The 57081-nt window shown below is 68.6% G+C and carries 51 protein-coding genes and 4 tRNA genes (2 of these 55 running past the window's edge); 28 read left to right on the top strand and 27 right to left on the bottom strand.

What is annotated here, in order from left to right; genetic code table 11:
* The 4 genes in view from pks13 to NTM_RS08680 are tightly spaced (at most 26 nt apart) and all read left to right on the top strand, a layout consistent with a single transcriptional unit that may run on beyond the window.
* Positions 1-4165, top strand: the 3' portion of a protein-coding gene (gene pks13 / locus NTM_RS08665; RefSeq protein ID WP_163766048.1) for a polyketide synthase Pks13. 1217 nt of this gene lie to the left of the window's left edge; only the last 4165 of its 5382 coding nucleotides appear in the window; its start codon lies off the left edge, out of view; its stop codon occupies positions 4163-4165.
* The gene (locus NTM_RS08670) at positions 4162-5736 is read left to right on the top strand and encodes an acyl-CoA carboxylase subunit beta (protein WP_104865217.1); all 1575 of its coding nucleotides are present in this window, start codon (positions 4162-4164) and stop codon (positions 5734-5736) included. The genes pks13 and NTM_RS08670 overlap by 4 nt, the downstream gene beginning before the upstream one ends.
* A gap of 26 nt (positions 5737-5762) precedes the next feature.
* Positions 5763-6674: a DUF4331 family protein gene (locus tag NTM_RS08675; protein ID WP_104865218.1), complete on the top strand. Its 912-nt coding sequence runs from the start codon at positions 5763-5765 to the stop codon at positions 6672-6674.
* A 19-nt stretch (positions 6675-6693) separates the two neighbouring features.
* On the top strand, positions 6694-8064 hold the full coding sequence (locus NTM_RS08680; protein ID WP_163766049.1) for a serine/threonine-protein kinase: 1371 nt from the start codon (positions 6694-6696) through the stop codon (positions 8062-8064).
* Positions 8065-8071: 7 nt separating this feature from the next.
* Here the strand turns inward: NTM_RS08680 and NTM_RS08685 are convergent, their stop codons facing one another.
* From NTM_RS08685 to pdxR, 10 genes are all read right to left on the bottom strand, one after another.
* Complete coding sequence (locus tag NTM_RS08685; protein ID WP_232079907.1) at positions 8072-11314, bottom strand: arabinosyltransferase domain-containing protein; 3243 nt, start codon at positions 11312-11314, stop codon at positions 8072-8074.
* Positions 11278-14538 carry an arabinosyltransferase domain-containing protein gene (locus tag NTM_RS08690; protein ID WP_163766051.1) on the bottom strand — a complete coding sequence of 1087 codons (3261 nt, stop codon included), beginning with the start codon at positions 14536-14538 and terminating at the stop codon, positions 11278-11280. The genes NTM_RS08685 and NTM_RS08690 overlap by 37 nt, the downstream gene beginning before the upstream one ends.
* A 66-nt stretch (positions 14539-14604) precedes the next feature.
* Positions 14605-17859 (bottom strand): arabinosyltransferase domain-containing protein, encoded by a 3255-nt coding sequence (locus NTM_RS08695; RefSeq protein ID WP_163766052.1) that lies wholly within the window; start codon positions 17857-17859, stop codon positions 14605-14607.
* Positions 17860-17863: 4 nt separating this feature from the next.
* Positions 17864-19726: a galactan 5-O-arabinofuranosyltransferase gene (locus NTM_RS08700; protein ID WP_163766053.1), complete on the bottom strand. Its 1863-nt coding sequence runs from the start codon at positions 19724-19726 to the stop codon at positions 17864-17866.
* Entirely contained in the window at positions 19726-20508 is a 783-nt protein-coding gene (gene dprE2 / locus NTM_RS08705; RefSeq protein WP_104865223.1) for a decaprenylphospho-beta-D-erythro-pentofuranosid-2-ulose 2-reductase, read from the bottom strand. The genes NTM_RS08700 and dprE2 overlap by 1 nt, the downstream gene beginning before the upstream one ends.
* Complete coding sequence (dprE1, locus tag NTM_RS08710; RefSeq protein ID WP_163766054.1) at positions 20509-21900, bottom strand: decaprenylphosphoryl-beta-D-ribose oxidase; 1392 nt, start codon at positions 21898-21900, stop codon at positions 20509-20511.
* A 31-nt stretch (positions 21901-21931) separates the two neighbouring features.
* Positions 21932-22327, bottom strand: a complete 396-nt coding sequence (locus tag NTM_RS08715) for a GtrA family protein (RefSeq protein WP_104865243.1) — start codon at positions 22325-22327, stop codon at positions 21932-21934.
* Between the two features lie 32 nt (positions 22328-22359).
* A complete protein-coding gene (locus NTM_RS08720; protein WP_163766055.1) occupies positions 22360-24009 on the bottom strand; it encodes an HNH endonuclease signature motif containing protein in 1650 nt (549 codons plus the stop codon).
* 117 nt (positions 24010-24126) lie between these two features.
* On the bottom strand, positions 24127-24609 hold the full coding sequence (locus NTM_RS08725; RefSeq protein ID WP_163766056.1) for a nitroreductase/quinone reductase family protein: 483 nt from the start codon (positions 24607-24609) through the stop codon (positions 24127-24129).
* Between the two features lie 9 nt (positions 24610-24618).
* On the bottom strand, positions 24619-26040 hold the full coding sequence (gene pdxR, locus NTM_RS08730) for a MocR-like pyridoxine biosynthesis transcription factor PdxR (protein ID WP_163766057.1): 1422 nt from the start codon (positions 26038-26040) through the stop codon (positions 24619-24621).
* A 49-nt stretch (positions 26041-26089) separates the two neighbouring features.
* Between pdxR and NTM_RS08735 the strand changes: the two genes are divergently transcribed.
* Both NTM_RS08735 and NTM_RS08740 read left to right on the top strand, forming a co-directional pair.
* Positions 26090-26551 carry a carboxymuconolactone decarboxylase family protein gene (locus NTM_RS08735; RefSeq protein ID WP_104862791.1) on the top strand — a complete coding sequence of 154 codons (462 nt, stop codon included), beginning with the start codon at positions 26090-26092 and terminating at the stop codon, positions 26549-26551.
* Between the two features lie 65 nt (positions 26552-26616).
* Entirely contained in the window at positions 26617-27060 is a 444-nt protein-coding gene (locus NTM_RS08740) for a pyridoxamine 5'-phosphate oxidase family protein (protein WP_163769423.1), read from the top strand.
* A gap of 3 nt (positions 27061-27063) precedes the next feature.
* Here the strand turns inward: NTM_RS08740 and wzm are convergent, their stop codons facing one another.
* From wzm to NTM_RS08760, 4 genes are read right to left on the bottom strand one after another with little or no spacing between them, the layout of a single operon-like run.
* Entirely contained in the window at positions 27064-27894 is an 831-nt protein-coding gene (gene wzm / locus NTM_RS08745) for a galactan export ABC transporter permease subunit Wzm/RfbD (protein WP_104862789.1), read from the bottom strand.
* The gene (gene glfT1 / locus NTM_RS08750; RefSeq protein ID WP_163766058.1) at positions 27891-28787 is read right to left on the bottom strand and encodes a galactofuranosyltransferase GlfT1; all 897 of its coding nucleotides are present in this window, start codon (positions 28785-28787) and stop codon (positions 27891-27893) included. Before glfT1 ends, wzm begins: the two co-directional genes overlap by 4 nt.
* Positions 28784-29599 carry a galactan export ABC transporter ATP-binding subunit Wzt/RfbE gene (wzt, locus tag NTM_RS08755; RefSeq protein WP_104862787.1) on the bottom strand — a complete coding sequence of 272 codons (816 nt, stop codon included), beginning with the start codon at positions 29597-29599 and terminating at the stop codon, positions 28784-28786. Before wzt ends, glfT1 begins: the two co-directional genes overlap by 4 nt.
* 7 nt (positions 29600-29606) lie before the next feature.
* Complete coding sequence (locus NTM_RS08760; RefSeq protein ID WP_104862786.1) at positions 29607-30116, bottom strand: bacterial proteasome activator family protein; 510 nt, start codon at positions 30114-30116, stop codon at positions 29607-29609.
* Between the two features lie 506 nt (positions 30117-30622).
* Between NTM_RS08760 and NTM_RS08765 the strand changes: the two genes are divergently transcribed.
* Entirely contained in the window at positions 30623-31819 is a 1197-nt protein-coding gene (locus NTM_RS08765) for a cysteine desulfurase-like protein (protein WP_104862785.1), read from the top strand.
* Positions 31820-31825: 6 nt separating this feature from the next.
* On the opposite strand, the gene NTM_RS08770 is transcribed toward NTM_RS08765, so the two are convergent.
* Positions 31826-32800: an NAD(P)H-quinone oxidoreductase gene (locus tag NTM_RS08770; protein WP_163766059.1), complete on the bottom strand. Its 975-nt coding sequence runs from the start codon at positions 32798-32800 to the stop codon at positions 31826-31828.
* Positions 32801-32878: 78 nt separating this feature from the next.
* Here NTM_RS08770 and NTM_RS08775 point away from each other — a divergent pair, with 78 nt between their 5' ends.
* The 3 genes from NTM_RS08775 (at position 32879) to NTM_RS08785 (ending at position 34897) form a co-directional block, all read left to right on the top strand.
* Complete coding sequence (locus NTM_RS08775) at positions 32879-33391, top strand: MarR family winged helix-turn-helix transcriptional regulator (protein WP_163766060.1); 513 nt, start codon at positions 32879-32881, stop codon at positions 33389-33391.
* Positions 33392-33401: 10 nt separating this feature from the next.
* Positions 33402-33491 (top strand) — tRNA-Ser (locus NTM_RS08780).
* An 86-nt stretch (positions 33492-33577) separates the two neighbouring features.
* Positions 33578-34897, top strand: coding sequence for an MFS transporter (locus NTM_RS08785; RefSeq protein ID WP_163766061.1), 1320 nt, complete (start codon positions 33578-33580; stop codon positions 34895-34897).
* Here the strand turns inward: NTM_RS08785 and NTM_RS08790 are convergent, their stop codons facing one another.
* From NTM_RS08790 to hisC, 3 genes are read right to left on the bottom strand one after another with little or no spacing between them, the layout of a single operon-like run.
* Entirely contained in the window at positions 34898-35719 is an 822-nt protein-coding gene (locus NTM_RS08790; protein ID WP_163766062.1) for a crotonase/enoyl-CoA hydratase family protein, read from the bottom strand. It lies immediately after the preceding gene.
* Between the two features lie 19 nt (positions 35720-35738).
* The gene (locus NTM_RS08795; RefSeq protein WP_083142989.1) at positions 35739-36173 is read right to left on the bottom strand and encodes a hypothetical protein; all 435 of its coding nucleotides are present in this window, start codon (positions 36171-36173) and stop codon (positions 35739-35741) included.
* Positions 36174-36217: 44 nt separating this feature from the next.
* Positions 36218-37273 (bottom strand): histidinol-phosphate transaminase, encoded by a 1056-nt coding sequence (hisC, locus tag NTM_RS08800; RefSeq protein ID WP_104862781.1) that lies wholly within the window; start codon positions 37271-37273, stop codon positions 36218-36220.
* 83 nt (positions 37274-37356) lie between these two features.
* Here hisC and NTM_RS08805 point away from each other — a divergent pair.
* Positions 37357-37445 (top strand) — tRNA-Ser (locus tag NTM_RS08805).
* A 71-nt stretch (positions 37446-37516) separates the two neighbouring features.
* Positions 37517-37589, top strand: a tRNA-Arg gene (locus tag NTM_RS08810).
* 4 nt (positions 37590-37593) lie between these two features.
* Here NTM_RS08810 and NTM_RS08815 read toward each other — a convergent pair.
* Entirely contained in the window at positions 37594-37959 is a 366-nt protein-coding gene (locus tag NTM_RS08815) for a hypothetical protein (protein ID WP_104862780.1), read from the bottom strand.
* A 48-nt stretch (positions 37960-38007) separates the two neighbouring features.
* Between NTM_RS08815 and NTM_RS08820 the strand changes: the two genes are divergently transcribed.
* The gene (locus NTM_RS08820) at positions 38008-38508 is read left to right on the top strand and encodes a metallophosphoesterase family protein (protein WP_163766063.1); all 501 of its coding nucleotides are present in this window, start codon (positions 38008-38010) and stop codon (positions 38506-38508) included.
* The gene (locus NTM_RS08825) at positions 38505-38915 is read left to right on the top strand and encodes an MmcQ/YjbR family DNA-binding protein (RefSeq protein ID WP_163766064.1); all 411 of its coding nucleotides are present in this window, start codon (positions 38505-38507) and stop codon (positions 38913-38915) included. The genes NTM_RS08820 and NTM_RS08825 overlap by 4 nt, the downstream gene beginning before the upstream one ends.
* Here NTM_RS08825 and NTM_RS08830 read toward each other — a convergent pair.
* Positions 38912-39250: a winged helix-turn-helix transcriptional regulator gene (locus NTM_RS08830; RefSeq protein WP_163766065.1), complete on the bottom strand. Its 339-nt coding sequence runs from the start codon at positions 39248-39250 to the stop codon at positions 38912-38914. The two genes, NTM_RS08825 and NTM_RS08830, sit on opposite strands and share 4 nt — an antisense overlap.
* Before the next feature lie 100 nt (positions 39251-39350).
* On the opposite strand from NTM_RS08830, the gene NTM_RS08835 reads away from it, so the two are divergent.
* Positions 39351-40220, top strand: a complete 870-nt coding sequence (locus NTM_RS08835; protein WP_163766066.1) for an NAD(P)-dependent oxidoreductase — start codon at positions 39351-39353, stop codon at positions 40218-40220.
* Positions 40221-40287: 67 nt separating this feature from the next.
* On the opposite strand, the gene NTM_RS08840 is transcribed toward NTM_RS08835, so the two are convergent.
* Positions 40288-40857 carry a cupin domain-containing protein gene (locus tag NTM_RS08840; protein ID WP_163766067.1) on the bottom strand — a complete coding sequence of 190 codons (570 nt, stop codon included), beginning with the start codon at positions 40855-40857 and terminating at the stop codon, positions 40288-40290.
* A gap of 49 nt (positions 40858-40906) precedes the next feature.
* Here NTM_RS08840 and NTM_RS08845 point away from each other — a divergent pair, with 49 nt between their 5' ends.
* Entirely contained in the window at positions 40907-42784 is a 1878-nt protein-coding gene (locus NTM_RS08845) for an alkyl/aryl-sulfatase (protein WP_163766068.1), read from the top strand.
* A 108-nt stretch (positions 42785-42892) separates the two neighbouring features.
* Here NTM_RS08845 and NTM_RS08850 read toward each other — a convergent pair whose 3' ends face one another.
* A complete protein-coding gene (locus NTM_RS08850) occupies positions 42893-43654 on the bottom strand; it encodes an SDR family NAD(P)-dependent oxidoreductase (RefSeq protein ID WP_163766069.1) in 762 nt (253 codons plus the stop codon).
* A gap of 18 nt (positions 43655-43672) precedes the next feature.
* On the opposite strand from NTM_RS08850, the gene NTM_RS08855 reads away from it, so the two are divergent.
* From NTM_RS08855 to NTM_RS08865, 3 genes are all read left to right on the top strand, one after another.
* A complete protein-coding gene (locus NTM_RS08855; RefSeq protein ID WP_104862772.1) occupies positions 43673-44284 on the top strand; it encodes a histidine phosphatase family protein in 612 nt (203 codons plus the stop codon).
* Positions 44285-44294: 10 nt separating this feature from the next.
* The gene (locus NTM_RS08860) at positions 44295-45317 is read left to right on the top strand and encodes a phosphotransferase family protein (protein WP_163766070.1); all 1023 of its coding nucleotides are present in this window, start codon (positions 44295-44297) and stop codon (positions 45315-45317) included.
* Positions 45318-45417: 100 nt separating this feature from the next.
* A complete protein-coding gene (locus NTM_RS08865; protein WP_232079665.1) occupies positions 45418-46269 on the top strand; it encodes a transglutaminase-like domain-containing protein in 852 nt (283 codons plus the stop codon).
* On the opposite strand, the gene NTM_RS08870 is transcribed toward NTM_RS08865, so the two are convergent.
* Complete coding sequence (locus NTM_RS08870; RefSeq protein ID WP_163766071.1) at positions 46262-46624, bottom strand: LapA family protein; 363 nt, start codon at positions 46622-46624, stop codon at positions 46262-46264. The genes NTM_RS08865 and NTM_RS08870 overlap by 8 nt on opposite strands.
* 106 nt (positions 46625-46730) lie before the next feature.
* Here NTM_RS08870 and NTM_RS08875 point away from each other — a divergent pair, with 106 nt between their 5' ends.
* The 5 genes from NTM_RS08875 to NTM_RS08895 are packed head-to-tail and all read left to right on the top strand — an operon-like array spanning position 46731 to position 50851.
* Positions 46731-47681 (top strand): glycine betaine ABC transporter substrate-binding protein, encoded by a 951-nt coding sequence (locus tag NTM_RS08875; RefSeq protein ID WP_104862769.1) that lies wholly within the window; start codon positions 46731-46733, stop codon positions 47679-47681.
* Positions 47682-47692: 11 nt separating this feature from the next.
* A complete protein-coding gene (locus tag NTM_RS08880) occupies positions 47693-48802 on the top strand; it encodes an ABC transporter ATP-binding protein (protein ID WP_163766072.1) in 1110 nt (369 codons plus the stop codon).
* 2 nt (positions 48803-48804) lie between these two features.
* Complete coding sequence (locus NTM_RS08885; RefSeq protein WP_163766073.1) at positions 48805-49479, top strand: ABC transporter permease; 675 nt, start codon at positions 48805-48807, stop codon at positions 49477-49479.
* On the top strand, positions 49476-50258 hold the full coding sequence (locus tag NTM_RS08890) for an ABC transporter permease (protein ID WP_163766074.1): 783 nt from the start codon (positions 49476-49478) through the stop codon (positions 50256-50258). The genes NTM_RS08885 and NTM_RS08890 overlap by 4 nt, the downstream gene beginning before the upstream one ends.
* The gene (locus NTM_RS08895) at positions 50255-50851 is read left to right on the top strand and encodes a putative glycolipid-binding domain-containing protein (RefSeq protein ID WP_104862765.1); all 597 of its coding nucleotides are present in this window, start codon (positions 50255-50257) and stop codon (positions 50849-50851) included. The genes NTM_RS08890 and NTM_RS08895 overlap by 4 nt, the downstream gene beginning before the upstream one ends.
* Here NTM_RS08895 and NTM_RS08900 read toward each other — a convergent pair.
* On the bottom strand, positions 50814-51758 hold the full coding sequence (locus NTM_RS08900; RefSeq protein ID WP_104862866.1) for a prephenate dehydrogenase: 945 nt from the start codon (positions 51756-51758) through the stop codon (positions 50814-50816). The two genes, NTM_RS08895 and NTM_RS08900, sit on opposite strands and share 38 nt — an antisense overlap.
* Positions 51759-51831: 73 nt before the next feature.
* Here NTM_RS08900 and NTM_RS08905 point away from each other — a divergent pair, with 73 nt between their 5' ends.
* From NTM_RS08905 to NTM_RS08915, 3 genes are all read left to right on the top strand, one after another.
* A complete protein-coding gene (locus NTM_RS08905) occupies positions 51832-52356 on the top strand; it encodes a tRNA adenosine deaminase-associated protein (protein ID WP_104862764.1) in 525 nt (174 codons plus the stop codon).
* Positions 52346-52807, top strand: a complete 462-nt coding sequence (locus tag NTM_RS08910) for a nucleoside deaminase (RefSeq protein WP_163766075.1) — start codon at positions 52346-52348, stop codon at positions 52805-52807. Before NTM_RS08905 ends, NTM_RS08910 begins: the two co-directional genes overlap by 11 nt.
* 137 nt (positions 52808-52944) lie before the next feature.
* Positions 52945-53035: transfer RNA gene (locus NTM_RS08915), tRNA-Ser, on the top strand.
* A 37-nt stretch (positions 53036-53072) separates the two neighbouring features.
* Here NTM_RS08915 and NTM_RS08920 read toward each other — a convergent pair.
* The 3 genes from NTM_RS08920 to NTM_RS08930 form a co-directional block, all read right to left on the bottom strand.
* Positions 53073-54224, bottom strand: coding sequence for a hypothetical protein (locus NTM_RS08920; protein ID WP_163766076.1), 1152 nt, complete (start codon positions 54222-54224; stop codon positions 53073-53075).
* 197 nt (positions 54225-54421) lie between these two features.
* Positions 54422-54595: a CsbD family protein gene (locus tag NTM_RS08925; protein WP_083142847.1), complete on the bottom strand. Its 174-nt coding sequence runs from the start codon at positions 54593-54595 to the stop codon at positions 54422-54424.
* Positions 54596-54677: 82 nt separating this feature from the next.
* Positions 54678-55763 carry a zinc-dependent dehydrogenase gene (locus tag NTM_RS08930; protein ID WP_104862761.1) on the bottom strand — a complete coding sequence of 362 codons (1086 nt, stop codon included), beginning with the start codon at positions 55761-55763 and terminating at the stop codon, positions 54678-54680.
* Between the two features lie 193 nt (positions 55764-55956).
* Here NTM_RS08930 and NTM_RS08935 point away from each other — a divergent pair, with 193 nt between their 5' ends.
* Positions 55957-57081, top strand: partial view of a PTS mannitol transporter subunit IICBA gene (locus NTM_RS08935; RefSeq protein ID WP_163766077.1) — the 5' portion only. The gene runs 873 nt beyond the window's last position; 1125 of the gene's 1998 nt are visible here — the first part of the coding sequence; it begins with the start codon at positions 55957-55959; its stop codon lies off the right edge, out of view.

The following is a 57081-nucleotide window of genomic DNA, read 5'->3' on the forward strand; positions in this document are numbered from 1 at the left end:
TGCCGGCATCGACCCGCGCAGCGTCGACTACGTCGAGGCGCACGGCACCGGCACCATCCTCGGCGATCCGATCGAGGCCGACGCGCTGGGCCGCGTCATCGGCCGCGGTCGCGCCGCGGACAAGCCCGCGCTGCTGGGCGCGGTGAAGTCCAACATCGGTCACCTGGAGTCGGCCGCCGGTGCGGCGAGCCTCGCCAAGGTGGCGCTGTCGTTGCACAACAACAAGATTCCGCCCTCGATCAACTACACGGGGCCGAACCCGTACATCGACTTCGAGAAGGAACACCTGAAGGTCACCGACACCGCGACCGACTGGCCGCGCTACAGCGGCCACGCCATCGCCGGCGTGTCGGGCTTCGGGTTCGGCGGCGCGAACGCGCACCTGGTGGTGCGTGAGGTGCTGCCCTCCGACCTGGTCGAGCCGGCTCCCGAGCCGGACGTCGCGGTCGTGTCGCCGGCCAACGACGACGCCAAGGCGGTCTACGTCGGTGGGGTCCGGATGGACGAGTACGGCGAGTTCATGAACGACGACAACGACGACGACCGTGGGGACGACGAGTTCTACGGACGGATCGCCGACGAGGAGCCGGAGCTGCCGGGGCTGACCGACGAGGCGCTGCGCCTGCTTGAGGTCGCCCGCGAGGAGCTGGCCGCGCAGGAGGCCGCCGAGCCGCCGGCAAGGATTGTGCCGCTTGCGGTTTCGGGATTCCTGACCTCCCGTAAGAAGGCCACCGCCGCCGAGCTCGCCGACTGGATCGACAGCCCCGAGGGGCGGGCCGCGTCGCTGGAGTCGATCGGGCGGTCGCTGTCGCGGCGCAACCACGGCCGGTCCCGCGCGGTCGTGCTCGCCCACGACCACGACGAGGCGATCAAGGGTCTGCGCGCGATCGCCGAGGGCAAGCCGAACCCGATCGTGATCACCGCGGACGGTCCGGTCACCAACGGCCCGGTGTGGGTGCTCGCCGGATTCGGTGCCCAGCACCGCAAGATGGCCAAGAGCCTGTATCTGCACGACGACACATTCGCCGAGTGGATCAACAAGGTGGACGCGCTGATCCAGGACGAGCGCGGTTGTTCGGTCGTCGAGATGATCCTCGACGACGCGATCGACTACACCGACGAGACCACCGACCTCCCGATCGAGAAGGTGCAGCTGGTCATCTTCGCGATCCAGATCGCGCTCGGCGAGGTGCTCAAGGCGCACGGCGCGAAGCCCGGTGCGCTGATCGGGCAGTCGCTCGGCGAGGCCGCGGCCGCGTACTTCTCCGGTGGTCTGTCGCTGGAGGACGCGACCCGCACCATCTGCTCGCGCGCCCACCTGATGGGTGAGGGCGAGGCGATGCTGTTCGGCGAGTACATCCGGCTGATGGCGCTGGTCGAGTACTCGGCCGACGAGATCGAGACCGTGTTCGCCGATTACAAGAACCTCGAAGTGTGCGTGTACGCCGCACCGACCCAGACCGTCATCGGCGGTCCGCCCGACGAGGTGGACGCGATCATCGCCCGCGCCGAATCGGAGGGCAAGTTCGCCCGCAAGTTCCAGACCAAGGGCGCCAGCCACACCACGCAGATGGACCCGCTGCTCGGTGAACTCGCCGCCGAACTGCAGGGCATCGAGGCGCACACCGTGCAAGTGCCGTACTACTCGACGGTGCACGAGGGCTCGCTGGTGCGGGCCGGCTCGGACCCGATCCACGATGTGGACTACTGGAAGAAGGGTCTGCGCCACAGCGTGTACTTCACGCACGGCATCCGTAACGCCATCGACAACGGGCACACCACGTTCCTGGAGCTGGCGCCCAACCCGGTGGCGCTGATGCAGGTGGGTCTGACCACCGCCGCGGCGGGACTGCATGACGCGCAGCTGATTCCGACGCTCGCGCGCAAGCAGGACGAGGTCGACTCGATGACCACGGCGATGGCGCACCTGTTCGTGCACGGGCACGACCTGGACTTCCGGACGCTGTTCCCGCTGCCGAAGGACCGGACGCTGGACCCGGCGGTGGACTACGCCGACATCCCGCCGACCCGGTTCCGGCGCAAGCCGCACTGGCTCGACGTGCGCTTCACCGGCGACAGCTCCACGGTGATGCCGGGCAACCACGTCGCCACCCCGGACGGCAGGCACGTGTGGGAGTACGTCGGGCGGGGCGCCGTCGACGCGCAGACCCTGGCCGCTCTCGTGAAAGCCGCTGCCGCAGCGGTGCTTCCGGATGCCAAGCTGACGGCGTCCGAGCAGCGCGCGGTGCCCGCCGAGGGCGCCCGGCTGGTGACGACGCTGACCCGCCACCCGGGTGGTGCCAGCGTGCAGGTGCACGCGCGGATCGACGAGTCCTTCACTCTCGTCTACGACGCGATCGTGACGCGCGGCGGTGCGCAGACCGCGCTGCCGACTGCCGTCGGCGCCGGGGCTGTCGCCGAGATCGCCGCTGCGGCACCAGAACCCGAGCCCGAAGAGGACGGTGCGGCGATCCTTCAGGACAACCTCACCGCGGGAGCGGGCCTGGCCGCCGGCTTCGCGAAGTGGTCGCCGGACACCGGGGAGACCATCGGTGATCGGCTCGGCGCGATCGTCGGTGCGGCGATGGGCTATGAGCCCGAGGACCTTCCGTGGGAGGTGCCGCTGATCGAGCTCGGGCTGGATTCGCTGATGGCGGTGCGCATCAAGAACCGTGTCGAGTACGACTTCGACCTGCCGCCGATCCAGCTGACCGCGGTACGCGACGCGAACCTGTACGCGGTCGAGAAGCTGATCGCCTACGCGATCGAGAACCGCGACCAGGTCGAGGAGATCGCCGAGGCTCAGAAGGGGCAGACCGCCGAGGAGATCGCCGCGGCCCAGGCCGAGCTGATGGGTGGTGCGACCACGGTCGCCGAACTCGAGGCGAAGCTGGCCGAGGCGGGCCATCCGATCGCCGCCAAGCCCGAGGACGCCGCCGACGAGGACACCGCCGACGAGGTGACGACCGCCGCGGGAACCGAAGCGCCGCCGAGCATCCCGCCGCCGCCCACGGATCCGTCGGGGCCGACCGGACCCGCGGCAGCCGCCGCCAAGGTCCTCACCCAGGAAGCGGTCGCCGAGGCGCTCGGCGCCGACGTGCCGCCGCGCGACGCGGCCGAACGCGTCACGTTCGCGACGTGGGCGATCGTGACCGGCAAGTCGCCGGGTGGCATCTTCAACGACCTGCCGTCGATCGGCGACGACGTCGCCGAGAAGATCGCCCAGCGACTCTCCGAGCGTGCCGAGGGCACCATCACCGTCGAGCAGGTCAAGTCGGCCCGCACCATCCAGGACCTGTCGGTCGCGGTGCGCGACGAGATGGACGCCGGTGAGCTCGACGGTTTCGTGCGCATCCTGCGCCCCCGGCCCGAAGGGTCCACCCGCGTCCCGGTGTTCGTGTTCCATCCCGCCGGCGGCACCACCGTCGTGTACGAGCCGCTGCTGAAGCGGCTGCCCGCCGACACCCCGGTCTACGGCATCGAGCGGGTCGAGGGCTCCATCGAGGAGCGGGCCCGCGAGTACGTGCCGAAGCTGATGGAGATCCAGGGCAACGGCCCCTACATCCTGGCCGGCTGGTCGCTGGGCGGGGCGCTGGCCTACGCCTGCGCGGTCGGGCTGAAGAGCCAGGGCGCGGACGTGAAGTTCGTCGGTCTGATCGACACGGTGCGCGCGGGTGAGGAGGTGCCGCAGACCAAGGAGGAGATCCGGGCCCGCTGGGACCGCTACGCCCTGTTCGCGCAGCGCACCTTCAACGTCGAGGTACCGCCGATCCCGTACGAAGAGCTCGAAGCGCTCGACGACGAGGGGCAGGTGAAGTTCATCCTCGACGCGGTCAAGCAGAGCGGCGTCGAGATCCCCGGCGGCATCATCGAGCACCAGCGCACGTCCTACCTGGACAACCGCGCGCTCGACACCGCGAAGATCGAGCATTACGACGGGCACGTCACGCTCTACATGGCCGACCGTTACCACGACGACGCGATCATGTTCGAGCCGCGCTACGCGACCCGTAAACCCGATGGCGGATGGGGTGAATTCGTCGACGATCTGGAGGTCGTGCCGATCGGGGGCGAACACATCCAGGCCATCGACGAGCCGTACATTGCAAAGGTCGGTGCCCACATGAGCGAGGCGATCAGCGCGATCGAGAGCGAGAACAAGTGACCGAGGTATCTCCCACCCACCACCCGGCACGAACGACTGCCGAACTCCTGGCCGAACTCCGCGAGAAGCTGGAGATCGCCAAGGAACCCGGTGGGGAGAAGGCCGTCGCCAAGCGGGAGAAGAAGGGCATCCCGAGCGCCCGCGCCCGGATCCACGCGCTGCTCGACCCGGGCAGCTTCCTGGAGATCGGCGCGCTGGCCAAGACCCCCGGCGACCCGGACGCGCTCTACGGCGACGGTGTGGTCACCGGCCACGGCACCATCAACGGCCGCCCGGTCGGCGTGTTCAGCCACGACCAGACGGTGTTCCAGGGTTCGGTCGGCGAGATGTTCGGCCGCAAGGTCGCCCGGCTGATGGAGTGGGTGGCGATGGTCGGCTGTCCGATCATCGGCATCAATGACTCCGCGGGCGCGCGTATCCAGGACACCGCGACGTCGCTGGCCTGGTACGCCGAGCTGGGCCGTCGCCACGAGCTGCTGCGCGGCCTGGTGCCCGAGATCTCGCTGATCTTCGGCAAGTGCGCCGGCGGTGCGGTGTACTCGCCGATCCAGACCGACTTGATCGTCGCGGTGCGCGACCAGGGCTACATGTTCGTCACCGGGCCCGACGTGATCAAGGACGTCACCGGTGAGGAGGTCACCCTCGACGAGCTCGGCGGCGCCGACGCTCAGGCCCGCTACGGCAACATCCACCAGGTCGTCGAATCCGAGGCCGCCGCATTCCAGTACGTGCGCGACTATCTGAGCTTCCTGCCCGCGAACACGTTCGACGATCCGCCGATCGTCAACCCGGGGCTGGAGCCGGAGATCACGCCGCACGACCTCGAGCTGGATGCGATCGTGCCGGATGCCGACAACCAGGCCTACGACATGATGGAGATCCTGCTGCGGATCTTCGACGACGGCGACGTGTTCCAGGTCGGTGAGCAGGCCGGGCCCGCGATCATCACGGCGTTCGCGCGCGTCGACGGCCGTCCGGTCGGCATCATCGCCAACCAGCCGATGTACATGTCGGGTGCGATCGACAACGAGGCCTCCGACAAGGCGGCCCGCTTCGTCCGGTTCTGCGACTCGTTCAACACCCCGCTGATCTTCGTGGTCGACACCCCGGGCTTCATGCCGGGCGTCGAGCAGGAAAAGGGCGGCATCATCAAGCGCGGTGGCCGCTTCCTGAACGCCGTGGTGGAATGCGACGTCCCGAAGGTGACGATCACCATCCGCAAGTCCTACGGCGGCGCGTACGCGGTGATGGGCTCCAAGCAGCTCACGTCGGACTTCAACTTCGCGTGGCCGACCGCGCGGATCGCGGTGATCGGTGCCGAGGGCGCCGCGCAGCTTCTGGTCAAGCGGTTCCCCGATCCGACGGCGCCCGAGGTGCAGAAGATCCGGGCCGACTTCATCGAGGGCTATAACAGCACCCTGGCCACGCCGTGGATCGCGGCCGAGCGCGGCTTCATCGACGGCGTCATCGAGCCGCACGAAACGCGCCTGCTCATCCGCAAGTGCCTGCACCTGCTTCGCGACAAGCAGATCAATCGCGTGCAGCGCAAGCATGGCCTGACGCCCATCTAGGAAGCGGATGCGGTTGGATGGGGTCTGTGTCTGCTGATTTCACCGGGTTGAGGCGCGCGGCGCCGCTCGGCGACCCCCGCTTGGACCTGTGCGATCTGTACGTGTTCCAGTCGCCCTCCGATCCCGAGCGGACCACGCTGATCCTGACGGCGAACCCGGAAGCCGGTCCGCTGCACCCCAAAGCGGTGTACCGCATCGGCATCGACAACGACGGCGATCTGCGCAACGACATCGCGTTCAACTTCGTGTTCTCCGAACCGACCTACGACGGGGAACAGCCGCACCAGCGCGTCGACGTCCGGTTGGCGTTGCAGGCCGAGGCCAGGGTCGAGTCCGCGTGCGGATCGGAGATCTTCGGCAACGTCGACGTGTCCTTCCACGGGGATCCGCACATCTGGCGGTCCCGCGGCGGGGGATTCGTGTTCTTCGCCGGCGCACGCCGCGACGCGTCGTTCGACTCGAACGTGATCGCGATGGCCGTCGAACTGCCCACCAGCTATCTCGGGGCCGCCCCTGACGTGCGGATCTGGGCGCGGTGCACGTTGCGCCAAGACGGCCGCTGGGTGCACGCCGACCGCATCGGCCACCCGTGGGTGAGCGGCTTCTTCAGCACCGACGAGGAACTGGCCGAATTCAGCTCCGGCGAGCCGAACATGGACCGCCCGCACTGGATGGGTCACCTGATCGAGCTGATGGCCGAGACGGGCGGCTACAGCCGTGAGGAGGCCATCGACGCGATCGAGGCCGAGGGCACGCTGCCGGACGTGTTGACGTTCAACCCGGCCAAACCGGCCGCGTACCCGAACGGCCGGGCGCTGAGCGACGATGTCGCCGACTACCGGTCGCGGTTCCTGACCAAGGGACAGAAGGGTTTCTCAGGGCTCGGTGCGCCGACGGATCTACTGCCCGAATTCCCGTACCTGAGCGGTCCTCGGTAAGCGCTTATAGGATGCGCGCATGCCGCTGAGCGACGGCGAGGTCATCTCCGGATACACGATCTCGCGCATGTTGGGAGCCGGCGGTATGGGCGAGGTGTACCTCGCCAAGCATCCGCGCCTGCCCCGCTACGACGCGCTGAAGGTGCTCTCGGCGGCGGTCTCCACCGACAGCGAGTACCGGGAGCGGTTCAACCGTGAGGCCGACATCGCCGCGTCGCTGTGGCATCCGCACATCGTGCAGGTCCACGACCGCGGTGAGTTCGACGGTCGGCTGTGGATCTCGATGGACCACGTCGAGGGCACCGACGCGGCCAAGCTGCTCGCCGACAGGTACCCCGGCGGGATGCCTCCGGATCTGGTGATCCGGCTGGTGACCGCGGTCGGGGAGGCGCTCGACTACGCGCATCAACGGGGCCTGCTGCACCGCGACGTCAAACCCGCCAACATCCTGATCGCCGACCCGGAGACCGAGAACGAGCGGATCATGTTGGCCGACTTCGGCATTGCCCGCCGGCTCGGCGAGGTCAGCGCGCTGACCGGGACGAACATGACGGTCGGCACCGTCGCGTACTCGGCACCCGAGCAGTTGACGGCCGACGAGGCGATCGACGGCCGCGCCGACCAGTACGCGTTGGCGGCCACGGCGTTTCAGCTGCTGACCGGAACCCCGCCGTTCCAGCATTCGAATCCGGCGATCGTGATCAGCCAGCACCTCACCGCCCAGCCCCCGTCGATCGGCGTCCACCGGCCCGAATTGTCTGGTCTGGGTGAGGCGTTCACCAAGGCGCTGTCGAAGTCGCCGTCGGACCGGTTCGACCGGTGCGTGGATTTCGCCCGCGCGCTGGGGCATCGCAGCGGCGTGACCGGGCGGGGGAGCTCGGTGGACCACGATGCGACGACGTATTCACCGGCCACCCCGGCCGGCCCCAGGCACGCCAAACCGGCGCCGGCCGCACCGGCCGGTTCCGGTATGCGCAACCGCATCCTGATCGGCTCGGCGGTGGTGCTGGCGCTGGCCGCGGCCGCGGCGGTGGCCCTGCTCGCGGTGTTCGAGAAGGACGAGATCCACGCCGGCGCGAAGGCACCGGCGCTGCCGGTGGTGGTGGTCGGCGCGGACTGCGCGACTCTCGGCGGGGCCGGGATCACCCAGGACGGCAAGTCCGCCTACTGTGCCCGGCTGTCGTCGACGGGTGAGCCGCTGTGGTCGCTGTACGAGGGCGAGATCCCGCACCCCAGCGCCACACCGGAACCCGGGAGCACCGCGCCCGCGGACGCCCCGGTCCTGGTGTGCATGGAGCAGACGGGCCAGAGCCAGAACGACTGCCACAGCGACATCCAGCAGGAGAACTCCGACCCGGCCGCCAACGACAACCAAGGCGGCCAGAACTAGCCTCGCGTCACGGCCGGAACCGCATCGGACCCGGCGAGTACAGACCCGAGTGTGTCGTCGACCCCAGTTCGATCTCGGCGGGGGTGGCGTCGACGATGGTGTCGAAGCGCCGCAGCGAACCCCAGTCCTGACCCCAGTCGTTCGACAGATAGGTCGACATCACCGACGCGCGCAACAGCAGGTCCGTGATGCCGAGCAGACCGCCGTTGAGGCCGTCCTGCCAGGTGTCGGTGCTCTGCAGCTTCGCGTAGTAGTCCGGTGAGATCCTGAACTTGGGTACCTCGGTGACACCGTTGGCGTGCAGCATCGGCTGCTGGCACGGGAACGCCAGACCGACCGCCCAGTCCATCAGCACCGGCTGCTCAGAGCCGACGTATTCCTGCACCGAGCGCAGCTCCGGAACCCGGGGCGGGGTCACCGCGACCCAATCCCCTTGTCCCAGCGACAGATCCTCGGCGACGACACGCACCGCGACCGCGTCGGCGGGGATCGCCGAGCGCGGGTAGCGCAGGTTGCGCCACGACGGGGTCGGGCCGATGTCGTACGGGCTGACCCGCCCCGCGGGCACCGGCGCGCCGTCCGGACCGGCCACGGCGTACTCCAGATCCACGGTCTGCCCGGTGGTCAGGTTGTTCGCGACGCTGGTGCCGGTGATGGTGCCCGCGGCGGTGATCACCACCAGCGGATGTGCGTCATCGGGTGCGGGCAGCTGGTACCACGCCGACGCGAGGCGGCTTTCCTGTTGCGGCCCGGTCGAATACGTGCCCGCCACCGGTACGCGGGCCGGGTCGAGTCCGTAGGGCAGCGGCACCGTGGACCCGTTCACGCCCGGCCGGGACAGCTTGATCGGACGGTTCCAGTCGTAGTCGGTGCCCGGCTGCGGATTGTTCAGCCGGATCGCCTCGGCGATGATCCGGTCCGGAACTCCGTTGGGGGAGAAGCCCGTCGGCTTCTCGCCGCCGAGCGGGCCGAGCGGGCCCCAGGTGGGTTGACCGGGGCCGGCGGGCAGGGGCGCAAGGAAGCCGTCGTTGGAGTCGGGTTCGACCAGGACGTCGTCGGCGAGACCGCAGCCGCCGGCGAACGCCCGGATGTTGGCCCAGCCGTTGGAGTACGTCGGGTACTGGCGTACCACCCCGATGGCCATCGACGCCACCATGAACAGCACCATGAAGCCTGCGGCGATCGGGATCGGCGCCGCGGTCAGCGCGTCGACCACGCGGGATTGCTGCGTGCCGCGCAGGTGCAGCCAGAACGCCGCGAACGCGGCGACGAAGAACAGCACGAAGAACACCGTGCTGACGGTCACCCCGCCCAGTTGGGGTACCGAATTGTTGAACGGCGCACCGAAGTTCGACACGTACCACCAGCCGTTGGTGGACGCGAAGCACAGCGCCAGCACAAGCAGCAGCCCGGCCAGGAACGCCATCCGGTTGCGTGCCGAGCGCAGCACCGCCGGGGACACCAGCACCGTGGCCAGCGCCGCCATCGCACCGCCCACGGCGGCGAACAGCCCGAAGTGGTGGATCCACTTGGTGGGGGTGAACATCAGGAAGAAGATCGTCGCGAAGATGACGCCCATCAGCCGCCACGCCGGGCCGCGGGCGACGCCGGGAACACGCTTGCGGCGCAACATGATGAACAGCGACGCGAACAGACTCAGCGCGGTGAACAGGAACGCCACCCGGCGGGCGATCGCACCGTCGGTGGTCGGCAGGATCAGGTAGTAGTAGCGCAGGTTCTCGGTCCACCACTCCTGGCTCGGACCGATCGCGGTGCGGATCTTGGTCGCCTCCAGCACCGTCGCGAGCGTCTGGTCGGCGAACACCACGGCCAGGATCACGGTGCCGGCGGCCAGCAGTGGCGCCAGCAGTGGCCACAGCCCGACGCTCTGGCGGCGCCGCATCAGGATTCGCAGGATCGGGCGGCCGCCCGCGATCAGCGCGGCGACCGCGATCAGGCCGGTGGGCTGGATACCGAGGGTGAACGCCGCGGTGGTGATCGCCAGCGCGGCCGGGGTGAGCCGGCCCGAGGTGATCGCGCGTTCGATCAGCACATAGGTGATCAGCGCGCCGGTGGCGATCTGGCCCTCGGGGCGCAGACCGTTGTTGAACGGCATCCACGCGCCCAGCAGCACCAGCCCGGCCGCCCACAGCGCGGGGCGGCTCGCGATCACCGCGGGCCCGAGGCGGGGCAGCACCTCGCGCGAGAGCAGCAGCCAACAGATCACCGCGCAGATCAGGTCCGGCAGCCGCATCCAGATGCTCGCAGTGCTGACCTGGCTCATCAGCGCCAGCACGTTGTAGTACCAGCCGAACGGGTCCTCGGGGCTGCCGAACCAGCGGAAGTAGTTCGACATGTAGCCGGCGTGTTCGGCGACGCGCGCCATCTGCAGGATGTAGCCGTCGTCGGACGAATTCGCCCCGATCACGTACCAGATCGCGAAGCCGCCGAGCACCACGCCGTCCACCGCGGTCACGGTGCGCCAGCGGGTCGGGATCAGATGGTGCATCCGGCGCCCGTCGAGGCGGTCCAGCCGCCACAACGCCAGGATCGCCAGGATCGTGCACACGACGGCAAGCACCATCGCGGCCAGCTTCAGCGCGGTCGGGTGTGTCGTGAAGCGGGTGTCGATCTCGGCGGAGAACCGCAGCCCGGGCGGGGCAGGGCCGGTCAGGTCGGTGAAGACGCCGACAATCGCGGGCCGCAGGTTCGGGTCCGGGTAACCGGTGCGTTGCGGTTGGCCGGCGTCGGCGCCGTCGGTCTTGGTCAGACCGACGAACTCGGCGTAGGTGCCGTCGTGATTCGACGTGATCTCGATGCTGGAACAGCCGGGGGCGCCCCCGGTTCCGGCGACCCGGTCACGCTCGACGCTGGCGACCACGACGTTGCGCACGATCACGTCGACGCGGTCCTCGGTGACGTTGACCAGCATCGCGTTCAGCGCGGCGTCGCGGCCCTGCGCGGGCGCGGTGCCCAACACCAGGCCGCCGTCGGCGGGCATGTCGCGCACGACGTCGCAGGGCACCGTCGCGGTCAGACTGACCGGGGCCTGGGAGATCAGCGGCGCGGTGACGTTGGCGAGCTGTCCCTGCTGCGGCCAGTTCAGCGTCGCGGTGGTCTGGGTGACCGGCAGCAGCGGCACCGCGACCGCCATCACGAAGCCGAGCAGACCGGCGATCGTGGCGACCCAGCGCGCGATCTTCACGTCGTCTCTCACGGGAGTGCCCTGATCGGTCCGCCGCGGCTCCAGCCGAACACTCGCTTAGACCCTTCCTCGATCACCGCGTCGGGTGCCTGCTCGGGCGGCACGACGCGCAGGTAGCGCTCCAGCGAGCCCCAGTCCCGATACCAGTCGCCGCGCAGATAGCTCGGGATCGACTCGGTCCGCAGCAGCGCCTGGATGAACAGGAACGGCCCGCCGTCCTGGGCGGCCTGCCACTGGTTCGACGACACCACGATCTGCTTGAAGTTCGGCATGATCCGGTACTGCGGCAGCTCCGCGATGCCGAGGTGCTCGGCGAACGGGCGCTGGCACGGGAAGTTCGCGGCGGTGGCGATGTCCATCAGCACCGGGGTCTGTGTACCGAGGAACTCGCTCGCGGTCTGCAGCACCGGCACCCGCGGCGGGGTGAACCCGAACCACTGGTCCTCCGACAGGTTCGGGTCGTCGGCGACGATGCGCGCGACGTTGGCCTCCGGCGGTGCGGTGTCCAGCGGGAAACGCAGGTTGCGCCAGGCCTTCTGGGCGAAGATGTCGATCGGGTCGACCTCGTTGAGAGCTTCGTATGAGCCGTCGGGGCGGTGCACACCCCACTGCAGCTTCAGCGACTGACCGTAGTTGAACGAGCCGTCCTCGTTGTAGTACCAGATCGCGCCCGCGGCGGCGACGGCCACCAGCGGCCGGTCCGGGGTGCGGGGCGGCAGTTGATACCAGGCCGAGGTGGCCTTGGCCGCGATCCCGGCCTCGTCCGAACCGGGCTCCGCCCAGCTGCCCATCACCGGGGTGGTCTGCGGGTCCAGACCGAACGGCAGGAACACCCGGGACCCGTTGACGCCCTCGGGACCGTAGCCGCCGCCGGTGCCGGCCGCGTAGCCGACGCCGATGTTCGGCTTGTCGACGGGGCCGTCGGAGTTCGGGGTGCCGGGGTTGGCGGCCACCGGTTCGGCGGGCTCGAGGGTGTCGCTGACGCCGTTGGGGGTGAAGCCGATGGGGTTCTCGCCGCCGAGCGGGCCGTACTCACCGAAGCGCTGCCCCGGAACCGGTTGCAGCATGCCGGCGTTGGTGTCGGCCTCGACGAGGACGTCGTCGGCCATCGCGCAGCTCGTGCCGCCGGAGCGCAGCGCGGCGATGTTCGCCGCGCCGATGGTGTAGACGGGGTAGCGCCCGACGGTGGCCTTGACCATCGAGCCGAGTTCGAGCACGACCATGATCACCGCGACGATCAGCAGCGGCGTGGACGCGAGCGCGCGGTTGCGGCCGGTGTCGGCGACCTGGGTGTGCCCGGCGTAGTCCATCCGGAAGTGCAGCCAGCCCGTCAGCAGGCCACCGGCGATGGCCAGCACCAGGAAGATCGTGGTGACGGGGTAGCCGACGATCACCGGCTGCTTGTCGAACCACGGCACGCCGTAGTTGGCGTTGTAGAACCAGCCGTTGATGCCCGAGGTGGCCCAGGCCAGCACGAACAGCAGCGCGGTCACGTACAGCGCGAGGTTGCGTCGGCTGTGCAGACCGACCCGGGCGAACGCGAACGCGGTGACCGCCCCGAGCGCGCCCGCCAGCCCGGCGAACACGCCGAACTGCACCGCCCACTTCGTCGGGGTCGGGATCAGCAGCAGTAGCCCGATCCCGGTGGTGCCGACCAGCCGCCACAGCGGGCCGTTCACCGCACCGGGCACGCTGCCGCGGCGCAGCAGCACCGCGATCACGCCGAACAGGCACAGCAGCAGGATCAGCACCGAGAAGCGCCGTGTCAGTGAGCCGTCGACGCTGTCCTCGACGGTCAGGTAGTAGTAGCGCAGGAACTCCTGGTACCACGGCACCGTCGGGCCGACGACGTATTTGATGCGCACCGACTCGGCGACCGAGGCCAGCGTCTGGTCCCGGAACACGACCACGAACAGCAGCGACGCGGCCGCGGCGAACGGTGCGAGGGCCGACAGCAGCCCGTCGGTGGCGCGCCGGGCCGACACCACCCGGGTGACGGCACGCGCCCCGACCAGCAGCGGCGCGACCGCGACGAGGCCCTGCGGGGCCAGCGTCACGCAGAACACGGCGACGACGATCGCCACCGCATACGGCGCCGGCTGCCGTCGCGCGAGGGCGAGTTCGACCAGCATCCACGCCGCGACCACACCGAACGCGATCAGCGGTTCGGGGCGCAGCCCGTTGTTGAACGGCAGCCACGCGGCCAGGAACACCGCGCCCGCGGTCAGCACCGCGACCCGGTTGTCCGCCAGCCGTTTCCCGAGCCGGGGCAGCACACAGTGGCTCAGGATCAGCCACGTCGCGATCGCGGCGGCGGTGGCGGGCAGCCGCAGCCACACGCTGGCCGTGCTGATCGACGCCATGTGCGCCAGCACGCTCTGGTACCAGTCGAACGGTGCTTCGGACGCGCCGAAGTAGCGGTAGTAGTTGGTGGTGTAGCCGGCCTCGGCGGACACCCGCGCGATGGTGGTGTTGTAGCCGTCGTCGGAGGTCTGGGCGCCGACGATGTGCCAGATCAGCAGGCCGCCGACCACGGCGGCATCGGTCAGCCACGTCCACAGCCCGGCGCGGCGCCGGCGGCGCAGCTCGCGCGGGACCCGGCGCCCGGACCGGCGGTCCAGCACGGCCAGCGCGGCGATCGACGCGAGCACGCAGAGCACGCCGAGCGTCATCACGGCCAGCTTCAGCGGGGTCGGCGACGTGATGAACCGGGTGTCGACGTCGACGTGGGCGCGCAACCCGGCGTCGAGGCCGGTCTCCAGGTCGGTGAAGATGCCCGACACCTGGGGTCGCTTGTCCGGCGGCAGCGTGCCCGCGGCGCCGGGGATCCCGACGAAGTCGGCGCCGACCGCGCCGACGTCGGCCCAGACCCGCAGGTCACTGCACTCGCCGGCGTCGACGGCCGCGCGCGGGGCGACCGCGGCGACGGTGTCGCGGAACGCGACGTAGACGACGTCGGCGTTGGCGCGCACGAACAGCCCGTTGCGGCCGGCGTCGATGCCGTCGGCCGGGTTGGTGGAGAACACCACGCCGTCCTCGCCGGGCAGGCTCGCCACGGCGCGGCACGGGATGGTGACGTCGAGTGAGCGCGGCGCCCCGGACACCAGCGGCGCCGTGACGTCGCTGACGTATCCGTCGGCGTCCACGCTTTGCGGCCACGTAATCGCCGCGGTGGACTGGGTGACGGGAAGCAGCGGGGTGAGCCCGCACAGCACGAGTCCGGCGAGCCCCGCGATGACGGCGACGAGGCGGGCGGACGGGGCAGGCACGAGGGTCGATCGTAGGCGACGTTCTTAAGCGGCCGGGTCCGGCGTGCCGGGGTTCGGCCCAACCGCCTAGCTCAGACGCAGCGGCGCCGGGCTCCACAGGCCGCCGCGTTGCACCGTGCCGAGGTCCAGCCGCGCGGGTTCGGCGTCGGGGTAGAACGGCACCAGCCGCTGCAGCGCACCCCAATCGCGGAACCAGTCGTCCTTCAGGTAGGTCGGCACACTGACCGGCCGCAGCAGCAGCTCGGTGATGCCGAGCGGGCCGCCGCCGAGGTAGTCCATCACCGGCGAGTTGGCTTCGGCGCCGAACCGGTCGGGCAGGATCCGCCACTTCGGCACCTCGATGACGCCGTTGCGGTGGCCGAACGGCCGCTGGCACGGGAATGCCAGCCCGACCAGCCAGTCCAGCAGCACCGGGTCGGAGGATCCGACGACGTCCTGCAGGGTGCGCAACTCGGGGATCCGCGGCGGCGTGATCGCGATCCAGTGCTCGGGGTTGAGGTCGTCGTCGCTGGCGACCAGCCGGATGCGGGTGGCCTCGGCAGGGATCGACGACAGCGGAACGCGCAGGTTGCGCCACGCCGGGGACGCCCCGACGTCGCCGAGGCTGATGTCGCCCGCCGGTTCACCGTCGGTGCCGGCCCACTGGACGAGCACCTCGCCGCTGTCGAAGCGCCCGGCGGCGGCGACCACGAGCAGCGCGTCGGACGGGTCCTCCTCGTTCCAGCCCGCGGGAAGCTGGTACCACGCCGAGCGCAGGAACGCCGGTTGCTGGATGGTGCTGCTCCAACTGCCCATCACGGGGACACGGGCCGGGTCCAGCCCGAACGGCAGCCGAGCCCTGGAGCCGTTGATGCCGGCCCGGGCGGTCGTACCGCCCTCGGTGCCGGGTTCGCTGCCGCTGGCGGCGTCGCTGTCGGAGTCGGCGAAGTTGTCCGACCCCGGCTGGTCCATCACCGGGTCGGCGGACAGGTCCGACGGGATGCCGTTGGGGCTGAAGCCTTCCGCGGTCGTGTCGCCGAGCGCCTCGCCGGCGGGGACACCGTCGGCCGGTGTCAGGACACCGGCGTTGACGTCCTGCTCGACGAGGACGTCCTCGGCGAGGCCGCACGTCTTGCCGGTCAGGGCCTGCAGGTTGGAGCGGCCGACCGTCCAGGCCGGGTACTGACCCAGCATCGCCGTGGTCAGCGACACCACCTCGAAGGTCACCAGCGCCCAGGTGGCGACGGCCAGCGGTGCCCGGGTGACGCGTTTCCAGATCGGTGCAGTGCCCGGCGCGGGTGGCTTGTCGCGGCCGGTGAAGTGCAGCCACGCCGCGATCAGCAGCGCCAGCAGCGAGGCGCCGAGCAGCATCGTGGTGAAGCCGAACTTCCATTCCGGGAACGAGTTCGACCACGGCACCCCGAAGTTGGAGACGTACCACCAGCCGTTGACCGTCGCGAACGACAGCGCGGTGATGAACAGCACCGCGGCGGCGAAGATCGCGCGGTTGCGCGGTGAGCGCATCGCGGCGGCCGAGATCGCGACCGCGGCCAGTGCGCCGAGGCAGCCGGCCAGCCCGGCGAACACCCCGAAGTGGTGGGTCCATTTGGTGGGCGTGAACATCATGGCCAGGATCGAGATCACGGTGATGCCGATGATGCGCTGGCTCGGTCCGGCCGCGGTCCCGGGGATCCGGCCCTTGCGCAGCGTCATCGCGACGGAGACCACCAGCGCCAACAGCAGCGTGAGGACCGCGAAGCGGCGTGCCACAGACCCGTCGGGACTGGTGGTGAACAGCCGCGAGTAGCGGATGTGCTCGTCGAACCAGGCCAGGCTGGGACCGACGGCGGACTTGAAGCTGGTGGCCTGCAGTTCGGCGGCCAGGGTCTGGTCGCGGAAGATCAGGAAGATGGTCACGGTGCCCGCGGCGGCGATCGGTGCCAGCAGCGCCCAGTAGCCGAAGCGTGAGACATGGGCGGCCACAATGGTTTTCAGCGGTCCGATGGCGACCAGCAGGGCGCCGACGGCCGCGATGCCGGTCGGCCCGGAGAACAGGGTCAGCGCGCCGATGATGATCGCGATGGCGACCGGCAGCAGCCGGCTGGTCGCGACGCCGCGCTCCACCGAGCACCAGGTGAGCAGGATGCCGAGGGCGATGATCGGTTCCGGGCGCAGCCCGTTGTTCAGCGGCAGCCAGAACGCCAGGAACAGCCCGGCTGCGGTCCATGCGGCGGCGCGGCTGTGTTTGACGGCGGTGCCGAGGCGCGGGATCACTTCGCGGCTGATCACCCACCAGCAGGCCAGCGCCATCAGCAGGGTCGGCAGCCGCATCCATACGCTGGCGGTGCTGACGTGCGACCACAGTGCGAGCAGGTCGTAGTACCAGCCGACCGGGGCCTCGGGCGTGCCGAACCAGCGGTAGTAGTTGGCCATGTACCCGGCGTTCTCGGAGACCCGGGCCATGGTCAGGATGTAGCCGTCGTCGGCGGTGTTGGCGCCGACGAAGTGCCACCACACCAGAACCGCGGTGACCAGGCCGTCGAGCGGGGACATCGACCACCACCGCGGCGGCAGGAAGCGTTTGTGCCGGCGGCCGTCGGCGCAGTCGAGCACGTGCAGCGCCCCGAGCGCGACGACGGTCATCGCGACACCGACGATCATCGCGAGCAGTTTCAGCAGGGTCGGTGACGAGCTGTAGCGGGTGTCGATGGTGGCCGAGAACTCCAGGCCGGGCGGGGCCGGGCCGGACAGGTCGGTGAAGACGCCGACGATCTGGGGCCGGAAGTCGTAGCCGCCCCGCTCACCGCGCCGCGGTTGGAGGGACTCCGGTTCGGTGGGGCTCGCTGCGTCCGGTTCGGCGGACAGCCCGACGAACTCGCCGGTCACCTTGTCCGCGTGCGCGGTGATGCGCAGTTCGCGGCACTGCGGGCCGAGCACCTGGTCCAGCGGCGCGCTGACCACCGGGGTGTTGCGCACGATCACCAGCAGGTCGTTGTTGACCCGTTCGATCAGCAGGCCGCGGTCGACGGCCTTGGGGGCCTGCTTGGGCACGGTGGACAGCAGTACGGTGCGCCCGGGCCGGTCCAGGCCGGCGGCGGCGCTGCACGGGATGGTGATGTCGAGATCGGTGGCCACATAGCCGATCAGTGGTGCGTCGACGCTGTTCAGCACGCCGTCCTGCGGCCAGTTCAGTTGTGCGGTGGTCTGGTCGACCGGCAGCAACGGGGTTGCCACAGCGAGCACCGTGCCGAGCAGCCCCGCGATGATCGCGATGAGGCGCGCGGTGCGGTGGTTGCTACCTGCGGACGGCGTCGGCTCCGCCGACCGAGGCTGTGGCACCACGGGGCTAGATGGTAATTGGCTTGCGGATGGCCAGTACGAACGGCCCGACGGTGGACACGTCGAACCGTGGGTCGTCGAACAGCGCGTCGTCGAGTGCGACGTGGTAGCGCCGGACGTTCGGCTGGTTCGGGTAGACGTCCTCGGCCAGCCGCAGCGTGTAGGTGTCGTTGGCGCCGCGGCGCATCAGGAACACCGCAGGCGGCTCCCACGGCATCGTGTCGAGCGCGTCGACGAACTGGTCGGCGTCGGTGAGCATCGCCCAGCTCTCGATCGCGCGGGCGCGCTGCTCGAACTCCGCGAGCGGGTTCGCGTAATGCGAGGTCAGGCCCTGGAAACCGTAGTACGGGTAGTACGACAGGAAGCTGTAGTCCGCGGTCAGCACCACCGTCTCGTTGCGGGGGCGGTCGGTGATCTCCTGGATGCGGGCGTCGACCTCGCGGTAGTACTGCTCGGCGCCGGGCGGGCGGCGGTCGGCGCGTTCGCCGTAGCCGTCGGTGTCGGTGTAGGCGACGACGATGTCGGGGCGCAGCACGTCGGGGATGTCCTGGGCGAAGGTCAGTGCGCCGAGTGTGCCGATGGCGGTCGCCGCGGCGACCACCCGCGGCGCGTTCTCGGCCCTCACCCGGGCCGCGACCGTGCGGGTCACCTCGATGAAGCCGAATGCGCCCGCGGCGGCCAGCAGGATCGTCAGCGTGGGCTGCAGCCGGAACGACAGCAGCGTGGTGCCCAGCAGTGTCGTCAGCATCGACAGCAGCGACCACGCGTACACCGCGAGGACGGCGACCGTCAGCGCGCCGGCCCGCGTCGAACTGCGCGCGCGTACCACCAGCCACACGGTGCCGAGCATGCACAGCGCGCCGAGCAGGGTGAACTGCAGCATCGGGAAGGACAGCTCGGCGCCGTCCTTGGGCAGGTAGTGCTGGGCGGTGCCGGACTCGGCGGGGGTGCCCCGGGCGGCCGCGAGCAGGTACGGACCCCAGGTGAGCAGCATGATCAGGCCGGAAACGACTGCGATCGCGGCGACGCGCAGCAGCGGATCCCAGCGTCTGCGGGCGGCGGCCAGCAGCACGGCCATGATCGCGATGGTGAACGCGGCGTAGGCGAACAGCAGCGTGTAGAACAGGCCCGCGACGCCAAGGAAGATGCCGGTGCCGAGCACGGCCGCCCAGCCGGGGCGGCGCTCGCCACCCTTGAGACCCGACCACGCCAGCACGAACACCGGCGGCAGCAGGACGGCGATGATCGCGGCGTACGGCTCGGCCGGGGAGTAGGCCAGCGCGGCGGCCGCGGTGGCGGTGGCGACCACCAGCGCGTACTCGAAGCGGATCATCCGGGCCCACAGCACGAACGCGAGCACGATCGCGATGGTGATCGAGGCGATCGACCAGGGCTTGAACATCTCCCAGGCGGGCGTCCCGGTCAGCGCGGCGAGCCGGCCGCCGATCCAGAACCACCCGGCCGGGTAGAACGGCGGCAGCCCGATGTAGGTCATGTCGTGCAGACCCGGCGCATCGGCCAGTCGGGTCAGGTACTCGGTGCGGAACTGCTGGTCGACGGAGATGCCGAACAGGTAGAGCCGGGTCGCGCCGAGCGGCATCGCGAGCGTGACGACCGAGAACGCGGCCAGGAACAGCACCGCCCCGATCCGGGCCACGAGCTGGCGGCCCCGGCGCCACAGGATTCCGGTGGCGAGCAGGCCGATCAGGCAGCAAACCTGCCCGACGGTGGTCAGCGCGTGCAGCTGATTCGACGAGTTGTAGGCCGGCCACTCGACGCGCGAGATCGCGACGAGGCTGACCGTCGCGACGAGCGCGGCCACGACCGTCGCGACGAGCATCTGACCGAGCGTGGCCAGCGCTGCGCGCATCAGATAGGCAGCTTGCGGAAGACTGGCCGCGGGATGTGGCGCAGCACCATCATCACGAACCGGAACGCTCCCGGCGCCCAGATCAGGTCCTTGCCTTTGTTCGACGCGGTGACGGCCAGTTCGGCGACGTCCTCTTTGTCGACGGTGAACGGCGCCTCTTTGGCCCCGGTGGACTTCCAGTGCTCGATCGTCGTGGTGGTGCGGACCTGGCCGGGACGGATCACCAGCACGCGAACGCCATACTCGCGCAATGCCTCTCCGAGGCCGAGGTAGAAGCCGTCCAGCCCGGCCTTGGTGGAGCCGTAGACGAAGTTGGAGCGGCGCACCCGCTCACCGGCGGCCGAGCTCATCGCGATGATGCGGCCTGAACCCTGGGCGCGCATCTTCTCGCCGAGCAGCACGCCGACCGAAACCGCTGCGGTGTAGTTGATCCCGGCGATCTGCACGGCCTTGCGCTGGTTCTGCCAGAGCTCCTCGGCGTCGCCGAGCAGGCCGAACGCGACGACGGCGACGTCGACGTCACCGTCGGCGAACGCGGCGTCGATCACCTTCGGGTGGTTCTCGGTGTCGAGCGCGTCGAAGTCCAGCCACTCGACGGACTTGGCGCCGGCAGCGGTGATCTGCGCGAGCGCGGCGTCCTTGCGGGGGTGGTTGGGCAGATCGGCGAGGATCACCCGGGCCTTCGCGTTGCGCAGGTAGCGCTCGGCGATCGCGAGAGCGATCTCCGAGGTGCCGCCGAGAAGCAGGATCGCCTGGGGGTTGCCGGTGGCGTCAAAGACCATCTAGAGGAGCTCCAGTCGTCGGGCCATGTCGGAGGCGAACACCCCGTCGGGATCGACGTTGCGGCGCAACGCGATCCATTCGTCGATCCGGGGATACATGGCGTGGAAGGTTTCCGCGGTGGTGCGCGAGTCCTTGGCGGTATAGAGGCGTCCGCCGAACTCGAGCACCCGTTTGTCGAGACCGTTGAGGAATTCGTTCAGACCGGCGGTGATCGGGAAGTCGACGCAGACGTTCCAGCCCTTCATCGGAAAGCTCAGCGGCGCTTGATTTCCGGGGCCGAACAATTTGAATACGTTGAGGAACGAGTAGAACCCCGAGCGTTGGATGTCGACGATGATCGCCTTGAACTCGTCGACCGCGTCGGTGGGCACCACGAACTGGTATTGGCTGAATCCGGCGGAGCCGTATGCGCGGTTCCACTCACCGAACATGTCGAGCGGGTGGTAGAACTGCGTCAGGTTCTGCACCTTGCCGCGGTAGGTGCCCGATTTGAGGTACCAGAGCTCGCCGATCGGGCCGAACGTGTACTTGTTGGCCAGTCCGTTGGGGAATACGTCGGGGAACGTCAGCAGTTGTGGCGCATCGAATTTCAGCGGATTCTTTTGCAGCTTCTTCGGGAGCTGGTCGAGGGTGGCCAGCGATCCTCGCGAGATCGCGGCGCGGCCGAGCTTCGGTGGCGCGCTGATCGCGTCGAACCATGCGCTGGAGTAGGTGTAGTTGTCCTCGGTGCCGTCGCTGTGGAACGCGATGGTCTCGTCGAGGGTTCTGGTGACGTCGCCGTCGGCGATGAAATAGGCGGTCTCGGTGGGCGTCATCTCGATGGTGGCGCGCAGGATGATGCCGGTGAGTCCGTTGCCGCCGACGGTCGCCCAGAACAATGCGCTGTCGTCGCCGTCGGGGGTCACGGTGCGGATCCGGCCGTCGGCGGTGAGCAGGTCCATCGAGCGGACGTGGTTGCCGAAGCTCCCCGCGCTGTGATGGTTCTTGCCGTGGATGTCGCAGGCGATGGCGCCGCCGACGGTGACCTGGCGGGTACCGGGCAGCACAGGGACCCACAGTCCCAGCGGGAGTGCGGCGCGCATCAGCTGGTCGAGGTTGACGCCGGCATCCACGTCGACGAGGCAACTGTCGGCGTCCATCGAGTGGATGCGATCGAGCGCGTTCATGTCGACGACGAGACCGCCACCGTTCTGGGCGTTGTCGCCGTAGGAGCGGCCGAGGCCGCGCGCGATCACCCCGCGGCGGGATCCCTTCGGGGCCTCGGCGACCTGCGTGACGGCCTTGGCGATCACCTCGGGATCCGGCGTGGACAGCACCTGCGCGACGGACGGGGCGGTGCGGCCCCACCCGGTCAGCCGCTGGGCGGTGGTCGGAAACTCGGTGCTCAACATCGTCACAGAGGGTACCGCCTGCAGCCGGTGGTCAGCGGAGCCGGAATATCACCGCGCGCTGGACGATGAAGTTGATCACGGTCGCGGTGCCCTGCGCGATCACGAATGCGACCGGCACCCGCCAGGGCTTTTCGTCGAACTCCATGTAGAAGAAGTAGTTGATGCCGACCTGTACGGCGTAGGTCAGGGCGTACAGCACGCACACCGCGATGAAGCGGGCTTTGCTCGGGGGCGCCTGGAACGTCCAGCGCCGGTTGATCAGGTACGCGGTGGTGGTGCCCGCGATGAAGCTGAGTGTCTTGGCGATGTTGACGTGCAAGCCGGCGGCCAGCATCAGCACGTACAACCCGAAGTCGACGATCGCCGACAGTCCGCCGGTCACGAGAAACCGCCAGATCTGTGTCGTCAGGCTCAGCTGAGGTGACATCGGAGGCTCGGCCACCCGCGCAGCTTACGGGTTCAGAACGGCGGCGGGTCATCGCCGTAGTCCGGGTGGATTTCGGCGTTGCGTCGGCGCTCGGTGGTGATGTAAGCGGCGCGGCTCTGTGCGCGCGTGCGTGTCCGGCGCGGCATCATGGCCTCGCGGTTGTCGCTCATCGGCATTTGAGGTGGGTCGCCGGTCCAGAGGGTGCCGGTCGGTTTACACAGGGCCGGGAACAGCAGTCGGCTGCCGGGGTGGGTGGTGTAGGTGTGTCCGGTTGGTGAGGTCCACACGATGGTGCCGTCGGGGTGTTGGCGGTCTTTCCAGCCGCCGGGCCCGGTCCAGAACGTTTTCAGCAGGTGGTGAAAACGGCATAGTGCCTTCAGGTTTGAGGCGTGGGTGGGCCCGACCGGGTGTGGCACGGTGTGGTCGATGTCGGCGGTGGTGGCGGGTTTGTCGCAGCCGGGGAAGCGACAGGTCAGGTCGCGGCAGCGAACGAACTCGGCGAGGGCGGCTGAGGGGGTGTAGCGCGGCTCCGGCCCAGCCGCTCCGGGGTGGATGATTTCGCGGATCTTGGCGCTGTTGAGCATGGTGTCGAAGAACGGGGCGGGCAGGAACCCGGACCCGAAGACATAGCCCGACCGGCCCGGGAGCAGGACGGGGGCGCTGCGCCGCGGCTTGGGCTGGGTGGGCGCGGTGTCGCTGCCGGGACGGCCGTCAGCCGAGGGGTCGCGGTCCTCGCTCTCCCGTGACACCTCGACCGGGGTGGCCTCCTCGGCGGGCGCGTCGCTCCCGGTCTCGACGGTGTCGTGGCGCGGTTCGGCGCGCGGCTGGTCGCCTTGAGCCGCCGCGGGTTCGGTGTTTGTGGTGGTGTGGTCGGTGAGGGCGTAGACGATGACTTCGGGGACGGGCCGGGGGTTGACGGCGGCCTCGCACTCGGTGTTGCCGCAGCGACAGGCCAGGCTGGTGATGCCGTGCAACAGCGCGGCCCAGGCGTCCTTGCGGCGCTGGTCGAGGGTGCGCGGGTCGGCGTCACAGACGCTGTAGGCCATTGCGGTCAGGGTGCGCCAGCCGGCGGCGGCGTCGCCGTCGAAGACCCGCGACCAGATGGTGGTGAACCCGGGCGCGTCGGTGGGGGCACCGAATTCCAGGGCCGGCCCGATCTCGGCGTCGCGGGATTTGCGTACCGCGTCCGGGTCGTGGCGTTCGACGATCTCGTCGATGTGGGCTTGGGTGGCTTTCACCGACAACGGCCCCCACCCGGTGACCGCCTCGGCGAGTTCGGCATCGACGGCGGCGATCAGGGCCGGGTCGGTGATCAGGTCGGTGCGGGTGATGATCGCGCGCACCAGCATCTCGCCGATCGTCCCGGCCAAAAACAACGCCCCCACCCGCGGCAGCCGGTCCCGGAGTACGACGGCGCGGTAGGTCTGGTGCAGCGCCAAGCTTTGGGTGATCCGATACGCCGCGGCGATCTCGGCGGTCACCGCGGCCTGCGGGTCCACCCACCAGTACAGCCGCTCCTCCGGGGCGAGGTCGACCCGGCGGCCGAACAGTTCGGCCATCACCGCCAACTTGCGCGCGCACACCGCATTCTCGGCCCGGCTCGCTGCCCGGGCGGCGTCGATCAGCTCGGCATCCGAGAGCCCGGCAAGACTCTCGGGCTCGGCCACCGATACTTCGAACATGTGTGCGATATTACCGGGGCGGGGTGACATCTCAGGACCCGAAAACCCCGGTAGGGGATCGATTCGGATGTGTGGATAACCCCGCCGTGTGCCCGGGCCGTCAACCTCGCGTAGCGATTACTCCGCTCGCGCCAGGCGGATCAACGGGATCGTCCGGTTTCCGGACCGCACCTCGTAATCGCTGTAGCCCGCGTACATGTCGAGGGCTTTGTCCCATGCCGCCGAACGTTCAGCGGGATCGGTGATCTCACTGGCGATATACGTTCCGCTGCGCTTGCCTGCCAGCACCTCGACGCGAGGGTTCGCTGTCAGGTTGTGGTACCACGCCGGATTGCCGGGGCGCCCGTAGTTCGACGCGATCAGGATCAGCGAGTCACCGTCGACCGCATAAACCAGCGGTAGCTGCCGGCGCAAACCCGATTTCGCCCCCGTCGTCGTCAAGAGCAGGACGGGAAGCGGGTAGACGCTGCTGATCCTGCCTCCGGTGAGTTTCAGTAGCGGTGGATCGAGCTTCGGTGCGACGCGGGTGGCGAACCACATACCGGTACGCGTGCGGCCGAATTGGCCGAGTGCTCGGCGATACACATCCAGCGGACCCATGGCAGGACGCTACAACCCGCTGGCGCGCAGCACATCGCATAGCGCGGAAACCGCCGCGGCGAAGCCATGTTCGGCAGGCGCCGCGAAGCCGATGACCAGCCCGTCACGGTGCGGAACGTCGGGTGCGGCGTGCGGATGACGCATGATCGACAAGCCGACCAGCGTGATGCCGGCCTCTCCGCACCGGTGCATCACCTCGGGTTCGGCGCCGTCGGGCAGCGTCACCAACAGGTTGAGCCCGGCATCCAACCCGCCCACCTCGACCTGGAACCGGGACAGCGCGGAGACGAGCGCGTCGCGCCGGCACCGATAGCGGCCGCGCATCCGGCGAATGTGACGGTCGTAGTGTCCGCCGGTGATGAAGTCGGCCAGCGTCAGCTGGGTGATCGCGTCGACGTAGAACTGTTGCCCGCCAGCGGTTTCCACGACAGGATCCACCAGCTCGTCCGGGAGCGCCATCCAGCCCAGCCGCAGCACCTGGGCCAGGCTCTTGCTCGTCGAACCCAGATACGCGACGCGTTCCGGTCGCAGCGCCTGCAGTGCTCCCACCGGCTGGCGGTCGAAGCGGAACTCGCCGTCGTAGTCGTCGTCGAATACGAAACCCCCGGTGCGGTCGGCCCATTCGACCGCCGCCATCCGGCGCGCCGGGTCCAGCGGCACGCCCAGCGGGTTGTGGTGCGCCGGTGTCAGGAGCGCCGACGTCGCAGCGCTGGAGTCCAGTTCGGCGACGACGGCGCCTTTGTCGTCGATGCCGATCGGCACCGTGTCGACCCCGCACGCCGCGATCACGTCGCGGAAGATGAACAGGCCGTACGCTTCCACGGCGATCGGGCCACCCAGTGTGCGCGCCAGTAGTTCGACGGCATGGCGCACGCCGGCGCAGATCACGATGGAGTCCGGGGAGGCGCGCACCCCACGTGCGCGGGCGAGGTATTCAGCCAGCGCAGAACGCAATTCGGGTCGTCCCCGCGGATCTCCCATGCGGAAGGCCTCAGTCGGTGCCGCGGTCAGTGCCCGGCGGGTCGACGCCGCCCACTGGGTCCGCGGGAACTCGGAGACGTCGGGCGTGCCGGGCATCAGGTTGTGGACCGGAGCGACCCGGGCGCCGTGCGGGCGCGGCGGAACCGGGCTCACCGGCGCGGACACGTGGGCAGTGTCGACTACCCACGTTCCCGCACCTTGCTTGGAGGCCAGCCAGCCTTCGGCCACCAGCTCGGCATAGGCGTCGGCGACGGTGTTACGGGCCAGGCCCAGGTCCGCGGCCAGCGTGCGCGATGGCGGCAGCCTGGTGCCCGCCGCCAACCGGCCGGACCGGACGGCGTCGCGCAACGCCGCGATCAACGCGTCCTTGGCGCCTCGGGCACCCGGCCGCAACGCCTCGCGCAGATCCAGGTGCAGATCACGCGAACCAGAATTGGACCATGAAGTCATGGCATAATTGAACCATCATTGTGGGTCAATGCGTCCTAGTGTCGAAGACATGACCCTCACACTCAGCACCCAGTCCCGACTGAAGATCTACAAGTCCTCGCCAGAGCTGTACGACGCGATGATGGCGCTGTCCACGGCATCGTCGAAGGACGTGGACCCAAAACTGGGCGAGCTCATCAAAATCCGTGCGTCGCAGATCAACCGGTGCGCGTTCTGTCTCGACATGCACACCCGTGACGCCCGCAAGATCGGCGTCAGCGAGCAGAAGCTGGATGTCCTTGCCGCGTGGTCGGAAGCCGGCGACCTGTTCGACGAGACCGAACGTGCCGCCCTCGCGCTGACCGAGGCGATCACCGTCCTCGGCCCGCACGGCGTCCCCGACGACGTCTACGAGGACGCCGCGGCCGCGTTCTCCGACCGCGAACTCGGCCAGGTCATCGCGCTGGCCGTCACCATCAACGCGTGGAACCGCATCAACGCGGCCGTGCACACCGCCCCGCCGCGCCGCTGATTCGAAGCCCGGGAAGTGTCTTTGGACCCTATGGGACGTCGGTGCCGGCGATGAGCATAGGAGCCATGGACGTCAAGACCTCAACCGATGCCCCGGTCACCGTGCTGTCGGACAGCGAGAGCTGGGATCTGCTGGGCAGCGTGTCGCTGGGCCGGCTCGTCACCACGGTCAACGGCTGGACCGAGATTTTCCCGGTGAACTTCGTCGTGCAGAAGAACACCGTGCTGTTCCGGACCGCCGAGGGCACGAAACTGCTGACCACCGCGCTCAACGAGTACGTCGTGTTCGAGGCCGACGACCACAACGTCGCCGAAGGCTGGAGCGTGGTGGTGCGCGGCAAGGCGAAGCTGCTGGCCACCTCGACCGAGATCGCCGAGGCACGGCGTGCAGCGCTCTACCCGTGGATCGCCACCCAGAAGGAACGCTTCGTGCGGATCACGCCGCAGACGGTGACGGGCCGTCGCTTCATCTTCGGCCCCGAACCCGACGTCACCGGACTGTCGAGCTGAGCGTCACACCCAGTATGCGACGCGGGCGCGGTACTGGCGCATGGCCAGTGCCGCGAAGCCCCAGCCGACCACGGTGAGCACCAGCACCACGATCCAGTGCCGCAGTTCCTGCTCGGCGCCCAGCAGCGGGGCGCGGACGATGTCGAGGTAGTGCAGCAGCGGGTTGAGTTCGACGATCTTGGCCCAGCCGCCCGCGCCCTGGGCCTGCAGGGTCGACTCGTTCCAGATGATCGGCGTCATGAAGAACAACAGCTGCACGAGGCTGCCCAGCAGCGGGCTGATGTCGCGGTAGCGGGTGGCCAGGATGCCGAAACACAGTGCCACCCAGACACAGTTGAGTGCCAGCAGCATCAGCGCGGGGATCACCGAGAGGTCCGTCCAGCTCCACGGTTTCGGATAGATGATCGCGATGATCACGAAGATGATGATGTTGTGCGCGAACAGCAGCATCTGCCGCCACACCAACCGGTACACGTGCACCGACAGCGGTGTCGGAAGCTGTTTGATCAGACCCTCGTTGGCGACGAACACGTCGGCGCCCTCGAGGATCGACGCGTTGATCAGGTTCCAGACGATCAGGCCCAGCGTGACGTACGGAAGGTGCTCGGAGAGTTCGAGTTTGAACAGCATCGAGTACAGCCCGCCCATCGCGACGGCCGTCGTGCCGGTTGCGATGGTGATCCAGAACGGGCCGAGCACCGACCGCCGGTAGCGCTGCTTGATGTCCTGCCAGCCCAGGTGCAGCCACAGCTCGCGCTTGCCGAAGCCCGCCACCAGGTCGCCCCACGCCCGCGCGAACGTCCTGGACTGCGCGGCGGCATCCATGATCGTCATCGTCCAAACCTTTCGCGCCTACCCAAGCGGCGCAAGCGAATCCACTCGCGCAGGCCGGCGGGGTCTCGCCGGGAGATCAGAAAGTACCAGCTGTAGCGCAGCCACTCCTGCAGCAGCAGCTTGCGCATACCGGGCTGCGCCTGCAGGTAGCCGCGGTTGCGGTAGGTGAAGTAGCGCTTCGTGTCGTTGTCCGGGTACTGGGCGTGCATCTTGCCGCCGAGAATCGGCTTGAACTCGTCGCCGCCCTGCGGATGCAGGTACACCGCTTTCAGGCAGGTGCCGAAGGGCAGCCCAGAGCGCTGCAGCCGCCGATGCAGTTCGGTCTCGTCGCCGCGGAAGAACAGCCGCAGGTCCGGTACACCGACGGCTTCGAGCGTCTCGGCACGAAACAGCGCGCCGTTGAACAGATGTGAGATCCCCGGCATCAGGTCCGGCAGGCTCGCCTCCACCCGGAGCTCGCTGACGTACCGCCGCCACGACAGCCCACGCCGCAGCGGGAACGCGAGCTTGTCCGGGTTGTCGAGATCGCAGATCATCGGCGAAACCTCGGCCAGGCCGTACCGTTCGGCGCAGTCCAGCAGCGTGGCCAGCACGTCCGAATCCGCCGGACGGCCGTCGTCGTCGGCCAGCCACACCCAGTCGGCGCCCAGGCTCAACGCGTGCAGCATTCCGAGCGCGAATCCGCCCGCCCCGCCGAGGTTCCGGAGGGACCCCAGATACGTCGTCGGCACCGGTTGGCCGGTGACGAGATCGCGCACCCGGTCGTCGTGGTCGTTGTCGACGACGATCAGGTGGTCGGGGCGGCGGCTCTGCGCGCACACCGCGTCCAGGGATTTCGCGAGCTCGTCGGGCCTGCGGTGGGTGACGACGACCGCGACGATCGTCTCCGTCATGCGGGCCGGTTCTCCCGTTTGTTCTCTTCGAGCACCTCACGCACATGCCGAGCGGCGTCCTCGCCCTCGTACGCGCGCACGACGTCCTCGATCTCGCCCTGCATCCTGATGGTGCCGTGGTCGATCCACATCGCCGTGTCGCACAGCCGGGCGAGGAACTCGTTGGAGTGGCTCGCGAACACCAGGATCCCCGAGCGTGCCACCAGATCGGACAGCCGCGACTGGGCCTTCTTCAGGAACTCCGCGTCGACCGCGCCGATGCCCTCGTCGAGCAGCAGGATCTCCGGGTCGATGCTGGTGACCACGCCCATGGCCAGGCGCACCCGCATACCGGTGGAGTAGGTGCGCAGCGGCATGTTCAGGTAGTCGCCGAGCTCGGTGAACTCCGCGATCTCGTCGACCTTGGCCATCATCTGTTTGCGGGTCTGGCCGAGGAACAGGCCGCGGATGATGATGTTCTCGAAGCCGGAGATCTCCGGGTCCATCCCGACCCCGAGGTCGAAGACGGGGGCGACGCGCCCGCGCACCGACGCCACCCCGCGCGTGGGCTCGTAGATGCCCGACAGCAGCCGCAGCAGCGTCGACTTGCCCGCGCCGTTGTGCCCGACCAGGCCGACCCGGTCACCGAGCTTCAGCGACAGCGTGATGTCGCGTAGCGCCTCGATGACCACCACGTTGGAATCGTTGCGCCCGATCGCCCCGCCCGCCTTGCCCAGGAAGGCCTTCTTCAGGGAGCGCGTCTTGGCGTCGAAGATCGGGAACTCGACCCACGCGTTGCGAGTCTCGATACAGGGTTCGTCGGGACTGGTCACGCGGCTCTCACAGGTACTGGCCGGTGCCGTGTCCCTGACCGCCGCGCTGGTTGGGGATCACCACACCGGGCGGCAGCGCGCCCTGACGCATCTGTTCCAGCTGCTGGCGCGCGGCCATCTGCTGGGCGAACAGCGCGGTCTGGATGCCGTGGAACAGGCCCTCCAGCCAGCCGACGAGCTGGGCCTGCGCGATCCGCAGCTCGGCGTCCGACGGCAGGGACTCGTCGGTGAACGGCAGCGTCAACCGCTCCAGCTCGTCGCGCAGCTCGGGCGCCAGACCCTCCTCGAGCTCCTGGATGCTGGTGCGGTGGATGTCGCGGAGCCGGCCGCGGCTGGCCTCGTCGAGCGGAGCGGCGCGGACCTCCTCGAGCAGCTGCTTGATCATCGTGCCGATCCGCATGACCTTGGCGGGCTGCTCGACGAGCTCGGTCAACGACTTGCTGTCGGCGTCCCGCTCGGACTCGAGCTCGCCGTCACCGATCACCTCGATGTTGTCGTCATCGGAATTGGTAGCCATGTCCTTAAGAGTGCCCCAGCTTTTCTGACCCGTTGCGTCCGGGCACCAGGTCGGCGGCGGACGCGGCGTCACCCGCTCCGTAGATCATCTCCCACCGTCGCGATTTGTCCAGCGAAGCGGGCCCGCCGAACGATGTCCAGGACGGCCGGTCGAGTGTCCCAGAGCTGAGACGAACGCCACAGCCGAGCGCCCCGAACGCATCCAACCGAGCGTCTCCGGGCGATTTCGGCAAACCACATCGTGCTGCGACAAAGGGCTCGTCGGGCGCCCGCTGCAGCGTCCGCGACCAGCGAATTCGTCTGGCGGGCGGACGGTTTGCCGGTCAGCGCACCAGCAACGGGGCTTCAACTGACCCTCCGTGCTTGTCGGTGACTCGACTAGTATGGCTGCGCAGATGACCTGTGCTCGATCGGGCGCGGGCGGCAAATAGCGAAGTCAGGCAGAGCCGGACCGTCCACTCGGCGGCGGCACGGCTAATTTCACAAGACGCACGAAGGTGGGCTGGCATGGCATATGACGTCGCCCGGGTGCGTGGTTTGCATCCTTCGTTGGGCGATGGCTGGGTGCACATGGACGCCCAGAACGGCATGTTGCTTCCCGACTCGGTGGGCCGGGCGGTCTCCACCGCGTTCCGCGGCTCGATGCCCACGACGGCCAGTGCCCATCCCGCCGCGAGGCGCAGTGCCGCGGTGCTGGCCGCTGCCCGCCAAGCGGTGGCCGACCTCGTCAACGGCGATCCGGCGGGTGTGGTGCTCGGCGCCGACCGTGCGGTGCTGCTGACCTCGTTGGCCGATGCCGCATCGGGTCGCGTCGGCCTGGGCTACGAGCTGGTGGTGACCCGCCTCGACGACGAGGCCAACATCGCGCCGTGGCTGCGCGCCGCCGACCGCTTCGGTGCGAAGGTGAAGTGGGCCGAGGTCGACATCGAGACCGGTGAGCTGCCCAGCTGGCAGTGGGAGGGCCTGGTCAACCGGCCCACTCGGGTCGTCGCAATCACTTCTGCCTCAGCGACTCTGGGTACCGTCACCGAGCTGCGCGAGGTCACCAAGCTGGTGCACGAGGTCAACGGCATGGTGATCGTCGACCATTCCGCCGGGGCGCCGTACCGGCTGCTCGACATCAACGAGATCGATGCCGACGTGATCGCCGTCAACGCGCAAGCCTGGGGCGGCCCGCCGATCGGGGCGTTGGTGTTCCGCGATCCGTCGGTGATCGACAATTTCGGCTCGGTCTCGCTGAATCCGTACGCCACCGGCGCGTCCCGTCTCGAGCTCGGCTCTCACCAGTTCGGGATGCTGGCCGGTGTGGTCGCGAGCATCGAATACCTTTCCGCTCTTGATGATTCGGCTCAGGGCACGCGCAGGGAGCGGCTGGCCCTTTCGATGCGGTCGGCGACGGCCTACATGAGTGGGCTGTTCGACTACCTGCTGACGTCGCTGCGCTCGTTGCCGACGGTCACGGTGATCGGAAGCCCTGAGGTCCGGATCCCGGTGCTGAGCTTCGCGATGGAGAACGTCCCGGCCGAGCGGGTCGTGCAACGCCTGGCGGACAACGGGATTCTGGCGATCGCGAACGCGCAGTCGCGGGTGCTGGACGTGATCGGGGTCAACGACGTCGGCGGTGCGGTCACCATCGGGCTGGCGCACTACAGCACCGCGGCCGAGGTCGATCAGCTGGTGCGCGCACTCGCCTCGCTCGGCTGATCCACGCTAAACATCAACGCGCAGAATCACTTTCCCGGACACGTCGCCGGAGGCCAGCAGGTCGTGGGCGGCCTTGGCCTCCGACATCGGGAACTCGGCACCGATCACCGGACGTACCTCGCCGTCCGCAACCAGCGGCCACACGTTCTCGATGACCTCGGCGACGATCTCGCTCTTGCTGCCGGGGCCGTCGACGGGCCGTGAGCGCAGCGCGGTGGCGATCACGGCGCCGCGCTTGGCCAGAAGCTTGCCGATGTTGAGTTCCGCTTTGACGCCGCCCTGCATGCCGATGATCACCAACCGCCCGCCGGTGGCAAGCGCGTCGATGTTGCGGTCGAGGTAGGCCGCCCCCATGATGTCGAGGATCACCCCGGCGCCACCGGCGTCACGGACCACCGAGACGAAGTCCTCGTTGTGGTAGTCGATGGTGATCTCGGCGCCGAGTTCGGCGCACAGATCGAGCTTGTTGCGGGAGCCCGCGGTGACGGCGACCGGACAGCCCAGCGCCCGCGCGACCTGGATGGCGTGGGAACCGATGCCGCTGGCCCCGCCGTGCACGAGGAACAGTTCGGGGGCGGTCAGGCGGGCGGTCATCACCACGTTGGACCAGACGGTGCACGCGACCTCGGGCAATCCCGCGGCGTGATGAAGCGGCACCCCGTCCGGAACCGGCATCACCTGGCCGGCGGGCACCGCGACGTACTCGGCGTAGCCACCGCCGGCCAGCAAAGCGCACACCGGCTGCCCCTCGGTCCAGCCGGTGACCCCGTCGCCGAGCGCGGCGATCGTTCCGGCCGCTTCCAGGCCGAGAACTTCGCTGGCACCGGGCGGCGGGGGATACTTTCCGGCGGCCTGGAGCAGGTCGGCGCGATTCACCCCGGCCGCCACGACCTTGATCAAAATCTCTCCCGATTTGGGGGCGGCGTCTGTCACAGACTGCCAATTGAGCTGGTCAGGGGCCCCCGCCACGATCGCACGCATTCCCATAACGCTACTACGCTGGGGAAAGTCCCTGAGAATTTCCCACCGGCAACACCTTTGCGGCCCTACTATGTGGCCATGGAGGGGATCATCGGGGGGCGCACGGCGAGCGATACGCCGGGGCTCGACATTGCTGAGCAAAGGGCGTGGCAGAACTTTCTGGACGCCGCGCTGAGGTTGTACGCGACCATGAACCGGTCGCTTTCGGACGAACACGGGCTGACGCTGAACGACGTGCGGCTGCTCGACATGCTGGCGAAGTCGCCGACGGGGTCGGCGCGGATGGGGGACGTGGCGGAGACGTTGATGTCGTTGCCCAGCCGGGTGACGCGCCAGATCCATCGGCTGGAGGTGCAGGGGCTCGTGCTGCGCGGAGCCAGCCCGGACGACGGGCGCGGGGTGCTGGCCAGCATCACGCCCGAGGGTAGGACTGCCCTCGCCAAGGCGTTGCAGACGTACGGGTCCGCCGTGCGCGCGCACTTCCTGGACCGGCTGAGCCGGCCGCAGGTCATCGCCATGGGGGAGAACTGCCGGCGGATCAGCGCCGGGCTGAAAGCCGGTGGCCCGGCCGCGAAGATCGGTCGCGTCTAGACTGTCCCGCGGTGGCGTGGCAGAGCGGCCTAATGCACTCGCCTTGAAAGCGAGAGACGGCTAACACCGTCCGGGGGTTCAAATCCCTCCGCCACCGCCAGGGGGCTGGTGTCCCCCGATCGGTGGACACCAGCATCAGCCGATCAACCGCTATGCGCGCGAGGCGATCTCGGCGACCATTGCGCCATGCAGACGAGCGCACCGGTGGCCGGGGCCATCGATTTTGGCACCGATCGCGAGCTCCGGAAGATCTCGGTGGCCGGCTATGTCGGCTCGGCGATCGAGTTCTACGACTTCTTCATCTACGGCACCGCCGCGGCTCTGGTGTTTCCGACGGTGTTCTTTCCCGACCTCGGGCACACCATGGCGATCACGGCGTCGCTGGGCACCTTCGCCGCGGCGTTCGTCGCCCGGCCCGTCGGCGCGGCGGTGTTCGGCCACTTCGGTGACCGGATCAGCCGCAAGCAGATGCTGGTTGCGACGCTGATGCTGATGGGTGTCGCGACCGTCGGCGTCGGCCTGATCCCGAGTACCGCGAGCATCGGGATCGCCGCGCCGCTGCTGCTGCTCACGATGCGGCTGGTGCAGGGTTTCGCCGTCGGAGGTGAGTGGGCCGGGGCAGTGTTGATGAGCGCCGAGAACGCGCCCGCGCGTCGACGCGGCTTCTACGGAATGTTCACCCAGCTCGGGCTCGGCACGTCGCTGGTGATGTCGAACCTGGTGTTCCTGGCCGTGCACGTCGCCGTCGGCGACGGGACCCCGGCGTTCATGCAGTGGGGTTGGCGCATCCCGTTCCTGCTCAGCGGGGTGCTGATCGTGGCGGCGCTGGTCATCCGCCTGAGCATCAAGGACGATGCGGTCGATACCGGATCGTCCTCGCGCTCAGCGCATTCCGGCATCCCGCTGGTGGCGTTGCTGCGCCGCCAGGGCGGGACGGTGCTGCTGGCCGCGGGGGCGGCGATGTGCGCGCCGATGCTGGTGTTCCAGGCGGGGACCTTCATCACCCATTACGCGGCCGACCACATGGAGTACTCGACCAACGTCGTGCTGCTCAACAACGTCGTCGGCGGAATCTGCGCGATCGGGTGCGCGGCGCTGACCGCGATCCTCAGCGACACCCGCGGCAGGCGCCGGGTCATGCTGATCGGCCTTTCGCTGGCCGCGCCGTGGTCGTTCATGGTGATCCCGCTGATCGAGACCAACAACGAGGTGGTGTTCGCGCTGGCGGTGGTGATCACCTACGCGCTGATCGGGACGTGCATGGGGCCGCTCGCGGCGTTCGTGCCGGAGGTGTTCGCCGGCGAGTACCGCTACACCGCGGCCGCGCTGGCACACACCGGCGGGGCGATCATCGGCGGCGCGCTGCCGCCGGTGGTGTCGCCGGTGCTGATGGACACGTTCGGCGGCTGGGTGGTCGCGGTGATGATGGGCGGGCTGGCCGTGATCAGCCTGCTGTGCGCCGCGGCGCTGCCCGAGACCTTGCCGAGGCTGACCGCACCCCGGTGATCACTCCCCGGTGAACTGAGGCGGCCGCTTCTCGAACATCGCCTTGATGCCCTCGGTGAGGTCCTTCGACGGCAGGAACGCCGAGTTCCACGCGGCGACATAGCGCAGGCTGGCCGCGACCTGGGCGGTGCGCTGCTCGTCGAGCACGTCCTTGATGCCGTGCACGGTGTGCGGCGGGTTGGCGGCGATCTCGGCGGCGGTGGCCCGCGCGGCGGCCAGCGACGCGTCGGCATCGGGATAGACGTCGTTGACGAGCCCGATCTTCTCGGCGCGCGCGGCGTCGATGTCCTTGCCCGTCAACGCCAGCTCGCGCAGATGCCCGTCGGACAGGATCAGCGGCAGCCGCGCCAGCGAGCCCACGTCGGCGACGATCGCGAGCTTGACCTCGCGCACCGAGAACTTGGCGTCGGCGCTGGCGTAGCGGATGTCGACGGCCGAGATCAGGTCCACACCGCCGCCGATGCACCAGCCCTGCACCGATGCGATGGTCGGGGTGCGGCAGTCGGCGACCGCGGTGATCGCGTACTGCATCGACTTCAGGCGGGCGTGGAAGTCGGCGCGGGGTTTCGACGAGCCCGCGTCGGCCATCATCGAGCCCAGGGTGTCGCCCATCGCCGCCAGGTCGAGTCCGTAGCTGAAGTTGCGGCCCGAACCGGTCAGCACGATCGCGCGGACCTCGGGATCGGCGTCGAGCTCGTTGAACACGACCGGCAGCTCGGCCCAGAACGCCGGGCCCATCGCGTTGCCCTTGCCCGGCCCGATCAGCGTCACCTGAGCGATGTGGTCGTCGATCTCGACGGTCACCGATTCGTAGTTACCCATGGGTATGCAGGCTAGCCACTCACGGCGGCGAGCCGCCCATCAGGACGTCGCTGACCTTCGCGCTCGGGATGAACTGGCAGGCCGCATCGGCGAGGACCTGCCCGATGAACTCCCCGTCGGGGCCGAGCGGATTGCCCTCCTGGGACAGGATCTCGCGGACCACCGCGACCCGCGTGGCCTCGTCGAGCGCGTTGTACTCCCGGCACGGCATCTGCAGTGAGTTCGCCGGAGCGGGCACCTCGGGCACGTCGGTGTTGCGGGTCGGCAGCGGCAGGTTCGGGATCTGGATGTCCGGCAGGCCCGGGATCAGCGGCTCGCGGGTGCTCGGGCTGCGTTCGGTGGTCAGCGGCGGACCGGGCTCGGTGGTCTGCGCGACGACGCCCTCGGTGGTGCGCCCGCACCCCGTCGCCAGGCCGACGACGATGCCCGCGCCGACCAGTGCTGTGGCGGTCATCCGCGCGTAGGTCTTCACCCCGGCCACGATAGGCGTGCCGAAGGTCACTTGTCCGCGATCCAGCGCCGCGCGAAGTCGAGGAACATGTCGTTCTCCTCCGGGGACGCGATCGTGACCCGCACCCCGTCCTCGCCGTAGGGGCGCACGATGATGCGATTGTTGGCCGCATCGGCGGAGAACTGCTGAGCGCGCCCGACCAGCGGCAGCCACACGAAGTTCGCCTGCGACGGCGGCAGCTCGTAGCCCGCCTCGCGCAGCGCAGCCGACACCCGCACGCGTTCGGCGACGACGGCGTCGGTGCGTTCCAGCAGTTCGTCGGAGGCGTCCAGGCACGCGATCGCGGCGGCCTGGGAGATGGTGGTCGCGGTGAACGGCACGTAGACCTTCGATAGCGCGGCGACGATGTCCGGATCGGCGACGGCGTACCCGATGCGCAGTCCGGCCAGCCCGTAGGCCTTCGAAAACGTGCGCAGCACAACGACGTTCGGATAGCTGCGGACCAGCCCGAAGCTGTCCGGGACGAGGTCGTCGCGGATGTACTCGACGTAGGCCTCGTCGAGCACGACCAGGATGTGCGGCGGCACCGCCGCGACGAACCGGGCCAGCGCGTCGGGGTCGACGACGGTGCTGGTCGGGTTGTTGGGGTTGCACACGAAGATCAGCCGGGTGCGGTCGGTGATCGCGGCGAGCATCGCGTCCAGATCGAAGGTGTGGTCGGTGAGCGGGACCTGCACCGGCGTCGCGCCGGCGGTGCGGACCTGCAGCGGGTAGATCTCGAAGCTGCGCCAGCCGAAGAGCACCTCGTCGCCGACGGTGGAGGTGATCTGGATCAGCTGCTGGCACAGGCTCACGGAGCCGCAGCCCACCGAGATGTTCTCCGGGGCGAAACCGACGTGCTTGGCCAGCCGCTCCTTGAGCTCGACATATCCGTTGTCCGGGTACCGGTTGATGCCTTCGGAGGCCTTGACGATCGCCTCCCGCACGCTGGGCAGTGGGCCGTGCACGGTTTCGTTGCTGGCGATCTTGATGGCGCCGGGCACCGTCTTCCCAGGAGCGTAGGCGGGAAGATCGGCAAGTTCGGGGCGCAGACGGGCGGACACCTGGACAGTTTATGGCCCGCCCGGAGCTGCTTTGCTTCGCACCGTGGGGGCTGTGTACTCTGTCGCAGCGGCGGTAAACGTCGGGAGGCGTGCCAGAGCGGCCGAATGGGACTCACTGCTAATGAGTTGTCCCCCTTACAGGGGACCGGAGGTTCAAATCCTCTCGCCTCCGCGCTTGATGGCCGGCTCGCCGGCGTGCAAGATGGCCGGCTCGCCGGCCCACAACTGAACATGTACGACCACGCGCCCGTAGCTCAACGGATAGAGCATCTGACTACGGATCAGAAGGTTAGGGGTTCGAATCCCTTCGGGCGCACTTTCTACGACTCGAGGCTTGGCCGGTATTCGGCGGCCTCGGCCTCAGCGGCGAGTAACGCGTTGAGCTCGCCCTCCTGCTGGGCAACGAACACCCCGATGACCTGACGGCACACCTCGGGCACGCTCACCCCGCGCACAGCAGCGATGCGGTTCAGCCCGATCAGCATCGACGTGGACACGTGGAACTGCACGGCGAACTGACCGCACGAACCATCCTCAGGCGGCAACCCCGGACCCACCACCACCGGTTCGTCCACCGCGTACTCGCCCATCTCAGCACGCCGGGCCCGCTGCACGGCCCCGCCAGCGGTGCCGCCGTCCTCGCCGCCGGCGGAGGCGCTGAGGTCCTCATGACTGAACAAACCCATCCGCCCACGCTAGACGCCCAGAGTGCAACGCCTCGCTAGCCTGGAACCGTGCGCCTTCTGCTGATCGCTGACACGCATCTGCCAAAACGCGCCAAGGACCTGCCGCCGCAGGTGTGGGATGCCGTCGACGACGCCGATGTCGTGATCCACGCCGGCGACTGGGTGGAACCCGACCTGCTCGACCGCCTCGAGGCCCGCGCCACGCGGCTGGTCGGCTGCTGGGGTAACAACGACGGTCCCGAACTGCGGCGGCGGCTGCCCGAGCGGGCCGATGTGATCCTGGAGGGTCTGCGCTTCACCGTCACGCACGAGACGGGCGCCGCATCCGGGCGCGAGGCGCGGATGGCTCAGCTCTACCCCGACACCGACGTACTGGTGTTCGGCCACAGCCATATTCCGTGGGACACCACCGCGCGCACCGGGCTGCGGCTGCTCAACCCCGGCTCTCCGACCGACCGCAGACGCCAGCCGTACTGCACGTACATGACGGCGGTCGTGCATGCCGGTGCGCTGCGCGACGTGAAGTTGCACCAGCTCGAGCGCCGATGAGCGTTTGCGCGACCGTCGACGACGTCCACCGGATCGCGTCGTCGATGCCGCACGTCACCCGCGTCGAAGGGCCCAAAGCCGGCAACCCGGTGTATCAGGTCGGTGGCAAGTCGTTCGTGTACTTCCGCACGCCGCGCCCCGACGCGTTCGATCCGGACACCGGTGTGCGCTACGACGACGTGATCATCGTCTGGGTGGAGTCCGAGGACGACAAGCGCGCGCTGACCCAGGACCCCGACTCGCCGTTCTTCACCACCCCGCACTTCGACGGTCACCTGTCGGTGCTGGTGCGGGCCAGCCGGCTCGGCGAGATCAGTCTCACCGAACTGCGTGAGCTCATCCAGGACGCGTGGCTGTCGCGGGCGTCGAAGCGCCGCGCCGAGCAGTGGCTCGCCGAGCAGGGCTAACCGGCGTCCGCAGCGCAAATCATGTCGATGTGCTTCTCGGCCCAATTGCCCATCGGCTCAAGCGCTTCCAGCAACTCCCGGCCGGCTGGGGTCATCGAGTACTCCACCCGGGGCGGCACCTCGTGATAGCTCTGCCGGTGTACCACGCCGTAGCACTGCAGATCCTTGAGGTGCTGGGTGAGCATCTTCTGCGAGATGCCGGCCAGGTTGCGGTGCAGCGTGTTGAACCGCACCGGTCCGTCGCTGAGCTCCCACAGGATCAGCGGAACCCATTTGCCCGCAACCACAGCCATTGCCGCATCGAGACCACAGGTGTATTTCCCGAGCATCGTCATATCGTCCCTCGCAGGTCGACGCCAATGGTTTCGTTTTGGTAAGTACCGCACTTCAAAGTGGGTACTTGTCGAGAAGTTCGCGCCTGCTCACGATGATGGCATGAGTTCAGTGACATTCCTAGGTGCCGGCGCGATGGGCTCCGCGCTCGCCGTCGCAGCCGTCGAGGCCGGCTACCGGACCACGGTGTGGAACCGGACGTTCTGCCGCTCAGAAGCTCTGCAGGGCAACGGCATAACCGTGACCAGGCGTATCGACGACGCGATGGCGGATGCCGATGTGGTGGTGGTATGCCTGCTCGATCAAGTGTCGGTCCGCGACGTCCTGTATCCGGTGGCCGGTGCGTTGGCGGGGCGGCACGTGATCAACCTGACGACGACGACCCCCGACGGCGCTCGTGATCTCGCCCGGCGCGCCGCGGACGCCGGGATCAGCTATCTGGACGGCGGCATCATGGCCACCCCGGAGATGATCGGCACCGCCGAGTCGACGCTGTTCTACAGCGGGGCGCGCGCGGTGTTCGACACGCACCGCGACCTTCTCGAAGTATGGGGAACCGCTGAGTATTTCGGTACCGATGCGGGCATGGCCTCGCTCTACGACCTTGCGCTGCTGGCCGCGATGTACACGATGTTCGCCGGCTTCTTCCAGGGCGCGGCGATGCTCGCGCCCGCAGGTGTGTCCGCCACCGAGTTCGCCGCGCGGGCCGTGCCGTGGCTGCAGGCACTCGCACCGGCGGTCGGTGAGTACGCGGCCGTGATCGACGGCGGGGATTACGGCGTGCCCGGCCAACAGAGCCTGCTGTTCAGCGATCTCGGGGACATCAGCGAGACCGCCCGCGCACAAGGGGTCAGCAGCGAGATCGTCGACACCGTGCAGCGGCTCATCCGCCGCCAGGTCGACGCCGGCCGCGGCGCCGACGGATTCGCCCGGGTCTTCGAGAGCATCAGACTCCCCGAGGACGCCGCATGAGCACCGTCACCGTGATCGGACTGGGGCCGATGGGCCGCGGTGGCCGCCGGTCACGGCGAAGACGAGATCAGCCGCCTTGCGGTGGCGCCTCCCGGCTGACCTCGGCATGGTGGGCGCCGCACACGAACAGAGCCAGACGCGCGGGTGTGTCGCCGCCGTTGTGCCACCGGTGCCGGGTGCCGTTCTGTACCACGGTGTCTCCCGGGTGCAGGGTCACCGTCGCGCCGTCGTCGAGTTCGAGCACCACGGTGCCCTCCAGCACGACCTCGAAGTCGACGGTGTCGGTGGTGTGCATGCCCGGATCCTCGGGTTCCATGTAGCCCAGCAGCCCGGGCAGCTGTTCGTCGACCTCGGCCGCGGCGCTCTCGTCGAGGTTCTCCAGGGCCGCGGTGGCCGCCGACCCGCGCGGCGGGATGGTGAACATCGAGAACCGGAAGCCGCCCACCGGCGGGAAGTAGGTGTGCCACTGCGGCATCGACCCGTCGTCAGGGAACCGGGGAGGCTCGTCGCCACCCCACAGCATGGTGAACGCGTAACCGCCGAGCAGGGCGGGTTTGCGGGGTGAGACCCCCTCGTCGCTGGCGAACACGGACTTTCCGGACGCATCGTGTCCGGTGACAACTCGGCGGGTGTCCATTCCGTCAGTCAAGCACCGGACGGGGTGCTGTCGTGGCAGTGTTCGCGATATGGACAGCAAGCCGCCCACCCCGGCCATCGAGGCCGCCCACCGCCGCCACGCGCAGGGCCTGCCGTTCGCCGACACCCGGGATTTCGCCGACGCCGACCGAGGCTTCATCGCCGCGCAGCAGCCGTGTGTCATCACGGCCGCCGACGGCCGCGTGGTGTGGGACAACGACGTCTACGCGTTCCTGTCCGGCGACGCGCCCCCGACCGTGCACCCGAGCCTGTGGCGGCAGTCGATGCTGGTCGCCAAACAGGGTCTCTTCGAAGTCGTCGAGGGCATCTACCAGGTTCGTGGTTTCGACCTGTCGAACATCACCTTCGTCGAGGGTGACACCGGCATCATCGTGATCGATCCGTTGGTGTCCACCGAGGTCGCGGCCGCAGCGATGGCGCTCTATCGGCAGCACCGGGGCGACCGCGAGGTCAGGGCCGTCATTTACACCCACAGCCACGTCGACCATTTCGGCGGTGTGTTGGGCGTGACATCGCAGGCCGACGTCGACGCGGGCAAGGTCGCGGTGCTGGCGCCGGAGGGCTTCACCGCACATGCGGTGCAGGAGAACGTCTATGCCGGCACCGCGATGACCCGCCGTGCGGGGTACATGTACGGCACGGTGCTCGAGCGCGGTCCGCGGGGCCAGGTCGGCTGTGGGCTCGGGCAGACCCCGTCGACAGGGGAGGTCGCGATCATCGTGCCGACCGTCGACATCCGCGAGACGGGGGAGACCCACACGATCGACGGCGTCGAGATCGAGTTCCAGATGGCCCCCGGCACCGAGGCGCCCGCCGAGATGCACTTCTACTTCCCGCGCTTCCGCGCGCTGTGTATGGCCGAGAACGCCACGCACAACCTGCATAACCTGCTGACGCTGCGCGGTGCGCTGGTGCGCGACCCGCACGGGTGGGCCGGGTACCTGACCGAGGCCATCGACACGTTCGCCGACCGCGCCGACGTCGTGTTCGCATCGCACCACTGGCCCACCTGGGGCAAAGAGAACATCGTCGAATTCCTGTCCCTGCAACGGGATCTGTATGCCTACCTGCATGACCAGACATTGCGCCAGCTCAACCAGGGCTACACCGGTATCGAGATCGCCGAGAACTTCGCGATGCCACCTGCGCTGGACAACGCCTGGCATGCGCGCGGCTACTACGGCTCGGTCAGCCACAACGTCAAGGCTGTCTACCAGCGCTACATGGGTTGGTTCGACGGCAACCCCGCCCGGCTGTGGCCGCATCCGCCGGAGGCGATCGGGCCGCGCTATGTCGACGCGATGGGCGGTATCGACCGCGTCGTCGAGCTCGCGCAGAAGGCGTTCGGAGACGGTGACTTCCGCTGGGCGGCAACCCTTCTCGACCATGCGATGTTCACCGACGAGAACCACACCGGTGCCCGGGCGCTCTACGCCGACACCCTCGAGCAGCTGGCCTACGGCTCGGAGACCGCGACGTGGCGCAATTTCTTCCTGGCCGGGGCGACCGAACTGCGCGACGGGAACTTCGGCACCCCGGTGCAGGCGAACTCGACGGCGATGGTGGGCCAGCTGACCCCGGAGCAGATGTTCGACGTACTGGCGATCAGAGTGAACGGTCCGCGCGCATGGGATCTCGACCTCGCCATCGACGTGACCTTCCTCGACACCGCGGTGAATTACCGCCTGACCCTGCGCAACGGGGTGCTGGTGTACCGCAAGACCGTCGCCGACGAAACCAGCGCGCAGGCCACGATCCGGCTGGCCTCCAAGCTTCGGCTGCTGACGCTGGCCGCGGGGGACAACAGCTCACCCGGTCTGGAGATCACCGGGGACGCCGAGGTCCTCACATCGCTGGTGTCGGTGCTCGACAAACCCGACCCGGACTTCAACATCGTCACGCCCTGATCCGCGCGAGCAGACGCAACATCCGGCGTGTTGTCGGCGTGTCGCGCGAGTTTGTGTCTGCTCGCGGACTTCGGCGACTTCGGCGACTTCGGCGACCCCCCGGCCGCGCTAGCCGCCGCCGTCGGCGCGCAGGATCGAGCCGGTGGTGAAGCTCGACGCGTCCGACATCAGAAACAGTGCGGCGCCGACGATCTCGTCGGGCCGGCCGGCGCGCTGCAGCGCACTGTGGCGGAACGGGTTATCGGTGCCCTCGAAGTTCCACGCGTCGCTGATGTCGGTCAGGAACGGTCCGGGCATCAGCGTGTTGACGCGGACCTCGGGTCCGAACGCCAAAGCCAGTCCCTCGGTCATCGCGTTCAGGCCGGCCTTCGACGCGGCGTACGGGATGAACGACGGTTGCGGGCGCAGTGACCCGTGGGTGCTGACGTTGATGATCGCGCCGCTGCCCGCGGCTTTCATCCGTTCCCCGATCAGCGCCGACAGGCGGAACGGCCCCTTCAAGTTCAGGTTCACCACCGCATCGAACAGCTTCTCGGTGACCGACGACAGCGAGTCGTACAGCGGCGACATGCCTGCGTTGTTGACCAGCACGTCGACCTTGCCGAACCGCTCATAGGAGGCGTCCACCAGGCCGTCGAGCTCGTCCCAGTGTCCGACGTGCACCTGGTACGGGAACGCGGCCCGGCCGGTCTCCGCGGTGATCTGCTCGGCGGTCGACACGCACGCGTCGTACTTGCGGCTGGCGATGATCACGTCGGCGCCGCAGCGTGCTGCCGCGAACGCCATCTCCCGCCCCAGCCCGCGGCTGCCGCCGGTGATCAGCACCACCCGGTCCGTCAGGTCGAACAGCTGGTCGGCGAATCCGGTCATGGGCCATATGGTGTCACGGTGCAATTGCTTCTGGTCCGACATGCGCTGCCGCTGCGGAGCGAGCCCGGACAGGGTTCGGATCCCAGCTTGTCCCCCGAGGGTGTCGAGCAGGCGAAACGGCTGCCCGACGCGTTGTCCCGCTTCCCGATCACCCGGCTGGTGAGCAGCCCGCAGGTGCGGGCGATCGAGACCGGCCAACCCGTCGCCGACAAGCTCGGGCTGACCATCGAGGTCGACGAGCGGCTCGCCGAGTACGACCGCGACCTGCCGCACTACATCCCGATCGAGCAGATCGCGAAGGAGAACCCGCAGGAGCTGCAGCGCCTCATCGACGGGCATCTGCCGAGCAGTGTCGACGAGGACGTGTTCAAGGAACGGATCTGGGCGGGCATCACCGACATCGTCGAGTCCGCGGACCGCGACGACACCGTGGCCGTGTTCAGCCACGGCGGTGTGATCAACGTCCTGCTGCATCAGATTCTCGGCACCGAGCGGCTGCTGTCGTTCCAGGTTGACTACGCGTCGGTGACGCGGCTGCTGGGGTCGTCGCGGACCGGGCGCCTCGGAGTGGCCGGAGTCAACGGCACCGAACACGTATGGGATCTCCTGCCGCGCAACCACAGGTGGTAGACAGAACGCCGTGACTGAGCTCGAAGGCCTCGATCTTGCCGCCCTGGACCGCCACCTCCGTGAGGTCGGAGTGCCCCGCAGCGGGGATCTGCGCGCCGAGCTCATCGCAGGTGGACGCTCCAATCTGACCTTCCTGGTGGCCGACGACGCGTCCGAATGGGTGCTGCGCAGGCCGCCGCTGCACGGGCTGACGCCGTCGGCGCACGACATGGCCCGCGAGTACCGGGTGGTGGCCGCGCTGGCGGGCACCGCGGTGCCGGTGGCCCGCGCGGTGACGATGAGCAACGACGACTCCGTACTCGGCGCCCCGTTCCAGATGGTCGAGCGGGTCCGTGGCCGGGTGGTTCGCCACGCCCCGGAGCTGGCCGCGCTCGGCGACCAGAACACGATCAACGCCACCGTCGACGCACTGATCCAGGTGCTGGCCGATCTGCACGAAGTGGACCCCGAGTCCGTCGGGCTGGGGGATTTCGGCAAGGCCGACGGCTACCTGGAACGCCAGGTCCGGCGCTGGGGATCGCAGTGGGATCTGGTCAAGCGCGAGGACGACCCCGCCGACGCCGACGTCCGGAAGCTGCACCAGCGGTTGGCGGAGTCCGTGCCCGCGCAGTACCGCGCCGCGATCGTGCACGGCGACTACCGCATCGACAACACGATCCTCGACGAACACGACCCGACGAAGGTCGCCGCGGTGCTGGACTGGGAGATGTCGACACTCGGTGACCCGCTCAGCGATGCGGCGCTGATGTGCGTGTACCGGCTGCCGGTGTTCAACGCCGTGCACGACGACGCCGCGTGGGCGTGCGATCTGATGCCGCCGACCGAGGACCTCGCGCAGCGTTACGCGCTGGCCAGCGGTAAGCCGCTGGACCACTGGGACTTCTACATGGCGCTGGGCTACTTCAAGATCGCGATCATCGCGGCGGGAATCGCCTACCGGGCCCGCGCCGGCGGCGGCGTCGCGGAAGGCACCGACGAGGTCGACCGGGCGGTGCGACCGTTCATCGCGGCCGGGCTGCAAGCCCTTTCCTGATCTTGTAGGTTTCACCGCAGGTCATCGGTGGGTAGAAAGACGCGTGCCTTCCACCCGCCCCACCCGCTTGCTCCCCCGGATCGGAAAGAGACGACCTGCCGTGGACACCGCCGGCCACGACGTGTTCAAACCCGATGTCTTCAAACGCGATGTCGGCGCCGAACTCGACGTCGAGATCACCGATCCGACCACGTTGGAGTTCCAGATCGCCGTCGCGCCGCAACCCGGCGCCGACGTGTCCGAATCGCTGTCGTTCGTGTTCAACGGCAAGGAGATTCCGCCCGGCGAGATTCAGGAGATCGCCGGTGAGCACGGCAACCGCATCCACAAGCTCGAAGCCCCGGTCGGGAACCTGAAGGTCAGCTACTCGGCGACGGTCCTCGGGCACGCCGATCCGCCGCCGGTGCGCGACCTGGACCTGTCCACCTATCTGCGGCCCAGCCGGTATGCCGAGGCGGACAAGTTCTTCGGCTTCGCGGGCACCGAGTTCGGGGACATCGCCGATTCGGCGACGATCCTGGAGAAGATCGCGGCCTGGGTCGGGTCGCGGCTGAACTACGTTCCCGGCTCCAGCGATCCGATCGACGGCGCCGCCGACACGCTGCTGGCCGGCTCCGGTGTGTGCCGTGACTACGCGCACCTGGTCATCGCGATGTTGCGGGCGGTCAACGTGCCCGCCCGACTGGTTTCGGTGTACGCGCCGGGTTGCCAGCCGATGGACTTCCACGCCGTCGCGGAGGCCTACGTCGACGGGCAGTGGCGGGTCGTGGACGCGACGTTACTGGCGCCGCGACAGTCATTGGTGCGCATCGCCACCGGCCGCGATGCGGCGGACACCGCGTGGCTGGACAACCACAAGGGCCAGATCACGGTCAACAACATGGAGGTGTTCGCGACCGTCGACGGGGACCTGCCCAGGGATTCGCTCGATCAGCTCGTCTCGATCAGGTGACCGGCGGCAGCCCCGCCTTGAGGTTCTTCTTGGCCGCGCGCCGCAGCTGGAAGATGCGCACCGCGCCCACGGCGAACGTCAGCAGACCGCCGGCGACGGCGGCGAACAGGATGCTCACCCCGAGCGGCAGCGTCCACTCCCAGGCCAGAAACTGCAGCGGGGTTGACTCGGTGTTCTGCGCGATGAAGATCAGCAGCACGATCAGGACGAGGAACCCGAACGCCAGCGAGCCCCACATCGCGGCAGCCTTGGTGAACTTCACCGCCGACTGCGGAGGCGGCACCGATCCCGACTGTGTAGGCGGCGGCGCATCGAAGGCCGACGGGTCGGACGATGCGAAAGGATCGCTGGTCATGGGTCCATCTTTGCCCTTTCGCTCTTTGAATGAAACCACTTCGCAGGTGTCGTAAGGTCTGCGAAACCACTTCTCGCAGGCGCAGCGAGATGGAAAGGACGTCCGGATGAACCGCACCCGACGCACCAAACCCGTATTCGTTCCGGTTGTCATGGCCCTGATCGCCGTCCTGCTCGCCGCGTGCGGTAGCTCCAATCCGCTCGGCGGCGGGGAGATCTCCGGCGATCTGAAGACGATCAAGGTCGGCTCGGCGGACTTCACCGAATCGAAGATCATCGCCGAGATCTACGCGCAGGCGCTGGAGGCCAACGGCTTCACCGTCGGCCGTCAGTTCGGCATCGGCAGCCGGGAGACCTACATACCGGCCGTGCAGGATCATTCGATCGATCTGATCCCCGAGTACACCGGGAACCTGCTGCAGTACTTCGATCCCGAGAGTCCCGCGACCACACCGGATGAGGTGCTGCTCGCCTTGTTCAAGGCCCTTCCCGGAGACCTGTCGATCCTGTATCCGTCTCCGGCGGAGGACAAGGACACCCTCGCGGTCAGCGAGGAGACCGCGCGGCAGTGGAACCTGACGTCGATCGCCGATCTCGCCGCCCGCTCGCCCGAGGTGAAAGTCGGTGGGCCGTCGGAGTTCCAGACCCGCCAGACCGGGCTGGTCGGACTCAAAGCCAAGTACGGGCTGGACATCGCGCCGGCGAACTTCATCGCGATCAGCGACGGTGGCGGCCCCGCCACCGTCGCTGCACTGACGGACGGAACCGTCACGGCCGCCAACATCTTCAGCACGTCCCCGGCGATCGAGCAGAGCAACCTGGTGGTGCTGGAGGATCCGGAGAACGTGTTCCTTGCCGCCAACGTGGTCCCACTGGTCGCATCGCAGAAGATGTCGGACGAACTGAAGACGGTGCTCGATGCCGTCAGCGCGAAACTCACCACCGAGGCGCTGATCGAGCTGAACACCTCGGTGGAGGGCAACCGCGGTGTCGATCCCGACGAGGCCGCACAGAAATGGGTGGCCGACAACGGCTTCGACCAACCGATCGGGAAGTAGGGGGCAACCCGGTGATCGAATTCCAGAACATCACCAAGAAGTATCCGGACGGCACCGTCGCGGTCGACGATCTGACGCTCGAGGTCCCCGAAGGCACCCTGACGGTGTTCGTGGGACCGTCGGGCTGCGGTAAGACGACGTCGATGCGGATGATCAACCGGATGATCGAGCCGACGTCGGGCACGCTCACCGTCGACGGTAAGGACGTCACCACCGTCGACGCGGTGAAGCTGCGACTCGGTATCGGGTACGTGATCCAGAGTGCGGGGTTGATGCCCCACCTGCGGGTCGTCGACAACGTCGCCACCGTCCCGGTGCTGCGCGGTGAATCACGGCGCAGCGCACGCAAAGCCGCGTTGGGTGTGCTGGAACGGGTCGGGCTCGATCCGCGGCTGGCCGACCGCTATCCGGCGCAGCTCTCGGGCGGTCAGCAGCAGCGCGTCGGGGTGGCCCGCGCGCTGGCCGCCGATCCGCCGATCCTGCTGATGGACGAGCCGTTCAGCGCTGTCGACCCTGTGGTTCGCGAGGATCTGCAGACCGAGATCCTGCGCCTGCAAAGCGAATTGCGCAAGACGATCGTGTTCGTCACCCACGACATCGACGAGGCGGTCAAGCTCGGCGAGAAGGTCGCGGTGTTCGGCCGCGGCGGGGTGTTGCAGCAGTACGACGCCCCGGCCCGGCTGCTGTCCAACCCCGCCAACGACGCGGTCGCGGGATTCGTCGGCGCCGACCGGGGCTACCGGGGACTGCAGTTCTTCCACGCCAGCGGCCTTCCGCTGCACGAGGTCCGCCATGTCGCGGAAGTCGAGATCGACACGCTGACACTGGGTCCCGGCGACTGGGTGCTGGTGACCAAACCTGACGGCAGCCCGTACGCATGGATCGACGCCGAGGGTGTGGGACTGCACCGCAACGGAAGTTCGTTGTACGACAGCACGATCGCCGGCGGATCGCTGTTCCGGCCGGACGGGACGCTGCGCCAGGCGCTGGACGCGGCGCTGTCGTCTCCGGCCGGGGTCGGTGTCGCGGTGGACGGTGACGGTCAGGTGGTCGGCGGGGTCAAGGCCGACGACGTGCTGGCCGCGCTGGAGACGCAGCGCAGCGCGAGGCACGGGGAGTAGCGATGCGCTACCTGTTCACCCACCTCGACACCCTGTGGGACCTGACGGTGATCCATCTGCGGCTGTCGCTGGTCCCGATCGTGCTCGGGCTGCTGATCGCGGTGCCGCTCGGCGCACTGGTCCAGCGCACCACGGTGTTGCGCCGCCTGACCACCGTCACCGCGAGCATCATCTTCACCATCCCGTCGCTGGCGCTGTTCGTGGTGCTGCCGTTGATCATCCCGACCCGGATCCTCGACGAGGCCAACGTGATCGTCGCGCTGACGCTGTACACCGTCGCACTGCTGGTGCGGGCGGTGCCCGAGGCGCTGGACGCGGTGTCACCCGCGGTGCTCGACGCGGCCACCGCCGTCGGCTACAAACCGCTCACCCGGATGCTGAAGATCGAACTGCCGCTTGCCCTCCCGGTGCTCATCGCGAGCCTGAGGGTGGTCGCGGTGACCAACATCTCGATGGTCGCGGTCGGCTCGGTGATCGGCATCGGCGGGCTCGGCACCTGGTTCACCGAGGGCTACCAGGCCAACAAGAGTGACCAGATCATCGCCGGCATCGTCGCGATCTTCGTGCTGGCGATCGTGATCGACACGTTGATCATGCTGCTGGGCAGGGTCCTGACGCCCTGGACAAGGGCCGAGCCCCGGGCGACCCGGAAGCAGAAGGCGGGGGCGGCCGCATGAACTTCCTGCAGGAGGCGCTGTGCTTCATCTTCACCGCGGCCAACTGGGGCGGGCCTGCCGGGCTGACCGCACGCATCCTCGAACACCTTCAGTACACCGCGATCGCGGTGTTCTTCTCGGCGCTGATCGCGGTGCCGCTGGGCATGGTGATCGGGCACACGGGCCGCGGCACCTTCCTGGTCGTCACCGGGGTGAACGCGCTGCGGGCCCTGCCGACCCTGGGTGTGCTGCTGCTCGGGGTGCTGTTGTGGGGGCTGGGACTGGTCCCGCCCACGGTCGCACTGATGCTGTTGGGTATCCCGCCGCTGCTGGCCGGCACCTATTCGGGCATCGCGAACGTGGACCGCACGGTGGTCGACGCGGCCAGGTCGATGGGTATGACCGAGACCCGGATCCTGCTGCGGGTGGAAACCCCGAACGCGATGCCGCTGATCCTGGGCGGGCTGCGGACCGCCACCCTACAGATCGTCGCGACCGCGACCGTCGCCGCGTACGCGAGCCTGGGCGGGCTGGGCCGGTATCTGATCGACGGCATCAAGGTGCGCGAGTTCTACCTGGCGCTCGTCGGCGCGTTGATGGTCACCGCGCTGGCCCTGATCCTCGACGCGCTGCTCGCGTTCGCGGTCTGGGCGTCGGTGCCCGGCACCGGCCGACTGAGCCGCAGACGGACGCTGCCGCAGCCGTTCCTCGACGACGAGGTGGCACTGGAAACGGCTTCGCCGGGCCGTACGCGGTCCGCTCACGGCCGCGCCGGACCGTCGCCTACGGTAGAGGCATGAGTGAAGCCGATCGCTCGGAGGCGAGCACCTGGCCCGCGGTGCTGACATGGCGTGCGCATGACGAACCCCGCATGGAGTCGGTCCGGGTGCAGATGTCCGGCAAACGCATCAAGGCCTACGGCCGCGTCGTGGCGGCCGCCACATCGGCGCATCCGGCGTTCAGCGCGTCCTACGACCTCGTCACCGACGAGCTCGGCGGGACCAAACGGCTGTCGCTGACCGTCACGCTTGCCGAGCGGGAGCGTCAGCTCTCGATCGCGCGTGACGAGGAGAACATGTGGCTGGTCCAGGAGCATTCCGGGCAGACCAGCCGGTCGGCCTTCGACGGTGCGCTCGACGTCGACATGGTGTTCAGCCCGTTCTTCAACGCGCTGCCGATCCGCAGGCTCGGGGTGTTGCCGGGCAGCGGAGAGTCTGCCGTCGTCCCGGTGGTCTATGTGCGGGTGCCCGACCTGTCGGTGGTGGTCGAGACGATCAGCTACGACGCGACCGATACCGGCATCAAGCTGAAGTCGCCGGTCGCCGACACCACGATCACCGTCGACGACGACGGTTTCATCCTCGACTATCCAGGGTTGGCAGAGCGGCTCTGATCACCCCGCCGGCGCGCCCGGCGGCGGCGAGTTCGTCGCGCCAGCCGTCGGATCCGATCACCACCGTCACGATCTGCGGACGGGTGAACGTGTCGTAGCGGATTCGCGCCGCGTGCCCGATCTCGACAAGATCGGCCACCGACTGGTGGTCGGCGAGATGGTTGCGGGCGTCGATCAGCAGCCGCAGCGTCTGATCGAGCACCGGCAGCAGCTGGTCGGCGTTCGCCTCGCACATCGCCCGCACCAGGTCGGGTGCGGTGCCCGCGACCCGGGTGCCGTCCCGGAACGATCCGGCGGCCAACGCGTACGCCAGCGGTACCTCGCCGGCGGTGGCGGCGAGCGCCTCGGCGAGCAGGTGCGGCAGATGCGAGATGGTCGCGGCCGCGATGTCGTGCTCATCGGAGCGGGCCGGCACGACGAACGCGCGGCAGTCCAGCGCCAGGTGCATCACGGTCGCCCAGATACCGGGGTCGACATGGTCGTCGACGCTGAGCACCCACGGTGTGTCGGCGAACAGGTCGGTGTCGCCGGCGGCCCAGCCCGAGTATGCGGTTCCGGTCATCGGGTGGCCGCCGACGAACCGGTCGAGCAGCCCGGCCTCGTCGACCTCCCGCAGCACGGCACCCTTGACGCTGGTCACGTCGGTCAGCGCACAGTTCGGGGCGGTCTCGCGGACATGGCGCAGCATCAGCGGCAGCGCGGGCATCGGTACGGCGAGCACGATGAGCGCGTCGACGGCTGCCGCGCGCGACAGTGCCTCGCCGAGATCGGAGGTGGCGTCGAATCCGTCGCGGCGGGCGGCGTCGACGCCGTCGACCGAACGGTTGTAGCCGAAGACCTCCCGACCGGCCGCCTTGGCCGCCCGCATCAGTGACCCGCCGATCAGGCCGAGGCCGATCACGCACACCGGTGTCTTCGTCACCCGCCCAGGGTACGGACCCGCTGGTCAAGGTACTTGCTGGGGACTACGGTTAGCTCCCATGGGAGCGCAGAGTGCACAGAAGCAGGAGCGGGCGACCGACGTCCCGGACGGCTTCGGCGTGGCGGTCGTCCGGGAGGACGGCAAGTGGCGATGCACAGCGATGCGAAAGGACGCACTGACCAGCCTGACCGCCGCCGAGACAGAGTTGCGTGAATTACGCAGTGCCGGGGCCGTTTTCGGCATCCTCGACGTCGACGACGAGTTCTTCGTGATCGTGCGGCCCGCACCGTCGGGGACGCGGCTGCTGCTCTCGGACGCCACCGCGGCGCTGGACTACGACCTCGCGGCGGAGGTGCTGGAGAAGCTCGACGCCGACATCGACGACGACGAGCTCGAGCGGTGCGACCCGTTCGAGGAAGGCGACCTGGGCGTGCTCGCCGACATCGGTCTGCCCGAGGCGGTGCTCGGGGTGATCCTCGACGAGAGCGACGACCTGTACGCCGACGAGCAGGTGGACCGGATCGCACGGGAGATGGGCTTCGCCGACGAGCTGTCGGCGGTCCTCAAGCGTCTTGGCCGGTGATCGGCGCGACGAGGCGCTGATCCGGTCGGCTCTGGATGCCGCGACCGCGGCCGGGCCGCGCGACGTCCCGATCGGTGCGGTGGTGATCGGCGCGGACGGCACGGAGTTGGCGCGCGCGGCCAACGCCCGCGAGGCGCTCGGCGACCCGACCGCGCACGCCGAGATCCTGGCGTTGCGGGCCGCAGCACTGGTCAACGGCGACGGCTGGCGGCTGGAGGGCGCGACGCTGGCGGTGACGGTCGAGCCGTGCACGATGTGCGCCGGCGCGCTGGTGATGGCCAGGGTGGCGCGGGTGGTGTTCGGGGCGTGGGAACCGAAGACCGGCGCGGTCGGCTCGCTGTGGGACGTGGTGCGCGACAGGCGCCTGACGCACCGCCCGCAGGTGCGCGGGGGAGTGTTGGAGGCCGAGTGCGCCGCCCCGCTGGAGGAGTTCTTCGCCCGCCAGCGCTGACGCCCGTCCCCGTCCCCTTCCCCGCGAGCGTGCGTGTCGGCGGGCGACACGCCGGTCAAAGAGCGCATTCGGCGCACGCTCGCCGGAAACCGGGCGACGTTTTGGTCCACACCGGCTCGGTCGGTAAGCTGCCACACGGTGGCGTGTCCGAGCGGCCTAAGGAGCACGCCTCGAAAGCGTGTGACGGGTAACCCCCGTCCGAGGGTTCAAATCCCTCCGCCACCGCCATACAGAACGCCCCGACCCATCCGGTCGGGGCGCTCTGCTATTCGGCCCCGACGAGCGCCGGCACCGCCCCGCAGGACGGTCGCGCGAGCGTGAAATAGCCTGCGGGAGCACAGGTCCGCGACGTCGACGACACGCCGACAGCGCCGACCACGTTGAGCAGCAGCACCACCGCGAAGCCGTCGTGGTCGCCGGTCGTGATCGTCGCGGTGGTGTACGCGTTACCCAGCGGCACCATCCCGGCGAGCGTCGCCCGTCCGCCGGCGGCCATCTTGGCCGCCAGCGCATCCCTGGCGTCGTTCGCCGACACGAACCCGTGCCTGGGCAACCCGTTGTGGACGACCCACTCCTCGGTGCTGAACGCGCCGCTCCACACGTAGCCGGCCTCGGTGCGTAGCGGCGCCGGTCCGAAGATCCGGCCGTGGTTGTTGGTCCTCAGGAAGGAGTTGTCGGAGTAGCCGACCAAGAGTCCGCGCGGTTGTTGGCGGTAGAGCCGGCCATCCAGCAGTCCGCGGAACCCGGTGCTGTGGATCATCCGCGGCGGAAAACCGGCCCGTCGCATGGCCGAGTTGAGCCGCCACGTCGCTTCCCACGCGCTCTTGGACACCGAGTCGACGATCACCACGTTGACCGGCTCCAGCACCGTCTTGTCATCGACCGGCACCCCGCCGTAAGCGGCGATGTCACCGCGGGGATCGAGCATCCACTTGCCGATGTCGCCGTACTCCGTGGTCGCCTGATCGTCCGGCGCCGGGGCGGTCGGCTGCTCGGTCTCGGTGGCCGGCTCAGCCTGCGGCGCAACCTCGATCTCGGCGTCCCGCGCGCCCTCGATCTCGGCCGACGCGGTCGCGCGCGCCTGCTCGGAACCCGCGCGGCGCGGACCTGTGCCGGACGGGACCGACGCGGGGCCGTCCGCGTCCCCGCCGGACCGTGAGGTCGTCGGGGTAGATCGCTCGGGCGCCCGCGGTCCGTTGGGCTTGGCCGACACAGCCGAGGCGGTCTTGCTGGAATCGTTGCTGGTTTGCTCGTCAGCATTGGCGACGGCCGGTGCCACGGCCACCGTCGCACCGACCCCGAAGGCGATGGCGAGAAGTCTCAGCCGGCCGATATGGACGGGCGATCGCCGGGCCGAAGAGGACCGCTGGCCGTATCCGTCGACGTCAAGCGTCGATCTCTGCGTGTATGTACTCATGGCCGCGCCCCCGTGTGCCCCCAGTTTCCGGACATGGGTGCGAATCCGCGACGTCCGGGCTCACGCAGACTAACCCGCGCGGAGGGGTTGTGGCGAAAATCTCGAAGTTTGCCAGAACTTGCTTGAGCGTCAATTTCTGGCAACCGAAATGCAGAGAGCCTGCCACCCGAAGGTGGCAGGCTCTCTGCGTGCGCGGTCTAGTTCTTGAACGCGTCCTTGATCTTCTCGCCGGCGTCCTTGAGGCTGGACTTCGCCTGGTCGAACTTGCCCTCGTTCTCGGTGCTCTTGTCACCGGTCAGCTTGCCGAGGCCTTCCTTGGCCTTGCCGCCGAGGTTGTCGATCTTGTTGCTGGCCTTGTCTTCGGCGCCCATGTGCGTTCCTCCGCATCAGTGTCGAACCGGCCCGTCGTCGAACCGTGCGGATGGAATACCTGTCCGGCGCGAAATCGAAACCTCAGACGCCGGCGGGTACGTCAGCCGGGGCGGGCTCCACCGTCACCTTGATCGCCTCGCCGTTCTTGACGATCTCGAACGCGCTGAGCACGTCGTCGAGGGGGATGTGCCGGGTGATCAGGTCCTTGACCGGGACCTGTCCGGTCGAGATGTACTCCAGTGCGCGCTTGTTGTGCTCGGGCGCGGAACCGTTCGCGCCGTGGATGTGCAGCTGCCGGTAGTGCACGAGGTTCGAATCGCACGTGATGGTCGGGTCGGTCTTGGGCAGGCCGCCGAAGAACGAGATCCGGCCGTTGCGCGCCGCCATCGAAATCGCCTGCTCCTGAGCGACGTTCGCCGCCGTTGCGGTGATCACGATGTCCGCTCCGCGGCCACCGGTGAGCTCCATGACCTTCTCGACGACGTCCACCTCGGCGGCGTTGATCACGCCGTCGGGCTGCACCGCGTCGGCCGACATCTTCAGCCGGGCGTCGTTGACGTCGACGAGATAGATGGGTCCGCACTTGTGCACGCCACGCGCGATGCGGATGTGCATGCAGCCGATCGGGCCGGCGCCGAACACCACGACGGTGTCGCCCTCTTCGATGCCGAGCAGTTCCTGAGCGTTGATCGCGCATGCGAACGGTTCGGCGGCCGACGCCTCGTCGAACCCGACATTGTCCGGAATCCGGTTCAGCCCATCGACTTTGAGCACCTGCCGGGGCACGATCATGTACTCGGCGAAACCGCCGTCGTACTGGTATCCCATCGAGGTCTGGTTCTGGCACACCGCCATCCAGCCCTTGCGGCACTCGTGACATTCTCCGCACGGCACCGCCGCGATCACCTGCACGCGATCGCCCACCTGCCAATCGGACGCATAGACCGAATTCACGTCGGCGCCGACCTCGACGATCTCGCCGGCGATCTCGTGCCCGATCGTGCGCGGCGGGGTCAGGTTTTGGTGACCGTTGTGGAAGATCTTCACGTCGGTGCCACACGTCGAGCAGTTGCGCACCCGCAGCTTGATCTCGTCGGGCGCGCAATCGGGCTCCGGCACGTCTTCCAGTCGGACGTCCTCGGGGGCGTAGAAGCGCAGGGCCTTCATCGTGAGTCCTCTCGGCAGGTGCCATCCAGATGTGTGCTCTTCAACACTCTAACCCGCATTCGGGCACAAAACCACCGCCACTTGTGACCGATTTTGACCGAATGCTTGCATTGATGCCCGTTTGTGCGGTCTACTGGGCTTCAGGTGTGGTGTGACCGGTATCACCCGGCCGCGGACGAAATCGGAGGCTGAGATGTCGCAAACAGTGGTCCAGGAACCGCCCGAGCGGACCGGGGTGCGGGTACGGGTGCAGAAGCTGGGCACCGCGCTGTCCAACATGGTCATGCCCAATATCGCCGCATTCATCGCGTGGGGCCTGATCACCGCACTGTTCATCGAGCAGGGCTGGTTGCAGGGAATCTTCGCCGGGCTCCGGGACCCCGACGGCTGGGTCGCCAAGATCGGCGGCTGGGGAGCCTACGACGGCGCCGGGATCGTCGGCCCGATGATCACCTACCTGCTGCCGATCCTGATCGGATACACCGGCGGGCGGATGATCCACGGCAACCGCGGTGCGGTGGTCGGCGCGATCGCCACCGTCGGCGTCGTCACCGGCGCCGACGTCCCGATGTTCCTCGGCGCGATGATCATGGGTCCGCTGGGCGGCTGGTGCATGAAGAAGCTCGACGCGCTGTGGGAAGGCAAGATCCGTCCCGGCTTCGAGATGCTCGTCGACAACTTCTCCGCCGGCATCCTCGGCATGATCCTGGCCGTCTTTGGGTTCTTCGGCATCGGGCCGATCGTCTCGGCGTTCACCCGCGCCGCGGGCAACGCGGTGGACTTCCTCGTCGAGAACGACCTGCTGCCGCTGACCTCGATCCTGATCGAGCCGGCCAAGGTGCTGTTCCTGAACAACGCCATCAACCACGGCGTGCTGACCCCGCTGGGCACCACCCAGGCGCTCGAGACCGGCAAGTCGATCCTGTTCCTGCTGGAGACCAACCCGGGACCCGGTCTCGGAATCCTGTTGGCGTTCACGGTGTTCGGCAAGGGAGTCGCGCGGGCATCGGCGCCCGGAGCCGCGGTGATCCAGTTCTTCGGCGGCATCCACGAGATCTACTTCCCGTACGTGCTGATGAAGCCCAAGCTGATCGCCGCGGTCATCCTCGGCGGCATGACGGGCGTGTTCATCAATGTGCTGTTCGGCTCCGGTCTGCGCGCCCCGGCCGCGCCGGGCTCGATCATCGCGATCTACGCCCAGACCGCCAGCGGCAGTTTCCTCGGGGTGACGTTGTCGGTCCTCGGCGCGACCACGGTGTCCTTCGTCGTCGCGGCGTTCCTGCTCAAGACCGACCGCACCGACGACGAGCAGGACCTC

Origin of the sequence: Mycolicibacterium parafortuitum, assembly GCF_010725485.1 — a bacterium.
Lineage (GTDB): Bacteria > Actinomycetota > Actinomycetes > Mycobacteriales > Mycobacteriaceae > Mycobacterium.

Excerpts from the sequence above, each read along its gene's own strand:
- NTM_RS08680 (WP_163766049.1), top strand. The coding sequence starts at position 6,694 with ATGCCGCTGAGCGACGGCGAGGTCATCTCCGGATACACGATCTCGCGC.
- NTM_RS08700 (WP_163766053.1), bottom strand. The coding sequence starts at position 19,726 with ATGCGCGCAGCGCTGGCCACGCTCGGTCAGATGCTCGTCGCGACGGTC.
- dprE2 (WP_104865223.1), bottom strand. The coding sequence starts at position 20,508 with ATGGTCTTTGACGCCACCGGCAACCCCCAGGCGATCCTGCTTCTCGGC.
- dprE1 (WP_163766054.1), bottom strand. The coding sequence starts at position 21,900 with ATGTTGAGCACCGAGTTTCCGACCACCGCCCAGCGGCTGACCGGGTGG.
- NTM_RS08715 (WP_104865243.1), bottom strand. The coding sequence starts at position 22,327 with ATGTCACCTCAGCTGAGCCTGACGACACAGATCTGGCGGTTTCTCGTG.
- NTM_RS08720 (WP_163766055.1), bottom strand. The coding sequence starts at position 24,009 with ATGTTCGAAGTATCGGTGGCCGAGCCCGAGAGTCTTGCCGGGCTCTCG.
- NTM_RS08725 (WP_163766056.1), bottom strand. The coding sequence starts at position 24,609 with ATGGGTCCGCTGGATGTGTATCGCCGAGCACTCGGCCAATTCGGCCGC.
- pdxR (WP_163766057.1), bottom strand. The coding sequence starts at position 26,040 with ATGACTTCATGGTCCAATTCTGGTTCGCGTGATCTGCACCTGGATCTG.
- NTM_RS08735 (WP_104862791.1), top strand. The coding sequence starts at position 26,090 with ATGACCCTCACACTCAGCACCCAGTCCCGACTGAAGATCTACAAGTCC.
- NTM_RS08740 (WP_163769423.1), top strand. The coding sequence starts at position 26,617 with ATGGACGTCAAGACCTCAACCGATGCCCCGGTCACCGTGCTGTCGGAC.
- wzm (WP_104862789.1), bottom strand. The coding sequence starts at position 27,894 with ATGACGATCATGGATGCCGCCGCGCAGTCCAGGACGTTCGCGCGGGCG.
- glfT1 (WP_163766058.1), bottom strand. The coding sequence starts at position 28,787 with ATGACGGAGACGATCGTCGCGGTCGTCGTCACCCACCGCAGGCCCGAC.
- NTM_RS08760 (WP_104862786.1), bottom strand. The coding sequence starts at position 30,116 with ATGGCTACCAATTCCGATGACGACAACATCGAGGTGATCGGTGACGGC.
- NTM_RS08765 (WP_104862785.1), top strand. The coding sequence starts at position 30,623 with ATGGCATATGACGTCGCCCGGGTGCGTGGTTTGCATCCTTCGTTGGGC.
- NTM_RS08770 (WP_163766059.1), bottom strand. The coding sequence starts at position 32,800 with ATGCGTGCGATCGTGGCGGGGGCCCCTGACCAGCTCAATTGGCAGTCT.
- NTM_RS08775 (WP_163766060.1), top strand. The coding sequence starts at position 32,879 with ATGGAGGGGATCATCGGGGGGCGCACGGCGAGCGATACGCCGGGGCTC.
- NTM_RS08785 (WP_163766061.1), top strand. The coding sequence starts at position 33,578 with ATGCAGACGAGCGCACCGGTGGCCGGGGCCATCGATTTTGGCACCGAT.
- NTM_RS08790 (WP_163766062.1), bottom strand. The coding sequence starts at position 35,719 with ATGGGTAACTACGAATCGGTGACCGTCGAGATCGACGACCACATCGCT.
- NTM_RS08795 (WP_083142989.1), bottom strand. The coding sequence starts at position 36,173 with ATGACCGCCACAGCACTGGTCGGCGCGGGCATCGTCGTCGGCCTGGCG.
- NTM_RS08815 (WP_104862780.1), bottom strand. The coding sequence starts at position 37,959 with ATGGGTTTGTTCAGTCATGAGGACCTCAGCGCCTCCGCCGGCGGCGAG.
- NTM_RS08825 (WP_163766064.1), top strand. The coding sequence starts at position 38,505 with ATGAGCGTTTGCGCGACCGTCGACGACGTCCACCGGATCGCGTCGTCG.
- NTM_RS08830 (WP_163766065.1), bottom strand. The coding sequence starts at position 39,250 with ATGACGATGCTCGGGAAATACACCTGTGGTCTCGATGCGGCAATGGCT.
- NTM_RS08835 (WP_163766066.1), top strand. The coding sequence starts at position 39,351 with ATGAGTTCAGTGACATTCCTAGGTGCCGGCGCGATGGGCTCCGCGCTC.
- NTM_RS08840 (WP_163766067.1), bottom strand. The coding sequence starts at position 40,857 with ATGGACACCCGCCGAGTTGTCACCGGACACGATGCGTCCGGAAAGTCC.
- NTM_RS08845 (WP_163766068.1), top strand. The coding sequence starts at position 40,907 with ATGGACAGCAAGCCGCCCACCCCGGCCATCGAGGCCGCCCACCGCCGC.
- NTM_RS08850 (WP_163766069.1), bottom strand. The coding sequence starts at position 43,654 with ATGACCGGATTCGCCGACCAGCTGTTCGACCTGACGGACCGGGTGGTG.
- NTM_RS08870 (WP_163766071.1), bottom strand. The coding sequence starts at position 46,624 with ATGACCAGCGATCCTTTCGCATCGTCCGACCCGTCGGCCTTCGATGCG.
- NTM_RS08875 (WP_104862769.1), top strand. The coding sequence starts at position 46,731 with ATGAACCGCACCCGACGCACCAAACCCGTATTCGTTCCGGTTGTCATG.
- NTM_RS08885 (WP_163766073.1), top strand. The coding sequence starts at position 48,805 with ATGCGCTACCTGTTCACCCACCTCGACACCCTGTGGGACCTGACGGTG.
- NTM_RS08890 (WP_163766074.1), top strand. The coding sequence starts at position 49,476 with ATGAACTTCCTGCAGGAGGCGCTGTGCTTCATCTTCACCGCGGCCAAC.
- NTM_RS08895 (WP_104862765.1), top strand. The coding sequence starts at position 50,255 with ATGAGTGAAGCCGATCGCTCGGAGGCGAGCACCTGGCCCGCGGTGCTG.
- NTM_RS08905 (WP_104862764.1), top strand. The coding sequence starts at position 51,832 with ATGGGAGCGCAGAGTGCACAGAAGCAGGAGCGGGCGACCGACGTCCCG.
- NTM_RS08920 (WP_163766076.1), bottom strand. The coding sequence starts at position 54,224 with ATGAGTACATACACGCAGAGATCGACGCTTGACGTCGACGGATACGGC.
- NTM_RS08925 (WP_083142847.1), bottom strand. The coding sequence starts at position 54,595 with ATGGGCGCCGAAGACAAGGCCAGCAACAAGATCGACAACCTCGGCGGC.
- NTM_RS08930 (WP_104862761.1), bottom strand. The coding sequence starts at position 55,763 with ATGAAGGCCCTGCGCTTCTACGCCCCCGAGGACGTCCGACTGGAAGAC.